Here is a 57671-nt window from a genome sequence, read left to right as displayed (position 1 = left end):
ACTGACGTGCCTCTAAGGTGCGTAATAAGTCTTCAGGCGGTTGATAACCAGGGATCATATTGCCATCTTCTAATACGATTGCAGGCGTACCATTGACACCAAAGGTTGTACCTAAAGCATATTGCTCGGCAATTTTAGCATCACATGTTGCCGCGGCAACTTTGCTGCCTGCTTTAGCATCAGTCATGGCTTTTAATGGATCTTTAGCACACCAGATAGCTTGCATCTCATCGGCATTAGCTGACGGCACACCCGCGCGCGGGAAGGCTAAGTAACGCACTGTAATACCAAGTTTATTGTAGTCAGACATTTGGCTATGCAATTTACGGCAATAACCACAACTAACATCGGTAAATACAGTGACCACGTGTTTTTCGTTTTTCGCTTTATAGACAAGCATATTCTCTTCAAGCGGCTTCATCATTTCTAAACGCGGACCCGCTAATGCGGCTTCGGTTAAGTTTTTCATGCCCTTATCGATATCATACACACTACCGTGGAATAGTTTTGAACCATCACGGCTAATATAGAGCACGCCGCGGTTAGTCATGGCTTGATACAAGCCCTCAATTGGTGAGTCCTGCATAGAAATGACTTCAACATCTAACATCTCACCGAGTTTTTGCTTAATCGCAGCGGTATCGGGAGACGTCGCAGTGGCAGCGCTGGCAAGTGGTGCAACTAGGAGGGCAAAAACTAAGGATAATGCTGGGGTCAACTTCATGGGACATCCTATAAATTGTGTCGCTACAACGAGATATTGGGGCCGTTCTAACTCGAGATATTCAATAGACCCTGTATAGGGGCAAAAAGTTACAGACAAGCCGCGCGGAAAGCAAATTTATGCTGTAACTAAATCCTTTTTTAGCCTCTAGGATGATGCTGTTGATGCAATTCCTGCAATCTTGCCCGTGCTACATGGGTATAAATCTGTGTCGTCGATAAGTCGCTGTGACCTAATAACAGTTGGACAACCCGCAGATCGGCACCGTGATTGAGCAAATGAGTGGCAAAAGCATGGCGTAAAGTGTGCGGTGATAATGCAGTTTCAATCCCCGCACGCAGAGCATAAAGTTTAATCCGATGCCAAAAAGTTTGCCGCGTCATCATCTGCCCGCGTTTCGACGGAAATACCACATCAGATTGTTTATTACCGAGCAACTCTTGGCGAGCAAATTTCATGTAGCCCTCCACTTCGGTAATAGCCAATTCCCCCAGCGGCACAAGACGCTCTTTGCCACCCTTGCCCACAATACGTACTAAGCCTTGGCGCAAACTCATTTGCTCCATGGTCAAGCCGACAAGTTCACTCACCCTGAGGCCAGTTGCATACAAAAGCTCTAGCATTGCCTTGTCACGGCATTCGACGGCATCATCCACATTGGGCTCAGACAGTAAACGGTCAACCTGCGACTCACTCAGAGAATCCGGCAAATGACGCGTTAACTTAGGCGACTCGACTAAGGCCATAGGATCGGCTGAAATCTGTTTGGTCTGCACCAAATAAGTATAGAAACGCCGTAAGCTGCTGAGCAACCGAGCGCTACTGGTACGCGCAAAATTCTGCTCAACTCTAAAGGCCAGATATGCCCTAACATCGGCCTGAGAAACCGCGAGTAACGTCACGCCTTGCTGACCTTGATAACGATCAAAATGGCGTAAATCGGTACGATAGGCCGATAGCGTGTTATCACTCAGTCCCTTGCTTGACCAAAGATCATCAAGAAAAGCATCGATAAGTGGATCTGGCATATAGGTTTTAGGCACAAATACTCCATAAAAAAACGGCGTAATCAAATGATACGCCGTTGATATTAATTTAAATATGTCTAAGCCTGCATAAGCTTAACTGAGTTAAGCATAAAGACGAGAACTCAAATGCAAAGCCTAGGCTGCAGCCGTTTGACCACGGCCACGACCGAATACTAAACACAGTGCAATCGTCGCAATGGTCGGCAATAACCAAGCCATACCTTCTTCATAGAGTGGCAGCTTAGATAACACTGGAGACATAACATTCACTATATGGATAAAAACCTGTGCTAAGCCATTCATGGCTTGACCATCAGCGTCAGTCAAACTTTTCGCTGCCACTTTAAGACCATCGAAGATGCCGAAAAACAGTGCCACGCTCAGTACTGCACGATGTGCAAACTGTGGATTCGCAAAATAAGCGGTCAGGAAAGTCACAACCACAAGAGCAATAGCCACAGGATAAATCGTCATTAATACGGGAATACTAATAGCAATCAACTGACTTAGGCCCACGTTCGCAATCACAGCGCATATCAAGCTTAAAAAGATCACGAGGAAACGGTAAGACAGTTTAGGCATCAGCTCATTAAAGAACTCAGAACACGCACTCACCAGCCCAACCGCAGTGGTTAAACAAGCTAAAGTCACGACTGATGACAACAAGACTGAGCCTAGTTCCCCAAACTCGCGGGTCACGTAATTTGTTAATATTTCGCCACCATTTTTAGTGCCGATAGCGATATCGCCAGCGGTTGCACCTAAAAAGAACAAGGACACATACACAAAAGTTAAACCAGCGGCGGCAATAAAGGCTGCACGGATTAGATACTTAGTTTGATCACTGGGTTGGTCAATGCCCTTTTTACGCAGGATATCAATAATCAACATACCAAACATCAAGGATGCTAACGTATCCATAGTGTTATAGCCTTCCAAAATACCTTTGGTCAGCGGATGCTGTTGGTAATCCCCCACAGCTTGGCCCACTTCGGATGCAGGTAAAAACAGCACGGAGACGGCTAATCCGACCAACAAAATCAATAAAATAGGCGTTAATACTTTACCTACGCTATCGAGCAACTTACCAGGGAAAAGCGCCAGCAACATAGTGACAGCGAAGAAACCTAATGTGTATAGCAGTTGCGTCAGGTTTAATTCTAAACTGCCCAGCAAAAACGTTGCCGTGGTGTCATCGATAAATGGCTTAGCGCCAATCTCGTAAGCCACTAATCCCGTACGCGGCGCAGCAAAAGCGGGGCCGATAATAATGTAAATCGCGACAGCCAATGTCGTTGCTGCAAATACTGGCAGCATAGCCATAACCTTACCTTGAGCCTTAGCGACAGCAATCAGTCCAACTAAAGGTAAACCTACGGCGGTAATCAAAAAACCCAACATGGCGAGGGGCATATTTTCGCCCGCTAACATACCCGCGAATGGTGGAAAAATTAGGTTTCCCGCACCTAAAAAGAACGCAAAGGTCATAAAACCTAAGCCTAATGTATCTCCGATACTCATCTGATTGTCTTGCACTGGAAGCCCCATCTTGTCTTATTGTTTTTTTACAAACTTAAGTGATTATGTGTCGATTAGCCATAGCTAAAACAAAGCCCATCCGGAGTGCAAATCTATGTTTACACAATTCCGTGGTAAATATGTTCGATATCTGCCGAGTTTATAAACGATGGCGAACGTTTATGTAGCCAGGCTGACTACTAATTCACCAGCAAACTCGTTTACCTATCCGTTAATCTTAAAAGTGATTAAAAATGGGGGCGAAACTAATACCAGACTTAAAGCATCAATACAAGACAACAAGTCCGTTCAGGCAAAAAAAGCGAAATAATGCTAATTAACTGCTAATAAAAGGTTTCTAAGGCAATAAATTAAAGCGTTAATTAAGTGAAATCAGTATTACCACGTAAAATAGTAAATGATTTGGCGACACAAATTCATACAGCTAGGACAGATGCGACTGTTTAAAAACATTAGCTAAAAACGAGGGCTAGAATTAGAATATTGCGCGCCCAATATTGGGCCTAAATCACTTTAGAACGGCAAAATTAACTCCCCATGGCATTCACTTTTAAACAATTTCATATCGATGACATGAATTGCGGCATGGCCGTAGGCACAGACAGCGTCGTCCTTGGGGCATGGGCACAACTGACCACCGCGAAATCAATCTTAGATATAGGCGCAGGCAGCGGCTTACTCAGTTTAATGGCAGCTCAGCGCAGTCAAGCACATATCACCAGTGTCGAATTAGACACCAATGCCGCCCATGCTTGCCAACATAACTTCCACAATAGTCCTTGGGCTAATCGACTGACCTTAGTTAATTGCAGCATCCAAGACTTTTGCCAACAAACTGAGTATCAAGGGTATTTTGAACACATAATTTGTAATCCCCCCTATTTTGAGCAAGGCACGCAAGCGATACAATCCCAGCGCGCTATGGCCCGTCACACAGATAGCTTAAGCTTTACCGCACTACTCGATGCCATTCATGTGTGCCTAGCACCGCAAGGAAAGGCAAGTCTCATATTACCAATGCAGAGTATGGCGCGTTTCGACGAAATATTAACGCACTCTCAGCTCGATTTGATTGAAATAACCAACCTTATCAGCATTGTAGGGAAAAGCGCTAATCGAGTACTCTGCGTACTCGCCCACAAGACTCATCCACAAATGGCTCCAAAGCTCAGTGATATCACTATTCGTGAACGTTCAGGCCAATACACACAAACCATGGTGCAATTGGTTCGAGATTTTTACCTTAAATACTGATATCGAGTCCAATCCTGACACATTAAGTAAAGCTCGCTAAGTTTGGCAAATTTAACGAAAGGTCCAATTTCCCACAAATTAAATGCTAATACATTGACCTAAAAGTAATTAACTTATGCCAATTACCATAAAGCTTTACTGACACAGAAGATAAACACAGGAGATCTAGATAAGTTATTTAAGTTAACCGCCATAACCTTTATAATGCTTCGCTATTATCCGTCGAGACGCTGCGCATGCAATTTGAAGATTTCCAGCTTGACCCTAGCTTATTAGAGTCGCTTAATGCCATGGGGCATCATTCACCCACTACGATTCAGCAAGAAACGATTCCTTACGCCCTAGAGCAAAGAGATATTCTTGCGCGCGCCCCGACAGGAACAGGTAAAACAGCGAGCTTTTTACTGCCATCGCTACAACATTTGATCGATTTTCCCCGTCGTTTTGCTGGACAAGCAAGGGTGCTAATCCTCACGCCAACCCGTGAGTTAGCCAGCCAAATCCACCGTTATGCGAGTCACCTAGCCACGGGCCAAGGTTTAGATATTGCTATCGTTACTGGTGGCGTTCCTTATGGACCACAGGAAGAAGCCTTAGCAGGCAACGTCGATATTCTGGTCGCGACCCCAGGCCGCCTGATGGAATATTTAGACAAAGGCAATTTCAACGCCCAAGAAGTCGATATCTTAATTATCGACGAAGCCGATCGCATGTTAGACATGGGCTTCTCTTCTGTGGTGCAAGCCATTGCTATTGAGGCCCAAGGCCGCAAACAGAACATGCTGTTCTCTGCCACCTTAGAAGGCGGCGGTGTACAACGTTTTGCCCGTGAAGTGTTAAACGACCCGATTGAAATCGATGTTGAAGCCCCACGCAGTGAAAAAGCCAAGATCCACCAATGGATCCACTTAGCCGATGATAAAGAGCATAAATTTGCGCTGTTGTGTCATCTGCTACGCCAAGAAGATGTCAAACGGACTATCGTATTTGTGAAAACCCGCGACATCGTTTCTAGCCTAGAAGGCCAGTTACTGAAAGTCGGTATTCCCTGCGCCTTTATGCGTGGCGATATGGAACAGAAGAAACGCTTCCAAGCCTTGAGTCGCTTTACTAAAGGTGAAGTCAATGTCCTGTTGGCGACCGATGTGGCTGCACGCGGTATCGATATCGACGATATCACTCATGTGATCAACTTCGATATGCCACGTTCTGCCGACACTTATATCCACCGCATTGGCCGTACTGGCCGCGCTGGCGCAAAAGGTACAGCAATTTCGCTTGCCGAAGCCCACGACATGCGTATCGTCGGTAAAATCGAGCGTTATATCGAGCAACCGTTGAAACGCCGCGTGATCGAAGAGCTGCGTCCAAAGAATAAAGAAGCGCGCACACCGGGTAAGAAAAAAGCCAAAGTGAAAGCGAAAGAAGCTGCGAAGAAAACGAGCAAGAAAGAAGCGGCAAAGAAAGCGAGTAAAATCGCCCGTAAGAAAAAGTAACACCCGCTTAAACTTACCAAACTAAAGCCGCTATATGCGGCTTTTTTATTACCAAAATATAACTTACGTGGGTGATTTTACTAAAAATATCCTGCTATGTTTAATTATATAGAATGAAATGCGGCGGGTTTAGAGCAGTTAACCCCAATGCGTATTCATTCTTATTTCAATATATTCCAATCACCTAACTGAACCTTTCATCACCTTTCTGCTCTAATTTTCGCCCAAATATCGATGCATGATGCGCATATCTGTCGCGGCATCACTTTTAGAAACATTTAATTTACAAAAATAAATTTATTGGCGTGGCCGACTCTGCTACTTTAACCCCATTACGCGATTAGCATGGATTTAACCATTATATGATGAAGACCCTACTGAGGAGACTGTCTCCTTTTCTTATTCTGCTGCTGTTTGTCTTTGGCGCAGCCTTATTAATGCAAACGAAGGAGGCGCCAGAACAAAAACCTGAAGAGATGCCCATTCCTATCGTTGATGTCACGCAAGTGACTCAGCAAACAGTATCGCTAAACTTACCTTCCTACGGCGTGGTTACCCCAAAGTATAAAACCCAACTCGTAACCGAAGTTCAAGGCAGAATGCTCACTATCTCCCCTCATTTTGTTGCAGGTGGCATAGTCAAGAAAGGCGACCAATTAGCGCAAATCGAACCCTCAGATTACGAGGCTGACTTAATGCAAGCCGAAGCGACGCTGGCCCAAGCCACCGCCGCACTGAACGAAGAAATAGCCCGTGGTGAAGTCGCTAAAATCGAATTCAAAGGCTACGACAAGGGCTTGCCCCCTGAGTTAGGTCTACGTATCCCGCAACTCAAAAAAGAACAAGCTAACGTAAAATATGCGCAGGCAGCACTGGCGCGCGCCCAACGTAACCTTGAGCGCACGGTTATTCGCGCGCCCTTTGATGGCATAATCAAAGTTAGAAATGTCGATTTAGGGCAATACGTTAGCTTAGGCACTAATCTAGGTGAGCTCTACGATACTCGCGTTGCCGAAATCCGCTTACCCATTTCTAATGATGATTTAGCCTATCTAGAGTCTGTCGATAATCCCGATACCCAAGTCACGCTTAGCGCCTCTTTGGCGGGCAAAGAAAATACTTGGGAAGGCAATATTATCCGCAGTGAAGGTGTTATCGATGCCGAAAATCGCATGGTGTATTTAGTCGCAGAAATCAAAGATCCCTATCTGCGCGCGAATAAAGTGCCAGGTAGCTTACCACTTAAATACGGCAGCTTCGTCAATGCAGTCATCAAGGGCCGCACTGTCGATGGCATAGTCAAATTGCCCCGCCATGTGGTTCGTAACGACCAAGTCGCCCTAGTCAACGACAAAAATATCATTGAAATGCGCCAAGTAAATGTGGTTCGTAGTGATTTAGAAAATGTGTTCATCAAAGACAGTCTAAAAACGGGTGAACGCGTCGCTACGACCCACTTCAACAGTATGGCAAATGGGCAAATGGTCAAAATCTTAGGTGAAGCGGCATTGCCTACTGAGACACCAAAAGAAAATACTCCTGAATCGAGTCTTGCGGCCGCTGGAGTTAAATAATGGACACTCAAAAAGGGATCTTAGCTTGGTTCGCCCGCAACAGTGTAGCCGCGAACTTATTAATGTGTGTTCTGCTCATCGGCGGCCTGTTCAGCAGTATTTTGATTAATAAAGAGGTTTTTCCTTCTTTCGAACTCAATTTATTAAATATTTCCGTCGCCTATCCAGGTGCGGCGCCACAGGAAATCGAAGAAGGCATCAACATCAAGATTGAAGAAGCCATCCAAGATATCAACGGCATCAAGAAAGTGACTTCTGTGGCTAGCGAAGGCGTTGGATCGATTACCGTTGAAGTTGAAGACGGTTACGAAGTGCAGACCATTCTCGATGAAGCCAAACTGCGGTTAGATGCAATTTCAACCTTCCCAGTGAACATCGAAAAACCGAATATCTCTCAAATCAAACCTGAGAATAACGTCATTTGGGTTTCTGTTTATGGCGATATGACACTCCACGATATGAAAGAATTGGCTAAATCGGTTCGTGACGATTTAACCCAACTCCCCGCTGTAACCCGTGCGAAAGTGACTGGGGTGCGCGATTATGAAATCGGTATTGAAGTTTCTGAGAATAAGTTACGAGAGTACGGCTTGACCTTCTCACAGGTCGCATTAGCAGTGCAAAACTCCTCCTTAGACTTACCAGGTGGCTCTATTCGTGCTCAAGATGGCGATATTCTATTGCGCACCAAAGGCCAAGCCTACACGGGCGATGACTTTGCCAATATAGTCGTCACAACTCGCGCCGACGGTAGCCGCGTGATGCTGCCACAAGTGGCGACCATCAAAGATGATTTTGAAGAACGTTTGGAATATACCCGCTTTAACGGCAAACCCGCTGCGATTATTGAAGTTACCAGCATTGATGATCAAAACGCCTTAGACATTGCAGACCAAGTCAAACAGTACGTAGAGCAGCGCCGCGCCACACTGCCAGCTAACGCTCAACTCGATACTTGGGGTGATATGACCCACTATCTCCAGGGCCGCTTAGACATGATGATGTCAAACATGTTTTACGGTGCCTTGTTGGTGTTTATCATCTTAGCCATGTTCCTCGATCTGAAGTTAGCATTTTGGGTCATGATGGGGATACCCGTGTGTTTCCTCGGCACTATGTTGGTCATGCCGCTCGAACCTTTCTCCATGACGATCAACATGTTGACCCTATTCGCCTTTATCTTAGTGCTCGGAATAGTGGTGGATGATGCCATTGTCATCGGTGAGAGTGCCTACACAGAGGTCGAACGCCACGGTCACTCGGTTGAGAACGTGATCCGCGGCGCGCAAAAAGTGGCGATGCCCGCGACCTTCGGGGTCTTAACCACAATTGCGGCATTTATTCCCATGTTAATGGTTTCTGGCCCTATGGGGATTATCTGGAAATCCATCGGTATGGTGGTCATCCTCTGTTTAGCCTTCTCACTGGTAGAGTCTAAGTTCATTCTGCCAGCGCATTTAGCGCACATGAAGTTTAAAAAACCTGGCGCACCAAAGGGATTCTTTGGCCACCTAAAAGCCAATTTTAACGACAGAGTGCAATACTTTATTCACCACAGTTATCGCAACTTCCTCGAGCGCTGTATCAAACACAGATACAACGTGGTCGCGGCCTTTATCGGTGTATTAATTTTGTCGATTGCCTTAGTCGCCAGTGGCAAAGTACGCTGGGTATTTTTCCCTGACATTCCCTCAGACTTTATTCAAGTTGAACTTGAGATGGATGAAGGCAGCTCCGAAGGTAACACCTTAAAAGTGGTACAGAGCATAGAAGAAGCCCTGTACAAGATGAACGAAAAAATGGAGAAAGATAACGGTTATCAAGTGGTGAAGCACAGCTTTATCAATATGAGCTCCCGTACCTCGGCCTTCATTTTTGCCGAACTGACGAAAGGTGAAGACCGGGAAGTCGATGGCGTGACGATTGCTGCCGCGTGGCGTGAACAATTGCCCGAGCTTTTGTCGGTTAAAAAACTCAGCTTTAACGCGAGCACCAACGATGCCGGTGGCGATATTTCCTTCAGATTGACCTCGAGTGACCTCGATGAGCTGTCCGCAGCCTCTAAAGAGTTGAAGCAAAAACTCGCCAGCTACGAAGGCGTGTACGATATTGCCGACAACTTTTCATCGGGCAGCCATGAAATTCGCCTGAAGATACGTCCAGAGGCAGAAGCCCTAGGCCTCACGCTTTCCGATTTAGCCCGCCAAGTGCGTTACGGTTTCTATGGTTATGAAGCCCAACGTATTTTACGTAATAAAGAAGAAATCAAGGTAATGGTGCGCTACCCATTAGAGCAACGTCGTACTGTGGGTTATCTTGAAAATATGCTGATCCGCACGCCAACGGGCACCTCGGTTCCCTTCTCGACCGTGGCACAAATTGAAAAAGGTGAATCCTACGCCTCAATTACCCGTGTTGACGGCAAGCGAGCGATTACCATCACGGCAAATGCTAACAAAAACATCGTTGAACCTTCAAAAGTAGTGCAAGAAATCCAAAAAGATTACCTGCCACAATTGCAGGCCAAGTACCCTAAAATCCAAACTGCACTGGACGGTGGCAGTTTGGATGAACAGAATGCCATGGTCGGTTTGATGCAAGGCTTCTTCTTTGCGCTGTTCACCATTTATGCTTTGATGGCCGTGCCACTTAAATCCTACAGTCAGCCGTTAATCATCATGTCTGTGATCCCCTTTGGGATTATCGGCGCTCTGTTTGGTCACTTGATTCAGGGACTCGCGATGAGCGTGTTAAGTCTCTGCGGCATAGTGGCATTAGCAGGTGTGGTGGTGAACGACTCCTTGATTTTGGTGGACTTTGTGAACCGTGCGCGGGAGCAAGGGCAATCAGTCAGGCAGGCGGCGGTCGATTCAGGCTGTTATCGTTTTAGGGCGATCATCCTGACGTCACTCACCACCTTCGTCGGCTTAGTGCCTATTATTCTCGAGCGTAGTTTGCAGGCGCAAATAGTGATCCCTATGGCGACGTCCCTCGCCTTCGGTATCCTGTTCTCGACCGTTGTGACGCTAATTTTAGTGCCCTTGCTGTACATCATACTCGACGACGTTAAGCGCACTAGCAGCCGCTTCTTCCATTGGTGGTGGCAGCCTAAAAAAGACCATGAAGTGGACTTTACACCTGAGCATTTAGAGCCGCCGGTCCCCATTGACTATAAAAAAGACTATCTATAGGAAGTTAACTAGAAGCAGTTAATCAATGTCTTGAAACTTAAAAAGAGAGCTTAGGCTCTCTTTTTAATCCTCAGTGCGAGTCAATAACCTCTCAATCATCTATGTCATTTTGAATCTGCCGCGAGTGGCTTGAGCTTTCAAGTTGCGATCTAGTTGACAGTTATCGCATCAGGCTTTCGCTACAATGTGTTTAAGTCGTCAGCTATCGTTAGAATGAAACCCATCATTATGTCTGAGCATCTGCACAAGCAAAATATTGATAAAACACAAGTTGTCACCACAGAAACCCTAGCGAACGGTCACATAACAGATGAAGTTTGCACAAATGAAACCTGTGCGACTGAAACGCTTGTCTATGATATTCGTCGCAGTCGCTACCTTAATATTACGGGTCGCTGCACCCTGCGCTGCGCGTTTTGTCCAAAACATAATGGCAGTAAACAGATCCACGAATATCAACTGGCACTGTGTCACCAACCTAAGCCAGAAGAAATTATTCCACTGCTTGGCGATGTTAAAGACTTCGAAGAATATGTGTTTTGTGGCTATGGTGAACCGACCTTAAATCTTCCAACCTTGCTGGCAGTGGCGAAAGAAATTAAACAAAGAGGCGGACGAGTACGTATTAATACCGATGGTTTAGGTAATTTAGTCCATAGGCGCAATATTTTGCCGGAACTAGCCAACTGCGTTGATAGTTTATCCATTTCCCTCAATGCGGATAATGAAGCCGCCTATATGGAACATTGTCGCCCCAAACTCGCCGGTTCTTATGCCGCCGTACATGCTTTCATCGCATTAGCGCCACACTATATTGAAACGGTACAAGTTTCGGCCATCGAAGGATTAGCGGGTGTTGATATCGACATCTGTCGTGAACAAGTTGAGTCCTACGGCTGTGAATTCAAGCATCGCATATTAGGCGCCTTAGGCTAAACGGCATTCTAATACAGCCAAAATCGACTGAAATACCCAAGCAGATAACACCGTCGATTACGTGAGTGGTACATGTGTGAATCGTCTTAACTTTTACTCAAGGAATCTTGCTGAGTAACTTGGCACTGTCGTAACAATTCTTTCGTGTTAACATAGCGAAATTAACAGTTCACCCACTCATAATCGGTTCATGCTGAAGAATAACCCAAGCACGTATCCCGCTGCGCCACTGCTCTCTTTAACTCAAGGGATCTATTGGTCGCATCAACGCTTACTCGCTATTGCAAGCCAGCTTTCTATGCTGGTGATTGGCATGATTATTTTAACTCACTTAATCATTACGTTAGGTGAACGACGCCTGCAAGAAGAGTGGGCAACGCAAAGATACAGTGAACTGCAAACCATAGGCTCATTGATCGCAGATAAAGTGTCTTTTCAGCAATTTCGAACCCAAATTTTCGCCAATGGGGAACTGCTAAAACAATACTTAAGCAATCCTACCGCCAAGCAACAACTTAAATTGCAGGAAAACTGGCAAGATCTAGTAAAACATATTCCTGAGTTACTCGGCATTGCACTGTACGATCCCCAAGGTAACTATAAATTCTCAACGCCCCCTAATTTCAATAAAGATGCCTTACCACCGACCTTACTTGGAGCGAGTCGGAGCATGGGTGGCAAGGAGGTCTATACCTCGCCACTGGAATTTGTTCCGATAGACGGCATGCTTGAACCTTATATGTATCAAATGGCGTGGCTCGAGAAGCCCGATCAGAGTTCTATCGGTTATCTGGTGACGTACAACTCTATGGTAAAAATGCTGGAGGCCATAAAACCAGCCTTTTCAAGCAATAAGTCCCCTATGTTAGTGCTTGATACTCAAGGATTACTCTATGCTGGCGCGAGCGATCTCGCCCCTCTAAGCAATATGCCAGAGACCTTAGGAGCAAGTTTAAGACAGAGCTATCCGGCCCTGTGGCGCGATATGTCCATGAGCAACTTTGGACAATTCCACGGTGAAGAAGCCACTTATGTTTACCTTAAAATCGAACTCACTGCCCAACCTGAGACTCACAGAGAATATTTTTTACTCTCCTATGTGCGCAACTCAGACATAGCTGCTCGTTTCTCACAATGGCAAAACATTGTCATTGTGGCATCGTTAATATTAACGGTTTTAGCCGCTTGGGTTGTACTACTCAGCCACATGTATCGCTTACAACAGCGTTCACGCCAATACAGTATTGATGTTGCTAATGGCTTATTTAATAGTGACATCGGCTTTATGATGGTAAACGAAAATGCCAGAGTCATCAGCGCCAATACTAAAGCGGCACAAGCGACCTTAGTACCATTAGATGAACTGACAGACCGAAGCCTACAGCGTACCTTATGCCTCGATGATAAAACCTACACGGAGTTAATGGAGCAGGTACATAAAACCGGTCAATGGTCTGGTGAAATCAGTCTAGAGAGTATCGATGGCCCCACGCTGCGGGTTCATATCCGCCAAGCACCAAGGGCGAGCCGAGGCTCACCACATCTATTAATTACCCTTGAGGACATCAGTGAGTTAATCAGCAGCAAACAAAATGCTTTTCTCAGTGAGCTTTTATGCGATAACACAGTCGCGACAGCCCTCACAGATGCTAACGGTAAACTGATTAAAATCAATCCTGTATTCGATGCGTTAATGCAACTCAATGGCGATTTAAATCAAGATTTAGCGTCATTACTCGCGAATGATTTAGGCAATCAATGGCAGAGGATCAGCGCCCAAATTGCCATGCAAGGTCAGTGGCAAGGGCAAATTCTATGCTCACCTAAACAGGCGCATTCCAATTGTTTGCAAGCCACCTTGAAGGGCCATGTGGCCGCCGATGGTGAGATTGATTATATCGTCTGCACTTTAGAGCAAGCCGCCGAGCGTGGTCGAGGCACTGAGAAGCGTAACCTTGTACCCCATCGCAGTACTATTCTGCAGAATTTGGCAGATTTAGAACGTTACTTTAACTCTCTGCCGCCACCAAGCCGTCTCAGTTCAAGCTTACTGTTAATGGATATCAATCCAGAGGGCATGCTAAGCCACATGAGTGATATCGACCAACTGGCAAATCGTCAGCAAGAAATAGAAGTGCAATTATTGCTTGAAATTCCAGCTAATTATCAAATTCTGCATTGGCAGCTAGGGAAACTCATTGTGATGTTACCTGACACAGACGCCACCCATGCGCACAACTTTACCCTCAATATGATGGAAAAGCTCAATGGTAATGGCTTAGGGGAAGGTATTAGTATTGGTATTGCGGGTTATCAAGAAGGCCAGACATTAGAGCAATATTTGAATAATGCCGAAGTCGCCCTAAAACGGGCGAAGCAAAATAACGATCAAAATATCGGTCAAGCCTTTACTCGTCATCAATCGTAGATTCGGGTGCATTAACTGAGTCAGGCAACTGACTCTGGGTAATTTCTATGATTGCCGAGCGGTTCATGGTGATTTTATAGCGGATATACTGCGGGGCTTCGCGCCCATCACGCAACACTAAAATCAGGTTGACTTGATAGCGCCGCTCAACCGATTCATAACTAATTTTGCCTTCAACTTCCTTATAAATCTTCGCTTTACCCCGTTCTAAATAACGGGCAAAAGGCACTAAGCTAAAGCTCACTTGCTCTTGAATAGTCGAATATCCCGCTTGGAATTCACTCTGATTCACCTTAGTGGCGATTTTATAGTGCAGAATTTCCGCATCGACCTTATTTTGGCTATGTCTGTGCTTTAGAATGTCACTGACTTTTTCGGGTAGATCTTGCTGACGCATAAACTCAAGCCATACCAACTGCTTAGCGATAACCGCCTGACTCGTAGTATCCCGTAAAATGCGGCTCCAACGTGGTCGACCCCGCTGAATAAATCGCCACATGGCATTGCGCACATCGTCCTTAAAGATTTCCCTGAAACCATAGATCACAGCCAAAGTCAGCACTAGTGCAATAGTAAAACCACTAAAGGCGCCCTGCGCTTGAATTATCAACGCAGACACCACCAACATCACTAACGCGGTCGCCAGTCCTGTCGTAAACTTTTTAAGGCCAATCCCTAAAGGCTTTAACTCTTCTTTGAGTACCACCCCTTGTTGAATTAAACGGCGCAATAACAACATCTTATTAGAGATACGGTTAGGATCTTGCTTAGTTTGCGCTGAGTTGTACTTATGCTCATCACGATAGGCACATTCATTACGGCAGAGCGTGAGTACCCGCTCTAAAATATCGTTGAAATCACTGGTACGAGTGGCATAAGCGAGCACTTTGAGTAACTGCTGCTCACAAAACCAAGACAAGTAGTTATCAGCATTTTCAAAGTAAGATTTCCATTTGGGATCACCTGGTTCGTTACGACGAAACTTTTTCAGCAACTGGGCAATTTGTTCGCGTAATTCGTCGAGGGCAAAATAAAAATGGGTTACATCTGTGATTTGATTGAGTTCTTTAACATCGTTTTCAACCGCAACCGCAAACTGATAGGCGAAGAGATTTAGGTACAACCTGAACTCTTCAACAGTACGGCGATTTAAACTGGCAAAACGCCCCTGCACCAGAGGTAAGTGCAAGCCTTCTGAATAGTATGAGCGACGTCCAACTATTGAGCTGTAGTAGTACTCTTCTTCATTGAGCGTGCGCGAGCCTATGCCCATTTCCTTAGGTAAAAAGAAATAGAGATCAAGCTGACGATTATCGCCCTTTTCCATCTGATGGCTGAACTTAATCGACAGGGATTCTTCTTGCTTTACACGTATCTTAGACACAACACCCTTTTCATGAATCCCTCACTGGAGACTCACCACAGTAATCACAAATCAATGAGCACTAATCTTAACTGAAATAAACTCAAATTCACTGATTAAATTCGACTATTTACGATTCTGCATCCACAAATGGTATTGCTAGGCTGAAAAAGGACCACGGCATAATCTTTGGTGTCATCCATATCTAACACCTCGATACTGAGATTGTGCATTTCTGAGTCATTAAAATGTAAGCTGCTGATATAGGATAGATATTTCATATGTTCTGGCCAATTTTTTTGCTTTTCAATTTCAGATTCCGTTTTCGTTTTAACGGTAACTTTATAGGTCATGCTATTGGCCTCAATACTGTCGACTTTGCCTTGCATTAAAATATTGCCCGCACTCGTACCGTCAATATTAAAGTAACGATAATTGATCTGCGTATTGTCAGCGGCAATCAAAACATCCACGAGTAGGTAAAATTTACCGTCACTGCTAACACTCGAGCTGCTGCTAGGATTGGCACTAGAATGGCGGTCGAATAATTCAGAGCTGCAATTTAAAATCATCGTCTGATTGGTAGCCGACTGTTTGTATATCACACCGCAGGCCATAATCAATGCCGACAAGATAACAATATTAATCGTCCACTTTAGCCATTTAGCCACAGATGTTAACCTCCTGCAGCCAAGCAGCATCGATGAAGGTTTTCGGTCGAGTGAAATCACTGATTTTAATATTACGGATCACTGACTGACCGAGTTTTTCGCCTCGAAAAGTAATATTAAGCACTTGTTTATCATGGGACAAAGAAGCATAGACATCAGCCCAATCACTTTGACCGCAGGCGATTAATCCTGCACTTAAGCGCTCACCTAATTCGAAGAGTAAAGTGTTATTAGTATTGGAATCAGCAAATAAGTGTAATCGTACTTGCTGGCCAGAAGCCAAAGGTAATATTGAGGTCATAAGTGCTTGGGTTGGCTTACTGTGATCCGTATGATTCAAATAAAACACCGAAAACGCTAACATAAACCCGAATAACACTAAGGCACTCCACAAAGGCACTGTGTGCAATCTGAGGTAATTAACACCTCTAAACTCAGTCCCATTAGATGGTTGGAGTAAATAACCTTGGCCTTTCACGGTTTCAATCAAGCCCTCATATTGAGGTCCAAGAAAGCTGCGAAGCATAAAAACAGCACGGGCCACAGAGGTATCAGTTAGCGGCGGATGTTTTCCATCCCCCGTCTTCAGCATGTGCTTAGAAACCAACTTACCTTGATGCTCAACAAGCAAATTAAGCACTTGTAACTCGGCTCGAGGAAGATGCCAAGATTCATCGCGAGACAACTCAATCAGTATGCCTCGTTCCCGATCAAACCTGCAGTCTCCCAATTGCATCAACATCCACTCAACTCCATAAAAACACAAAGTAAGTCTATGCAAACTAACTAATGATTAATGTGATCTTGCTAACCCAAGTCAGCAAATAGTTAATTTTCGTGAGACGACCCCCAAGTTCAGCGCTATTAGGCAAAAACATGCGTTAACTCACAGGAATAAATGCCATTTAGCACATGGTAAATTCGGCATAAATTTACATAAACATAACAAATATCGGGACGATGAGCACTTTGCAATCTGTTTAGTTAATTAAAATGCAGAATTTAAGTCGGTTAATTCTATTGTAGTGACGCTATTTACCGCTCATGTAAAAGGCAAATATCCTCCGGCGTAAATCACAATATTTATCTCAAGCATGCTTAGAATTTACGCCATCAATTTATCTTTAGCATTTGATAAATAGAAGTAATCCTACATAGAGGAAATACATAATGAGCATAAATAGACGTCAAGCATTAACCCGTATTATTGGTATTAGCACCGCTGCGGCAGGTGCAACACTCATGGGAACATCGGTTCTCGCGGCAACGAATGCCGATGGTCAATATCAATTAGCGATAGGAGAGAAACTTAAATACGTTCCACTTGATGCAATGGCAACAGCAAAACTGGCCTATGAAACGGGTGGTGGTTGTATGCACCAAGTTTTTCATGCCGTTGTGACTATGCTAGCCCAATCTAATAGCGCCGATGCAGACAAGTTCAAAACAATCCCAACGGCATTAGCCGCCTATGGTTTTGCAGGGGTAACGGGCCAAGGCACACTCTGCGGTAATCTTAATGCGATAGGCATGTTAGTGAATATTTTAGATGACATTAATGGTCACAATAACGCCGTGATAGCCAATACCTTCCGCTACTACGAAAATACAACGCTCCCTTTATCTTCACCTGAATTTGTTACTGGTATTGGCTCGACAGCAGAAAAAACGGCTCTTGTGGGCAGTTCATCAAAAGCCAAGAGCGTGTTATGCCACTCATCTATCAGTAACTGGTCAAAGGCTTCTGGCTTACCATTCGCGAAAAAAGGTGAACGCTGTTACCGCTTATCCGCGTCTATGGCTTATTACTTAGTCGATGTATTAAATCGTGCCTATCAAGGGGAGAATATCGGCGCCCTTGTTGGTAGTAAACCAACACCAGATGCACAAGATTGCCAAACTTGTCACGGTAGCACTAGCACACTAGGCTCAGCGGCAAGTGTAAAAACAGACATGGAATGCACCACTTGCCATACAGGGCATTTCAATTAAGGAGACTGTGATGAAATACCCATTACTCACATTGACCCTCGCGACATTAATGCTCGTAGGATGTGGCAGTGACAGCAATAACACTGAGCCTGAAACTCCGCAGCCACCTCCCGTCGAAAATGCAGTAAACATTGATGAAGCAACGCAAATAAATCTCAAGCTTGAGCAATTTGACTCGAGTACAGGGACAATTCAATTTTCACTGACGGATGCGCAACAAGAAGCGATCACTGCGGCGAAAGCCTATGATATTTACTATTTTGGGTTCCCAGACAAAGCCAAGGAATCCTCGAATCCGAAGGCATGGAAACACTGGCATGTTACCCAAAATTATCGTTGCCAAAGTCTTGGGGAATGCAGTGGTAAATTAACCGAAGTCACAAGCGGTCAATATCAATTTGAGATAGCAGGCTTAGATTGGGCTCAGCAGGATCCAAGTGGTTCAGTGGCACAAATTAAAGTCGCGATTCAGATCTACGGTGCAAAAGCCAATAACGAGCTGGATTTAATCCAAGTTCTACCGCAATAATCCTTCCCATGACATATCCAAACAAATAGAGGCATCCATCGGATGCCTCTATTTTATTCATTGATATCTAGACGTTATGCAATTGAATTTTGTTAGATCGATGTTGTTCGCTAAATAATTCGCGATATTATCCGCTACAAAACGACTCGCAAACGTCAATACAGCCCAAATGATGAATGCTCAGTACTTTTATTTAGAACATCGCGGCATTGAGCCACATATGTACTAAAATGCTCGCGATATAACCCAGCGCAATGACAGGTGTCCAACGCAAATGGGCACCAAAGGTGTAAATCCCCCTAGCTTGTCCCATCAAGGCAACCCCTGCAGCACTGCCAATTGACAATAAACTGCCCCCAACTCCTGCGGTTAACGTTACCAGTAACCATTGGCCTAAGGCCATCTCAGGGTTCATCGTCAACACAGCAAACATCACCGGAATATTATCAACAACAGAAGACAACAGACCGATAGCCACGTTGGCATAAGTCGTATCCCAATTGGAATACAAAGCCTCAGATACTAAGCTCAAGTACCCCATAAAGCCAAGGCCACCCACACATAGCACTACACCATAAAAGAACAACAGGGTATCCCATTCAGCTCGGGAGATCCTGCTAAACACATCGAAGGGCACCACACTACCAAGCTGCTGAAGACGCTGCTCGTCCTGACGCAATTCAGCCTTTGCACGTTCGCGGGCAACGGAACGATTGAAGGTTTTACGCAGATAAAAACCAAAGAATTGTAAGAAACCTAATCCCGTCATCATACCCAATACAGGCGGCATACCTAAGAAGGAATGAGCACACACTGCCGTAGCGATTGTGAGTAAAAACAACGCAACAATTCGCTTAGCACCCGGCTTAGTATAAACATGCTCTTTTTCTGGCTCTGGCACGAAATGTGGGATAAACACACTCATAATGGCAGCGGGTAATGCAAAGTTCACTAAAGCAGGAATAAACAGATGGAAGAAATCGCTAAAGTGCACTAATCCTTTTTGCCACACCATTAAGGTCGTGATATCACCAAACGGGCTAAACGCGCCACCCGCATTAGCCGCAACAACAATGTTGATACAGGCTAGGGTGATAAACTTGCGTTGCCCTGCCCCCACCTTCATCACCACGGCACACATCAATAGCGCAGTCGTTAAATTATCTGCCACGGGTGAGATAAAGAACGCCATAAACCCTGTCAACCAAAATACGGTTCTTAGACTAAACCCACGGCCGACAAGCCAACCACGAATGGCATCAAACAAATTTCGCTCTTCCATAGCATTGATATAAGTCATCGCCACGAGTAAGAAGAGTAGAAGCTCAGCATATTCAAGCAAGTTATGTTTGAATGCAGTTTCCGACACTTCAGACATACCATTTTGTACATACACAAAACCTATCATGCCCCAGATAATCCCTGCCGCGACCAGCACAGGTTTCGACTTGCGTAAATGTAACGACTCCTCAGCCATCACCATTATGTATGCAAGTACAAACACAAAGACGGCAACATAACCCACACTCGAGGCGGTTAAATTAAGCCGTTCTATCCCTTCTGTCATAGCCCATGCTGCAGGTGAGAATCCGCTCAATATTGCAACGCAGAATAGACTCCATAACGCCATTCCACTGCCTTTAAACAACCGCTGTAATTTCATTAAAGTTCATCTCTACGTAGGAAATTAGTCGAAAATTACCATAGCTTCGGCATAGTAAATGTTGATAAAACGCAACTTTCTATGCATTACCCTATAACCAAAGGCATTTAAAACATTAATTTTTGTATAACTACAGCGATAACTAATAAAGAAACATTTAACTTAGTCTAAAAAGAGCCAATAAAAAAGCACCTCAAAGGTGCTTTTTAGTTTCTAATCAGCGTCACAGCATTAGAAGGAATATAACAAGGTCATATTGGTTTCTGTATCTGTACTTTTCTTATTATCCAACGGCTCGCTGTTGTAACGCACAATAATGGCAAACTTCATTGCTAATGCGCCGATAATATTCGCCGTTAACGAAGTTTCAGAACGGGCATCGAGCTTATCACCGTAATCGGCAACGAAACGTTGTTGGAATTTAGAGGTGTCAGTGATTTCGGTTTCAAAGTTGATCACACCGTGAGCAACGACGCTGTCATTGGTGTCATGGCCTTCGATAAGTGCTTGCTCTGTATCAAGACGCTGATAGATATAACCTGGACCGACTTCGACATCTAAAAAGGTCTTACTAGTATCATAGAATCTATAACCATAACCCGCTGCGCCAGATAGCGTGTAATCATAACCTGTGAACGGATCAACTTCATAATTACCATTAGCAAACAAGTAGCTACGATCTGTCATCTTGTAGTTACCTTGTGCGCCCGCTAAATAGCGTTTCGCGGTAACAGAACCTGTATCCTCTTTATATAAACCTTCGAGTAAGTACTGATTCTCCCAATCGCCAAGCTCATGCTTAAGATTTAAACGTCCTTTGAATGATGAGGTTTCAGTGTTACCTGTGGTTAAGGTTGCACCAAGCTCAGCTTCACCTGCGAATGTCTCATCGCCTTTTACAAAATCGGCCCCAGCTGTCGCCATAAAAGGTGCAGTCATTAATAGTGCTGCGGTCAGTACTTTCTTCATGTTTATCCGTTCCTGTTCCGTTAAATCCAATCCCTATAAATATCTGTTCGTCCCAGCGATGCTGAATAAGCACATATTAATAAGGGTTAGTATTTTCCCCTGAAAATCTGCGCGATATTAACATTTACGATTAAAAAATGAAAATTGCAGCTATTTTAAGTATAAAAAAACCCGCTTTAGCGGGTTTTTATCTCAGCGATAACGCTTACATATTGATCTTAGGATCTAACGCGCCAGACTGATACGCTTTATACATTGCTTGTAAAGACAATGGCTTAATCTTAGATGCTTGACCTGCACAGCCGAAAGCTTCATAGCGAACCGTACAGATATCGGCCATGGCTTCCATTGATGCTTTCAGGAATTTACGTGGATCAAATTCACTTGGGTGTTCAGCTAAGAATTTACGAACGGCACCCGTTGATGCTAAACGTAAGTCGGTATCAATGTTGACTTTACGTACACCGTGTTTGATACCTTCTACAATTTCTTCTAATGGTACACCGTAGGTTTCTGGGATCTGACCACCATATTGGTTGATGATCTTTAGCCACTCTTGTGGCACAGAAGATGAACCGTGCATCACTAAGTGAGTATTAGGAATACGCGCATGAATTTCTTTGATGCGGTCGATACGCAGTACATCGCCCGTCGGTTTACGACTGAACTTATATGCACCATGGCTAGTACCGATAGCAATCGCGAGTGCATCAACATGGGTATCGGCAACGAAACGCGCCGCTTCTTCAGGGCTAGTCAGCATTTGATCGTGACTTAAAATACCAGATGCACCAACACCATCTTCTTCGCCAGCTTGGCCAGTTTCTAAGCTGCCTAAACAGCCGATTTCACCTTCAACTGACACACCACACGCATGGGCAAATGCCACTGTACGACGGGTAACATCAACATTGTACTCGTACGATGCAGGCGTTTTGCCGTCAGCCATCAAAGAACCGTCCATCATGACTGATGACATGCCTAATTGAATAGAACGCTGACAAATATCAGGATCGGTACCGTGGTCTTGGTGAATACACACAGGAATATCTGGGTACTGCTCAAGAGCCGCTGCCATCAAATATTTTAAGAACTGTGGGCGAGCGTATTTACGCGCGCCAGCAGAAGCTTGCACTATCACAGGGCTGTCTGTTGCTTCAGCGGCCTGCATGATGGCACGCATCTGCTCTAAGTTGTTAACGTTAAACGCAGGCACACCGTATCCATGTTCTGCTGCGTGATCAAGTAGTTGTCGTAGGGAAATTAACGCCATTTTTTAACTCCAATAATAGGGTGATATCTATCACCGAGGTCGCTATCGTTTGGATGGATTTTTATACCCGCATTCAACTCTGTACCTTAAATAAACAACTTAAATTAAGTACCTTAGATGAATACGGGCGGTTTTTTATAATTTTTTACTTTTATCAAAGCTTTGATGTTATCAGAGCTTATCGCGGCGTCTTATGCGCCGCGTTTTTTAAAACTTAATATTAAGCGCCGCGCTTTTCTAACATAGCCACAGCCGGTAATTCTTTACCTTCGAGGAACTCGAGGAAAGCACCGCCGCCAGTCGAAATGTAAGACACTTTATCGGCAATGCCGTACTTATCAACCGCAGCCAAAGTGTCACCACCGCCTGCGATAGAGAACGCTTTTGAATCAGCAATCGCTTGGGCGATACGCTTAGTACCTTCACCGAATTGGTCGAATTCGAACACGCCCACAGGGCCGTTCCATACGATAGTGCCTGCAGATTCGATGATTTTAGCCAGTGCTTCAGCGCTATCTGGACCAATATCGAAAATCATTTCGCCATCAGCGACTTCGCTAACCGATTTTAACGTTGCCGCTGCTGTTGGGCTAAACTCGCCCGCAACGACCACATCGGTCGGCACAGGAATATCGGCGCCACGGCTCTTAGCATTAGCCACTAAACGCTTAGCTTCGTCGATCAAATCCGCTTCATACAGCGATTTACCGACATTGTAGCCCGCCGCTGCAATGAAAGTATTGGCAATACCGCCGCCAACCACTAACTGATCAACTATGCCTGAAAGACTTTCTAGCACGGTCAGCTTAGTCGACACTTTAGAGCCACCGACAATCGCCACCATTGGACGCGCAGGGTTATCTAATGCCTTGCCTAAGGCATCTAATTCTTGTGCCAGTAATGGACCGGCACAGGCGATTGGAGCAAACATGCCCACGCCATGGGTCGATGCTTGGGCACGATGTGCTGTACCGAAGGCGTCCATCACATAGACATCACACAGCGCCGCCATTTTTTTCGATAAGGCTTCGTTGTTCTTACCTTCACCCACGTTGAAACGCACGTTTTCGAACACAACCACTTCACCCACGGCAACGTCAACGCCATCTAAATAATCCGTCGCTAAACGCACAGGACAAGACAGGGCTTTTGCCAAATAATCGACCACAGGTTGCATAGAATATTCAGCATTGTATTCGCCTTCAGTCGGACGACCTAAATGCGACATCACCATCACAGCCGCACCTTTTTCAAGGGCCAACTCGATAGTCGGTAGAGAGGCGCGCAGACGTGCGTCACTGGTGACGACGCCATTGCTGACAGGGACATTGAGATCTTCGCGGATAAGCACGCGCTTACCTTGTAGATCCAGATCTGACATATTGATAATTGCCATGGTAACGCTTCCTTTTATAATCAAAAAACAAACTGTTTCACACTATAGCCGGTATGAATTGACTGCCGCTCGGCGCTCGACATCCCGTCGAATTGGCATAAATTCAGTGACCCACAAGTGAATAATCTACTTTTATCAGCCTCGCTTGGCCGCGATCATCGCCAAACTCGTATCTAACATACGATTGGCAAAACCCCACTCGTTATCGCACCACAGGAGTAACTTCACCAACTGACCGGCGCTCACGCGGGTCTGGGTACCATCGACAATACTGGAGCGCGGATCATGGTTGAAATCACATGAGACTAAGGGCTCATCAGTATAGCCTAAGATGCCGTTAAATCGCCCATTGGCGGCTGATTCCAGCACCTGATTGACTGTGGCAATATCGACGGTTTTTTCTAAGGTCACGGACAAATCGATGGCGGTCACGTTGATGGTGGGCACGCGCACCGAAATCGCCTCAAACTTATTTTTCATGTGCGGCAAGATCCGCTCAATGCCGCGGGCAAGTTTAGTGTCGACAGGGATAATCGATTGGCCAGCGGCGCGGGTACGACGCAAATCATCATGATAAGCATCAATCACTTGCTGATCGTTCATCGCCGAATGGATAGTGGTAATCGCACCGCTTTTAACGCCGAAGTGGCGGTCAAGCACATCGATCACTGGCACGATACAGTTTGTGGTGCAAGAAGCGTTGGACACCACAGTGTGTTCGGCGCGGAGTAAATCGTGGTTTACACCATAGACAATCGTGCCATCGACATCGGCTGAGGATGGATGACTTATCAGCACTTGTTTAGCGCCGGCGTGAATATGGGCTTCGCAGCTTTGACGATCGACTAATACGCCTGTGGCTTCATAGACAATGTCGATGTCCATCTCGTGCCAAGGGAGTTTTGCCGGATCGGGCTCGTGGAGGATTTTTATCGCATCGTCGCCAATCAGCATATGATCATCAACAAGCTTCACTTTATGCGCAAACCGACCGTGGGTGGTGTCGTACTGGGTCAGATGAATAATGGCTTCAGGTTTAGCTAATTCATTAATCGCGACAATCTGCATTTGCTGCCGTTTTCCAGACTCATATAAAGCTCGGAGAATAGAGCGGCCGATACGGCCATAACCATTGATAGCGACTCGGATCATTGAGGTCTCAATTTCCTCTTAATACAAAAACGGCCTGCAAACGATTGCAGGCCGCATTATACAGATTAACACTTAAAAAGTTTAACCTTTTGTATTGAATCTAATCCCTTGAGCGATTAGCCCAATGATTTTGCAGCATTCAGCACATTTTCAACGGTGAAACCGAAGTGATTCAATAGCACGTTACCCGGCGCAGACTCACCAAATGTGGTCATGCCCACAACTGTGCCTTCAAACCCGACGTACTTGTACCAGAAATCGGTATGCGCCGCTTCAATAGCCACACGTTTAGTCACAGCACGTGGTAATACAGATTCTTTATACGCGGCATCTTGCTTATCGAACTCAGTTGTCGATGGCATAGAGACGACGCGAACGTGTTTACCTTGCTCAGTCAGTGCAGCGGCTGCATCCATTGCCAATTGTACTTCGCTACCAGTTGCGATCAGGATCAGTTCTGGTGTACCCGCACAGTCTTGCAGTACATAAGCACCTTTAGCCACATTAGCTAATTGCTCAGCGGTACGCGCTTGAGCTTTCAGGTTTTGACGGCTGAAGATCAGTGACGTAGGTGCATTACGGCGCTCAATCGCAGCTTTCCAAGAAACTGCCGTTTCTGCCGCATCACATGGACGCCATACGGCCATATTTGGCGTCATACGCAGGTTAGCTAATTGCTCAACTGGTTGATGCGTTGGGCCATCTTCACCTTGACCGATAGAGTCATGGGTATAAACGAAGATGTTTTGAATACCCATCAGCGCCGACATACGGACTGCGTTACGGGCGTATTCCATGAACATCATGAACGTTGCGCCGTAGTTGATGAAACCACCATGCAGCGAAGCACCGTTCATAATGCCGCTCATGCCGAATTCACGCACGCCGTAGTAAATGTAGTTACCAGCTGGATCGTCTTGAATACCTTTAGAACCTGACCACAGTGTCAAGTTAGAACCCGCTAAGTCAGCAGAGCCGCCTAACAGTTCAGGCAACATAGCGCCAAATGCACCGATAGCATTTTGTGACGCTTTACGGCTCGCAATCCCTTCGGCTTTGTCCTGTGATGCTTGAATAAATGCCTGCGCTTTTTCTTCGAAATCAGCAGGTAATTCACCTTTCAGTACACGGCGCTCGTATTCAGCAGCCAGTTCTGGGTGAGCTGCGCTATAAGCTGCAAACTTCTCGTTCCACGCTGCTTCACGGGCCGCACCAGCTTCTTTGGCATCCCAACCGGCATAAACATCAGCAGGGATTTCAAATGGTGCATGTGGCCAGCCAAGGAATTCACGGGCGGCTGCGATTTCTGCATCGCCTAGTGGCGCGCCGTGACAATCGTGGCTGCCAGATTTGTTGGGTGAACCAAAACCGATAATGGTTTTGCAGCAAATCATGGTTGGTTTATCGGTAACGGCTTTAGCCGCTTCGATAGCAGCACGGATTGCCGCGCTATCGTGACCATCAACACCGGCAATCACATGCCAGCCGTAAGCTTCAAAACGTTTTGGTGTATCATCGGTGAACCAGCCTTCAACATGGCCATCGATAGAAATACCGTTGTCATCCCAAAATGCGATCAGTTTACCTAAACCTAAAGTACCGGCTAATGAACAGGCTTCGTGGGAAATACCTTCCATCAAACAGCCATCGCCGAGGAAGCAGTAAGTGTAGTGATCAACGATATCGTGACCATCACGGTTAAACTGTGCCGCTAAGGTTTTCTCAGCAATCGCCATACCAACAGCGTTGCTGATGCCCGCACCGAGTGGACCCGTTGTGGTTTCAACACCTGGGGTGTAACCGTATTCTGGGTGACCCGGGGTTTTAGAATGCAATTGACGGAACTGTTTAAGCTCTTCAATTGGTAATTCATAACCAGTCAGGTGAAGTAAAGAGTAAATCAGCATTGAACCGTGACCGTTAGAGAGGATAAAACGATCTCTATCTACCCATTTCGGATTGTTCGGGTTGTGCTTAAGGAAATCATTCCACAGCACTTCAGCAATATCTGCCATACCCATTGGGGCGCCGGGATGGCCTGAATTTGCTTTTTGAACTGCATCCATACTTAACGCACGGATTGCGTTTGCGAGTACTTTACGGGAAGACATGCTCTCTCCTGCTTGTTTGTGGGGTCTAGCGGGCAATTTGGATGCATATTTTCCCCTACATGCCAGTGTGACGCAAACTAAAATTACCATTCACTCAGCAAAAGATGGGCGAATATGTACCCAAACAACCTGAAGATGCAGGATTCAGGTCGCTTGGGTATACAAGTCGCAGAAACAAGCCGGTCACTTTGCTCGCGTTTACTTGAGAGGGCATAGCAAGGATCACTTGTAATGGAGAAATAAATTTCTCAAAAACATAGCAAACTTAATACTATGAAATATAAGAAAAATAACCTATTTATGACTGAGCGTAGTCGTTTTCAGGTCACAATCTGAGAGGATTTTTTATTATCGGGGGTGATCGGCAATCGGATTTAAACTAAAATAGCCGTCTAGATGTAGATGCTTCTACACGTTTGAATGCTAACGACGAGATTTTCCTACTATGGCAAAGCACTTGTTTACTTCTGAGTCGGTCTCAGAAGGTCATCCCGATAAGATTGCAGATCAGATTTCTGATGCTGTGCTAGATGCAATTCTGGCTCAAGATCCAAAAGCACGCGTAGCGTGTGAAACTTATGTCAAAACCGGCATGGTATTAGTGGGTGGTGAAGTCACTACCTCTGCCTGGGTTGATATTGAAGAAATCACCCGTAAAACGGTGCGTGAAATTGGTTATATCCATTCAGATATGGGGTTTGATGCAGACTCGTGCGCAGTATTAAACGCCATTGGTAAGCAATCACCCGACATTAATCAAGGTGTAGACCGCGCAGACCCTGCAGAGCAAGGTGCTGGCGATCAAGGGTTAATGTTTGGCTATGCCAACAACGAAACCGATATTCTGATGCCTGCACCTATCACCTATGCCCACGCATTAGTGAAACGTCAGTCTGAAGTCCGTAAAAATGGCACGCTACCTTGGTTACGCCCAGATGCGAAAAGCCAAGTCACTTTTGCCTATGATGATGGCAAAATTGTCGGTATCGATGCAGTCGTGTTATCGACTCAGCACAGAGATGACGTTTCACAAGCCGACTTAATTGAAGGTGTGATGGAAACCATCATCAAGCCAGTGTTACCGGCTCAATGGTTAAACAAAGATACTAAGTTCTTTATCAACCCAACTGGCCGTTTTGTTATCGGTGGTCCAGTAGGCGATTGCGGCTTAACGGGTCGTAAGATCATCGTTGACACCTACGGCGGCATGGCCCGTCATGGTGGTGGCGCATTCTCTGGTAAAGATCCATCAAAAGTGGATCGTAGCGCGGCATATGCTGCCCGTTATGTGGCAAAAAACATAGTTGCAGCAGGTCTTGCTGATCGCTGTGAAATCCAAGTGTCTTACGCAATTGGTGTGGCAGAGCCTACCTCTATCAGCATCGAGACCTTCGGTACCGGTAAAGTATCTGAAGAAGTGCTGATCAAGTTAGTACGTCAACACTTTGAACTGCGCCCATACGGTTTAACGGCCATGCTAGATTTAGCACGTCCAATTTATCAAGCGACCGCCGCTTATGGCCACTTTGGTCGCAGCGAATTCCCATGGGAAGCGACTGATAAAGCCGAAATATTACGTGCTGACGCGGGTCTATAGTCTTAATTCATTTCAATTTTTACACTTAAGACCCATAAAAAACCGCTACCCAGCGGTTTTTTTATGTCTGACATTTAGTTAGATTAATAGTGCTAAGACAAATATGGCAAGATAAAAAGCAGCATATACACAGACCATTAGAGTGCACTGATCCCATGACCGATAACGCCATCTTATTACAGCAACTTCAATCTTGTGCATGGGCAGCCAACGTAGGTCTGCCAGAGGAAACAGCAAAGACATACGGTACATTAGAGGAGATCGCCGCTTTTCTTGAATCCGATCCTGAAGCCTTTTTTGAAACACCTTACGAAATCCACTATGAAAGCCTGTGTGTAACTGATCATGACTTGGCAAATTCGTTAAAAACAAAGGCAGTAGTAAATGATGTGCATGCTTGGATTTCTGACAGCGAAGTCGATGAAATGTCTAAGTCAGCTTACCTCTCCACTTGGAAAATTATTCCCGTTGCAGAAATATGCGCGCTGACATCCGATGACGCTAATACGCTCGCAACACTGCTACTAGCTGACGTTAAACTTTCAGCCTTTACGAGTGAACGCCTATTTTGGTATCTCTGTGGAAGAATACCCTTTGGTTATATTGGTACTTACCCAAACGGGCAATGGCTGATACTTTAGACTTATACGCTAGCACCTTTAATGTTTCTGACTTCATCTAGGATCTATTGAGCTTTCGAGAATGATTTTTAGAGAGCATGCCAAGATTGATACTAACCAATGCACGCAGGGAAACGCTATTTCATTTAATGAACAGCACAGGCCATGTTTATGATAAACCTGAACATAGACAAACATTCGAAGGCATTCTTTACCGCCTTCTAGCAGGCCCCCCTTAGCAAGATTGACCCAAAGAGTTGGGCCATTGGAGTACGGTTTTTAGAGGGTTTCATTTATGGTCTAAAAAGACATTCAGGCCTATTTACTCAAAGCTTTAGTGAAAATGGCCGACACGGAATGGGTCTTTATTGATGGCTCGATAGTGCGGACTCTCCAGCACAGTGCAGGTGCACTGAGTAATGAGTAATGAGAGTTACCCTATTGTTTAATTGATAGTGGATACCTTTATCAAACGGGTAACTCTCAGTTTTATCTATCGCCCATGAATATCAAATAATGACTAATGCACAGAGTATTAGTTTAGAAACGTACATTCATACCAACCCAGAAGTTACGGGCCTTATCTTTGTTATTAAAATCATCAACGTAAGATGCTGTGTATCCGTTTTGGCCATTGTCGTCAGAGACACAAGTTGTGCTAGTGTCACTACATTCGGTGAAGACAATATCGTATGAAGTAAAATCTTTATCAAACAAGTTATTTACTCGCATGTTGAAGGTGACAAACTCACTCGCCTGATAAGAACCACCAAGATGGAACACGTTATAACCCTTATAGTAGAGTGCAGCATCATTAATGATATCCCAAGAGCGATAACGTTTAGCACGGTATTCAGAGGTCAAGAATACGTTAAATGAGTCGGTCAACTCCCATTTTAATGTCGCGTTTGCCATATGCTTGGCACTGTTGCCGAGTGGACGGCCTTGCTCTGCACCGCTTTTCTGCTCGCTATCTGTGTAGGTATAATTAGCATTTAACGTTAAGGCATCTAGAATTTCCCAACGTCCCGCGAGCTCAGCACCTTGAATAGTAACTTTATCTATGTTGACTGTTTTGCTACTGACTGCATAACCTAAATCAGCATATTCACCCGCATCGGAACATTCTATGCTCGTACCTTTACCACAGGGTTGTGAAGCAATCTTATCGTCAAAGTCATTTTTAAAGATAGTGACGTTAAAATTATGGCCATCTGGATGAGACCAATACAAGGCGACTTCGCTGGACACACTGGTTTCAGCTTCGAGATCTGGGTTACCAAATTGCGGTGAGGTTCCTTGGCCACCAAAGCCAACGACACCATCATACAATTGTGTGGTTTTAGGTGTTTTAAAACCTGTGCTCACCCCACCTTTTACTGTCCACTCATTATTAATGATGTAAACACCGTATAGACGTGGGCTGAGTTGGTTGCCAAATATTTCATGATCATCATGACGTAAACCCGCAGTAACAGATAAATCAGAGGTCATGCTCCAGGTATCTTCAGCAAAAACAGACCACATATTGTGTTCTTGTACTGCGCCAGGCGTACCTTCTTCCATACCAAATACACCGTCTTTCAACTCACCACGAATCACCTGCGCACCCGTCACTGCGACATGATTTCCTGCAGCTTCAAATGGAATATCGAGTTTCATATCAAGCGTATATTGATTACTTGCCATTTCGCGTTTAGGTCTAGGCAGGAAAGTGGATTCAGCAATCGCTTTACGTTCGGCTTCAGTCATGCCGGTGTAATCCCCTTTACCATCAATCATCTGCAGTAGTAATACTCGTTCAGCAGTGGTAAATGGCAGTGTGCGGCCATTATTTTGTGTGTCTACATAGGATAGTGACACAAAGCTTGTACCAAAATCCCAAGCACCTTCATGCGTTAACGCCCAAGCATCACGGGTAAATTTTTGAGTCTCGCTGTAACCCGCTCGCGGATTTGATCGTCTTGCCCATTCACCACCGCTGGCTAGACAAGCAGCCTCACGGGAACCTACACCGCCTTTGCAGAAGTTACTGGCAATCCAGAGACTATCGATATTATCAACAGTACCAAGCGGATACTCTCGTTCACCGTTATCATTGATCAGTGGCGTATTATCATAATCTTGAGATGAGGAATCTAAATCAAACCAAATTTTGTGATGTTCATTTAGTGTCCAACTTAAACTCCCACCTAACATATGATTTTCGTTATCGACGGTTTTACCGCCACCACCAAAACCGAGTGAACGAGTGCGTACTTCTCCATTAGGATAATCTACTGGTGCGTACTCTGGTGTAGACCCCATTCGATCATAAATACTGCCATGAATCGATAACCCAAGAACGCCTTTAATGAGGGGACCCATCACGCTGAAATCGGTAGTGATATCTTCGCCATAGGCATCATTGGTTTGATGAGTTCGGCTGTGAGTGATAGAGCCAGACCATTCGTCGCCCACTTTTTTAGTGATGATGTTCACCACACCACCTAAAGCATCTGCACCGTATAACGTTGATGCTGGCCCACGAATAACTTCAATTCGATCAATAGCATCAAGTGGTGGTACATGACCAAATTGATTGCCACCAAAACTGTTTGGATAAATATCACCATGGTTATTCTGACGCTTACCATCGACAAGGATTAAGGTATAGTCAGATCCCATACCGCGTAGACTGATGGTACCTTGCCCTGTTTTATCACGGGTTTCACCAATATCAACCCCCTCCAAGTCACGCACTGCATCTAGGAGAGTGGTATAAGGTTTTATCATCAAATCTTCTTGGGTGATAACAGAAATACTGGCAGGTGCATCAACCAATTTCTGTTCATATCCAGAGGCAGTAACAACCATAACTTCCATTTTTCTGTCGGGAGCCTCTTCGGCTTGGACAAAATTACCCGCAAATACAGCGGTAATGGCAACTGCCAAGCAAGTTTGACGAAATAACATAAACCTCTCCTGTTTAGTAAACTTAGTTTACAAATGCAACCTATAAATGATTTCGCGAATGATAATAATTAACATTAGCAAGATCAATCAAAAGTTGAATACAACAGAAATAACATTTACGTTTTATAAAGTAATCACATTCCAGAAAGAGTTTTTGATATGAACTTTGAAGTTATTAGTGAAGAAAATATCGCGATTGTGGATGCGCTGGTAGACGGCGTTCGGCAATATAATGCTGGGCTCTTAGGACCCGAGAAATCAGTACCTTTGACTGTCATTGCACGTGATGAAGCTGGCAAGTTGATTGGTGGTGTGGGTGGCCGAACTATCTATAAAAACTTCTTAATCAATGTCGTCTGGGTTGATGACCAAACCAGAGGCACAGGGCTTGGGCGTAAACTGATGGCACTTGCAGAAGCAGAGGCGAAACAACGCGGTTGCCTAGTAGCCCAAGTGGATACCTTATCGATTCAAGCCCCAGTATTCTATGAGAAACAAGGTTTTGAGATCATAGGCACAGTCACCACAACCCCTGAGCGCTACTTTCTAATGAAGAAATATTAATCAAAAAACGATTGAGATACAGGCTGAATAAGCGCACTTAGCAATGATCGAAATGGGCATTTTGCATGCAGAGTAGACCAATTTGCTCTTGGGATAAAATGGCGCACTCTAGCGCCTTTTTCGTATTCGTGCGGCTGACTTGCGCATCGCTCAGTTGCGTTATCGTCGCAGAATAGGCATTGATTCGGCCACAATCGAGCCAAATATCTCCTACTTCTACCCAATAATGCTGTGCTTGCCCTGAATCGGAAGCAAACTCGACTTCAAATCCCCTCGCCTCACACCCATGGTGAGCGCACTCAGATAAGCCCAATCTCAAGTTGTCCCAAGCCGATAAATTGACCTTGGCATAAGTCGCTAATAATGACTCAACAAATTGCACATGCATGTATTTATCTCCGTTATTGATATCAGTAGAGATTTAACCCTTAATTCTTATCGTCGAACAACTAAGCTTGGGTCTTTGCCGCCATTAAATAATAATCCCTTGCAGAAACGGTGAAAAAATCCACAACCTGCATGTGCGCTTTACCCGAGTGAGCGGCAAAGGAACGTTCATTATCTTCAGCAATAAAGGTCAACATATAGCTAAAATGCGGAGCAACTTGGCGACGAATTTCACGGACTAATGCCTCGAAAATCCCTTGCCCACGGTAGGCTTGCTGCACCCATATCGGCCCGTATTGGCAAGAATTGACCTTAGTTAATTTAGGTCCATCCCAATCGAGTTGCCCCAAACGATTCAACAAAGTGCGGTAAATGGGCCAATGTTCGAAAAATCCCCAACGGCCTGCAATCACGTAACCGACGATCTGCTGCTCAACCTGCGCCACCACGACCCAATGGTGCTGCACTAATTCGCTCAATTCACTGTGGGAAAAAGCTTGCCCTTGTAACCCCATACTGGCGGAAGCTAATTCATCATTAAGATGTTTTTTCTCTAGCATCGCTAATAAATCAACATCTTGAGGTAAGGCTAGTCTAATTTTCACAGTGTTCTCACAGCATTATTTCGGCTTTGGGCCCAATTTCAGCCCGCCAGTATACTCGGTTGGGTTAATAGGCACAGCAAGAACAAGGCAATATTTAGGGCTTTGATTTGCTAAATATCCTTTTATTTCCCAAACTTAATGGATATTTAGCCATAGTTAGGCGTTTGTATGTTGCCAGAAACCATTAATCCCAACTTGAGTTTACTTGATACCGATAATCAACAAGTGAATCTGACACGCTGGATGCACCAATGTGAGCTCATCAAAAGCTATTACAACGCCAACACGGTTTTCATATTCCAAAAAATCAGTGCAGGGTTTGAGATCATTGTCAGTTCAATCACTGAAACACCGCAATTTACCGCAGGCACTTTATATCCACCAGCACTCGAACTCTTCAAACAGATACAAAACAGCCAACCTGATGGTTTATATCAAAACCTCGGCAGCTTTATGTTAGAGGATTTACCAAGGGATTTTGATGGCATTCAGCACATTCTCTCGCGCCCTATCGCTTGGCCGGATGGTAGCCAATTTGGTGCCCTGTGTGTACTCAACCCGCATATAACAGAGCCACTGGTCAATGCCGCTATGCTCGAACCATTTCAGATTTTACTACAACAGGAATTATCCCTTCTGTGTCAGAACCATAGAATTGAATCCCTTTCGATGCGCGATCAAGAAACGGGCATGCTCAACCATTACGGCTTCTTGATGATGGCGCCAAGACAGCTCAATTTAGGCCGCCGCTTTGGCGCCCATGCAGGTATCATCTTCTTTGAATTACTGAGCACGGATAACACACCAATACCACTCGAAAATAATCACCACAGACTGTTAGGCAAGTTAATCCAAGATACGATAAGAACCGCTGACGTTGCCGCCCATTACAACAGCACTCAATTTGTGGTACTTGCTTTTGTGGATGGTGAACGGGATGTTCTACATATTATGAAGCGGGTGGAAAAACAGCTAGAACAACAAAACCATCAGCTAAAACTCGATGTGAGTTACAGTTTTTTTACCCCAGAATCCAGCGCCAAACTTGCACCTATGATGGAACTAGCACGGGGTAAACTTGATTCAATGCGCCCACCTGTACCACAAGCCGCAGACACGCCAGTAGAACCCGCCATTGACTCAAGCTTGTACGATAATCCCGCCGCAGATTCGGCAGAGCTTTGATTTAATGAAATTTAAGCTTAATTAGGCAGTACAAAATTACTTGGAATGCTCATCTTGGCGCTTCGCCCATTGTATAAACAGCACCACAGGATAGGGCGACATTAAGACCAACCCTAAACCAATCAGACTTGAGATCAATAACATGCCGCTTATCTCTAGACTCCATTGCGTCAACATATAAAACCCAAGTCCACAAACTAGCATCAATACACCTAACCAATGTAAAAACTTCAACAAATTCAGAGTACTTTTAAATGAGCCTGTCATATAAACCCCTTTAGATCTTACGAAAAACTTGTCACACTATGGCCATAATCATGGAAAAAGGAACCGCAACGATGTTAAAACAAACATTCATCTTAGGTGCATTACTCTTAGGCATCACCGCCTGCCAAAGTGCCGATATAGCCCCAAATGATACCATTCCATTAGAAGGCCGCTGGCACATTGAAATGGTCCAAGGCCAACCGACTATCGATTACAGCCCAGCGCAAATCACCTTTGAGGCCGAAGGTAAATTACATGGCAACAACAGCTGCAATAACTTTTTCGGTCAATATACTCAGCAAGGCGAAGAGCTTAAGCTATCTCCTGCCGGTAGCACAATGAAAGCCTGTGTGGATGCCCTAATGCAGCAAGAGCACAAAGTGATGCAAGCTATGCCATTAGTTACCAAAGCAAAATTAGTGCAAGGCCGACTTACCTTACTTAACAGCGACGACAAGCCAGTGTTAGTGTTAAGCCAAATGAAGTAACCATAAAACTTGTCAGCATAAAAAAACCGCCAATGGCGGTTTTTTAGTTAACGAACCAGCAATAAAAGGTCCCTATGCTTTGACACTCTTAGCCGCTGCAATTTCGAGGGCGATATTCTGTTCGGCTATTACGGCGCTTTGATCTATGTCGGCATTATAATGCGCCATATCCAGCTCATCTTCAGACTTTGCAATAACAGTCGTCGCCACTAAGTCACCGGAGACGTTTACCACAGTACGCACCATATCTAAAATACGGTCAATTCCCGCAATCAATGCCACCCCTTCTAAGGGAAGCCCTACGGTTGTAAGTACTAAAGTCAACATCACTAAACCCGCACCGGGCACTCCCGCAGTACCAATAGAGGCCAACGTCGCCGTTAAAATAATGGTGAGATAATCGACGACAGTCAGGTCGATACCAAACGCTTGTGCCACAAACAGCACTGTGACACCTTGGTATAACGCTGTGCCATCCATATTGATGGTGGTGCCTAGCGGTAACACGAAGCTAGAGATCTTCTTATGAACTCCCAAATTTTCACTCGCACACTTCATACTCACAGGAAGCGTGCCCGCAGAGCTCGACGTGGTAAACGCCACTAACATGGCATTGCTAATCCCTTTAAAAAACTGCAGCGGGCTTAACTTCGCAAATCCGCGCAGTAACAAACTATAGAATCCAATCACATGAATAATACAGCCAAGGTACACAGCAATAATGACTTTGATCAGTGGCCAGAGCATATCAATCCCATACTCCCCCGCTACCCAAGCCATTAGACCAAATACACCGTAGGGTGTGAGCTTCATCACCATGTCGGCCATTTTATACATGGCCTCAGCTAAACTTTCGAACACTTTAATTGCAGGTTTTCCATGCTCGCCAATCAGCACTAAGGCGATACCTAAAACAATCGCAAATACTATAACTTGCAAAATTTGCCCGCTTGCTAAAGCCGCAATAGGATTCGTCGGTACTATGTCGATCAAAGTATCGACTAAAGAAGGTATTTCTTTGGCAGTTTCAGCCGTGCCATCTGCCAATGACAAACCTAAACCTGCACCGGGTTGAAGAACATAACCGACAATCAAACCGATAGTGATCGCGATAGCCGTGGTAAAGAGATAAAACGCAAAAGATTTAAAACCAATACGCCCCATCTTGTTCGTATCTTGCATCGAAGTAACGCCCACAATCAGTGAGCAAAATACCAATGGCACAATCAGCATCTTAATGGAATTAACAAACAAGGTGCCTATCGGTTTTAAGTGAGTCGCTTGCTCGCCGAAGATGATGCCTACTAAAATACCTAGCACCATACCGATAACAATTTGCAGCCACAGCGGCACTGACATCCAGCGAGACCAAACACGGCCTAATGCTGACGACTTTTGTTTTGTCATATTGATAACCTTGAATTCGAAACTATGATGGGGCAAAGACCAAAACTAGCGCGCTAGTTTCTCAGTCTAAATGGGGCAATCGCCGAGTCTAGCAGAGGGGTTTTAATCGAGGGATGATCTGGGTCACGTTGAGCTAAACCGCCTTAAAATCAGTAATATTAACCAAACCAACTTTGTTAAATTGGCCGCTGAGATGTTAGTTTTCCTGCTTAAGCATCAAAATATTCTGTGATTTTTTTTGGTGCTATTTGCTGACGATAAAGCGACGCAGGCGGTTGCTCACGCTCAATCAAATAACTCCAATAATCTTCATCAAAACCACTGAAAATAAAGTCGGACTTACCGTTAGCTTTTAAGACCAACCACCACCAAACTAAACCCCATAAACCGAAGCTCAACAGCGTTAAAATAAAATGCAGAAGATGATTTATCTGTTCATCAGCAGCAATATCATAGACAGGTAAAATCTTAAGTTTATAGCGGCGAGTAGACTTAATAAATCCCATCATTAACTCACTTAGTTCAGCGAAAGGACACTAAAGATAAGCCTAGCAGATAAGACTTTAGTCGTACAAATATCCACAGTAATAAATAATATCAGTGCCTAACCTGCCACTGCCAAACTCGTTATCCCTTGTCGTTCCATGATAAAGTGAATCACAAAATGTTGTTTACTAAACAAGAGCGGTATTGCCAAATAACCGCCTAGGAGTTGTAGTATGTTGATTCGTAAAGCTAAGGCTCAAGACCTAATCGCTTTAGTGCAGTTTAATCAGGCCATGGCACAAGAAACAGAAGGCCTAGCCTTAGATGAAGCGACACTGACTCGAGGTGTGGGCACGCTACTTGAGAGCCCGCAAAAAGGGTTTTACCTGGTCGCTGAAATCGCAGGTGAGCTCGTCGGCTCACTCATGGTGACATTTGAATGGAGCGATTGGCGTGCGAAGGATTATTACTGGATCCAGAGTGTGTATATTCGCCCGAAAAATCGTCGTCAAGGCATCTATGCCAAACTCTACAGCGAAGTCAAACAACTGGCCGAAGCCAATGGTGGTGCCGCCAGCTTCCGTTTATATGTCGAGCAAGAAAACCTCGCCGCACAGCAGACCTATCAAGCGTTAGGGATGAAGCAGAGTTACTACTTAATGTACGAAGAAAAATAAGCGATTCAAATCTTATACGTAATAAAAAAGGATCGGGCCAATGGCACGATCCTTTTCTTTTTACGACTCACGATTCACATTCAAACCGCGTTTCTACTAAGATTAAAACTTAACGAAAGAAGCCAAACAGAATAGCCGTCATTGCCAATAAACCCGCTATAACCACGAAGATATTGCTGATGCGACCACGGTGCGCTTTTAATGCTGGCACTTTGTATACAGCGTACATAGGCATCAAGTACAGGATAGCCGCGATAATTGGGCCACCTAAAGCTTCAATCATATTCAAAATACTTGGGTTTTTGATTGCCACGGCCCAAATCGTCACAAACATAAACACCAGAATAAATTTGTTGATTTTTTGCTCTGAAATGCCTTTTTTATTCGTGTCTAACTGCTTAACAATAATCCCCTTCATGCCTTCTGTCGCGCCCATGTAATGGCCAAAGAAAGAAGACACAATCGCGATAAAGGCGATTAATGGACCAAAGTAGCTCACAAAACCACTTGAATGCACGTTGGCGAGATAAGACAAAATCGGTAGATTCTGAGCTTTCGCTTCGGCCAATTGTGCTGGCGATAATGACAGCACACAAGAGAACACAAACAACATCACAAAGCCCACTAACATCATGGAAGTATTACGTAAAATAACATCAGCTTTGCGAGAAGCATTCGCGCCATGGTCACGTTTCAATGACACAGAAAACTGTGAAATCGCTGGAGAATGGTTAAAGGCAAACACTAAAACTGGAATCGTTAACCAAACTGTGCCTAAAAATGCACCCGCTTCTGGTACAACGAGTAAAGCATCCATTTTCCATTCAGGGATCAGGTAGATAGACATAAAGGCCAAAATACCCACCAGCGGATACACCAGCAATTGTGTCACTTTGAGCATGAATTTCTCACCTGCGACCATTACAGCCATCATACCGAGGATCAATACACCCGATAGAATGAAGCGTGGTGGCGATGCCATGCCTAACTGATTGACGATAAAGCTATCGACAGTGTTGGTAATACCCACACCGTAAATTAATACAATCGGATAGATAGCAAAGAAATACAGTACGGTAATGGCTTTACCCGCGCCAACACCAAAATGCTCTTCAACTACTTGAGTAATGTCGCTACCAGGAATGCTTGATGAACAAACAAAACGAGATAAACCACGGTGGGCAAGATAGGTCATAGGACCGATGATCACTGCCATTAACACAAGAGGCCAAAAGCCGCCCATGCCCGCATTGATAGGTAAAAATAAAATTCCAGCGCCAACGGCAGTGCCGAACAAACTCAACATCCAAGTCGTGTCTTGGCGAGTCCAAGGTAAGTGTTTCGTTGAATCTAGATTCTGTGTGCTTTGAGGTGTTCCAAGAACACTGGTCGCATCTTTTTGCATATAAAAGTTACCTTACGGTGTGACTAGCATAATAAATTCGCGCTAAGGATAACCAAAAAAAGCCCATAAAAGTTGATCTGACACGGCTTTATGTAAGGGAATTTCATAATAAACTGATATTGAGATCTAGATCGCTGATTTAATGTAATAAGTTTTCAATGCAGCATCAAAACACATACATAAAAAGCCACTTAAAAATACAAGATATTCACCTCAAGCTAAATCCAGTGACATTGCATAAGCGCCGAGAAAAACAGCTAACCGGGCATATGTCACAAAAATCAACAAAACGAGACGCGTCACTACACACTCGCGCCTAAGGTAGATCGAGATCACAGTCGTTAATGTTAAATTTTTACAAATCGCTATCAGTCGCAAACACGCATAAAAAACGGCTCATTCGGATTCAACTCCGAAGTGAGCCGCTAACGATTAAAGCGCAAAATCTGACTTATGGTTTTTGTAGTGTCAGCTCAGTCGTCGACACTACAGCAGGTGCTATGTCAGCCTCTTTGAACAACAAAGGACGGAAGCTTTTAGCACTCGAGTACAAGATACTTTGATCAGCAAACGCAGGCATTAAGATATTACTCGACTCAGAGTAAGTTAAAATCCCCCGCGCCACAGGCCCCTCGTCGGTAAAGTTCACCGCCATCATCCAACTTGAACCATAACGCACTTGATACCCTTTCGCCGTTAAGCCAGAACTCATCGCCTTGCCTGTGACCACATCCATCACAGCTGCGTATTTGTGCTGCGGGATCAAAGTGTCATCACCCGACAAACTGGTTGAAAACACGTTGAATCCACCTTCAGCATTATGGCTACCCGGCCAAGGTAAACGCGACCCACTTGGCGTTCCATCTGGCAGAGATTTCTCCACAAATTGCACATCCCCCAATGGCGCATCTAAGGCAAAGCCTGCGGCCTCAAGGTTAAGCGCACTGTGAGCCAAGGCCTTTAAGGCACTACCATCCGTAGTCAAGGTTTTAGGTGTCGTTGCCGCATTAGCGGGATCGAATCCTTGGGTCAACATGGTTGTTTGGCTGAATAGATGGGCAAATTCACGTAGTAAAGCACCACCTTTACTGTCGTTATCTTGCTTACCGTTCCACGCCTTTAATGCCGCACAAGCCGAAGAGATATCCTTAGATAAACTCGCCGACACCACCACAGGTGTACTGCCTTGGGCATCACACTGGGCAATCAAGTCAGGCAGCACTAACTCGGCGAGATAACTGCGATTCGACAGCACAGCCGCTTCGAGTTCTTCCAAGCTGAACTTGCCATCAGCCCCCGCGGCGTCCTGCATTAAACTCAAGCCCATCCGTGTACGTAGTGATAGCTGTCCAGCCTCTGCGCCGTACATAGGCGAGAAGTAAGTCAGCGGTTCATTCAAGTTGGTCGACCAAAAGGAGTCATTGGAGTTTTGCACAAAGTCGCTGCGCTCAAGCTTGGGCGCACGTTCATAGGGCGTAGGACCATCGAAGCTAAACAACGAAGTGTTACCGGGTAAAATCGTAAATCCGGCTTTTGCCTTAGCCGCTTTAATATCCGGTGAGGTTTTTAACAACACGACTGCAGATTCGGATAATCCTGGTACAGTTGAGTCGTCGATATAAAAAGCATTGCCCTCTTTATCGGCGTACATAGTGTTATTGAAGATTACACCATCGTAGTCCTTAAATGCCTGTTGGAACTCTTCTTTGTTCGTCGCCATGTTCATGGCTAACCAATGGTCAACAGGGTCCATAGTGCCCATATTGGCATCTTGGATCATAAAGGCACTGCCATCATCCCAACCAAAAGGCGCTAAAGCGGGAGGAGCTTCGACCATAGGGCCTTTGGCCGTAGTATAAATATCTTTCTCGGCGACCAGCATGCCCGCAGGACCTGCATTCACTAGAACCGATACTGTCTCTTTGGTGATCGGCATAGGTTTACCATCAAACAAATACTGCATCCGATCACCTGAGACTAACTCAAGGTTATACATCACAAAATGCTCAGCGGTAGAGAAGGTATGAGTCCAAGCGAGATCTTTATTGAAACCAATATTAATCGGTCCAGGCATACCCACTAACGAGCCGCCCATCATATCTAAATGCCCTGGGATCGTAATATGGGATTGCCAAAAACGCAGGTTACCCGTATGCGGGAAATGCGGATTACCTAGCACCATGCCCTTACCATTTTCAGTTTTATCCTTGCCTAAACCCCAACCATTTGAACCTAAATCGCGGGGATTAGTCTCTGGTGTCGTGATACGAGCCGCGCGGGCAATCAACTTAGACTGCATATCGGCCACAAACGCAGTTTGGTCTTGGCTAGGCGCAGGCCCAACGATACGCGGCATGTATTCCTGTGCATCTCCTGGGTTAGCGTAAAAAATCAGATCGAGAAAGTTAGCTGCGCCCGGTAATAAGGCGATAGAAAACAAATAAGTCACCACATCTTCTGGCACTATGGGTTTCACCCAAGGCTGACCGCCACAGAAAGGTTCTGCCGTTTGTGTGCCCGCTTCGACATCAGCAAGATATTGGTTATAACCAGAGGTAAAACCTTGGATAAGTGCCCGAGAGTTTTCACTAAATTTCGGCCATTTTTCTTCGGCTTGCGCTCTGATCTTTAACGCTTTATAGGCAAAATCTGAGATAAGGTTACCATTATCTTCCGCCGTAGGTTGACCCGTAGTGAAGTCAATCGACGCATGGGGGCCAAAGTACATAGAACGCTGTGAGTTCGCCTTGATAAAACCATCGGCTAATACACATAAGTTGTCCTGTGCCTGCGCATAACCGCTACCAAAACCTAAACTTTCTAAGTTGTCAGCTTGGATATGCGGCACGCCATAGGTCGTACGGCGAATACTGGCTTTGAGTAAACCATTGGGGGCAAAAGCTTGCAGTTGAGTTTCAGGTTCGGTAGGCGTAGTGCTATCTTCGCTATCGTTACAGCCAGTCAGTATTACACCGCAGGCCATTCCCATAGCAATCACGAGTTTGTTGAATTTCATTATTATTATCTCTTGGTTTTGGTTCCTTCAATGACATAGCCTTACTGCCTATTCCAGCCCAAATTACTGAAGGAGCAATAGTTGCATGTCGCTTCCTAGTCCCTAAGGCTGGCTATTGCCTCCCCTACTGTTGGCTTTTTTACTGAGCTTCGCCGACGACTGTGGCAGAATAGAAAACCCAAACGCTTAGACACCTCAGACCATTTAAGCAATGATTCAAACGAGCGTCCACATTAAAATCCAAAATAAATAACTTATATGCAACAAAACATTATTAAGATAAAAGTGGGTTCTAAAAACCCTGTAAAAATCAACGCGGCAACTAATGCCATGGCACAACTGTTCCCTGACAGCATTATAGAAGCCTGCGGTATGGATGCGCCTTCAGGTGTTGCGGCGCAGCCAATGACAGATCTCGACACTCGCCAAGGGGCGATCAATCGGGTGCGCTATTGTCAACAGCAGGACCCGCAAGAGACTAAAGCCGACTACTATTTTGCGATGGAAGGCGGTGTCGATTGTTTCGACTTTGGCCCAGCCACATTCGCCTATATCGCTATTGGCCATAAAGACCAGCTTGCCATTGGCCGCAGTGCAATTTTACCTTTACCAATGCAAGTTTATCGGGCATTAGAAGCGGGAGAAGAACTCGGGGATGTCATGGATAGGTTGTTCAATACAATCAATATTAAGCAAAAAGGCGGTGCCATAGGTTTACTAACCCACGGCCATGCGACCCGTGAAAGTAATTACACCCAAGCGATTATTCTCGCCATGGCGCCATTATTGAATCCTGATATTTACACAGCAGATTGTTATTAATATGTTGCAAGAGGAGTTAAAGCCCGCTAACTTAGTTGTGACATGCAACCAAACCTATTCGACTATGGCTCAAACAGACGCACCATTGGCTCAAGATCCTGCGAAGCCTGTGACTCAAACTAAGCAAACGACTGAGCCAGGCTCATCCACCCAACTCAGGCATTTGTCTCGCTATCTGGTGAGAAATTTAGGCATGCTCAACGCCGCCTTTGGGGATTTACCCCTTTCGCCCGTGCAAGCCCATGCCCTGTTTGAGATAGGCAAGCAGCCCCTGACCATCAAAGAGCTTGCAAGCAAACTCAGCATTGATAAGTCCAATGCGAGCCGCGCTATCAAGCATTTGATCGATAAACATCTTGCCCAGAGTCAGGTGCACCCACGGGACAGTCGCTGCTTAGTTGTGCAACTGACACCTGCGGGTAAGAAATTACTCGTTAAATTGGATACTCAGCAGAATCAATTATTCCAAGGGATCTTAGCCCAACTGACTCCATTGCAAACTTCACAAATCGAAGAGGCCCTCGTGTTATATAACCAAGCCGTACATAACGCCAAGCAGCAAAGTGGTTGTCACATTCGCCAAGCCACAGCCCAAGATGATGCCGCAATTGCCAAAGTCATCCGCGATGTTTCGGCCGAATACGGCTTAACCGCAGATAAAGGCTATAGTGTGGCGGACCCGACCTTAGATTGCCTAAGCCAGATTTACTCCCAAGCGGGCGCCAACTATTGGATTATTGAATTAGAGGGCCGCATTTTAGGCGGCGCCGGTATTGCGCCTTTAGCTAACAATGATGGCGTCTGCGAACTACAAAAAATGTACTTTATGCCAGAAATCCGCGGCAAAGGACTCGCAAAACGCGTAGCGTTAATGGCACTCGATTTCGCCCGCGAAACGGGTTATCAAAGCTGCTATTTAGAAACCACCGCTGTACTAAATGAAGCCGTAAAACTCTATGAGAAATTAGGCTTTGTACATCTGTCAGCTCCCCTAGGGAACACAGGCCACGACGCCTGCGAAATGCCGATGCAGCTAGATCTTAATCAATAGGATATGAAGCAGAATTCCAATCAAAGTAACAATGCCAAACAGCCATGATTAAACTTGTTTGGCATTATCAATTTGTATCAGCAAATGTTATTCAGCAAGATGATTTTAATTATCAGTCTTAGGGCATAGTTTTTCTTAACTTAAATGCATTAAAATATGGCAATTTACCTCACTCAATTTTTAATAAATTGAAAGGTGTTTGATACCATTTTGTTAACGGCATTAAATAGGGAACATTATGCTCAGTTGGATTTTTAGTGATAAGAAACTCACACTTCGGGAAATATGCCTAGATAACACGCTTTCGACCTCGGCTAAAATAAATAAAGTTGATCAATTTCTTGCCGATAGTGGAGATCTCAACTTTATTGATCTCAATGTTTCGCCCTGCAATATATTAGTTCCACTATCTTGCAGTCCTCAGTCCGATTTAGTGCTTATAAAATACTTGCTCAGCAAAGGCGCTAAAATCGAATGTAATGGTTTCAGTGCCTTGCATTCGGCTATTGAATATAACAACTCAGAACTCGTTACCCTATACCTAGACTCTAGTGCCAATCTTTACTTTCAAAATCAATATAATAATTGCTGGCTCAACTATCTATTTCATCCTAATCCGCAATATATCTATCAAGACCATCAACGTAGAGACATGATCGATATTCTACTTGCAGCTAACTTAGATATCAATAAACCGGTGAGTTTTTGGACCAATGGTGAATTAAATCACCCGCTAGAAATATTATATGATGAACGCAATAGAGATCTGTTCCTGCATATCATTAATAAAGATATCCCATTAGATATTGGCAAATTAAGCCTAATTGAAAACATTATTTCTTCGAGCGAATTTTGGGGAGTAGAAACATTTTCTCCCTTGGTTAAACGCTTCCCTGCATTTAAAAAGTCACGCTATATTATGGCCAACGATAGCAGCTTCTGGGATGATGCTAATTTACTCGAACTATGCGTTTACGCTAAAGCGCAAGACTACACTGAATACCTGTTAGACCATTATCCGCAGCTCAAAGCCGATTCTCACGCCAAAAGTTTGGTCTATGCGGCATTGACCTCAGAATTTGACCTTAGGATTATCGAAAAACTGATTAAGGCCACCGTCGATATCAATCGCATCTATAGGATGACACCGCCTGATGCCGACCATTCACCCTTGCTCAACCAATATATTAATAATGCCCAATTTACCGATCCGAATAAACGGAGTTACATCTACCAAGCCCTTGAACTGTTGCTCAAATATGGCGCTAATCCAAATGCCGAATTTGTGAATACGGGTAAATCCTATGAGATGTTAGTCTGGTCGAATTTACGACTATTGGTTTATCCAATGGTCGAAAAGAAAACCTTTCTGCCCGAGTTTTTCGATCTGTTCCTGCAATATGGTATGGATATCAATAAAAAATTTGGGGCGGTGGATGAACCAACCTTACTCACTATCTGCCAGCGTGGTTCAGGGAAAGAAGATCAAGCAACGCTTATCCAAGTGATGGAATATCTGCTCACCAAGGGGCTGGATTTAAGCCTCACCAATATCTACAACACTAACTATGTGTCTGCGGCGGCCATCTCCTGTCGAAGCCAACTACTTGAATGGCTCATTCACCAAGGCGGGGATATTTTTACCCATTGTGGCCACGATAATTCGCCCATTCTACACAAGGCGATTTCGACCTACTGGTGGGATGAAATTACCGGCCCTATGCGGCGAAAAACCGTAGAACTCTTACTGCGCCATGGAGCAAAGTTAGAAGAATTCTCGGTGGATGAGCAATTTACGCCATTAATGTGCTCCAGTTACTACGGCGCGCAGTCCTGCGTAGAGGCGCTACTCGAACATGGCGCCAACCCCAATGCCATCAATGGTGAAGACACCACTCCTGCCCTTTGCGCTGTGATAGGCGGCAGTTCAATCGAGTTCCCCCGCTTTGAATCAACGGCGGTGCGGATCTTAAGACTTTTGCAGCAATATGGCGCCGACTTAACCGTGACCAATAGCTTAGGCAATAGCCCGCTAATAGCGGCTATTGAGCAAGAATATAAAGAGATTTTCGAAGCGCTGCTGCAAATAGCCTCCTACAGTGAAACTCAGCTTGAGCAAGCACTCAGCAAAGCCCTGCCGCAAAGCTATTTCCAGCGCCGCCTGCTACAAACACTGGGGCGCGAGATACCGCCAGCCCCCACAACCATAGCCCACAATCGCGCAATACCAGCAACAGCTTCGAGCAATGCCGATCCTATGACGGCCAATCCGCAAGCATCTGAGGTGAATGTGACACCTGCGCCCGTCAAGCAAACCAAATTAGAGGTGAGTAATGCGGCGGCAAATCGAGATCAAATCCCAACGCTATTCGATCTCAAAACCAAAGTGCAGAGCTTTTTTAAACTGATCGCCACCGATCCGACGATCACAGTTGAACAACTCAATTCGGTGAGAGTCCTTATTGATCAATTGATAGAAAAACTCGACAACTTTAGCTTTTTCCGCAATCAAGCGACAAAGGCCGAATTTGAGGAAGGTGTTCAGGAATATATCGATGAAACCGTCGAAGAAATTAACGGAATTATCGAGGATGATTATCCAGCGCTTACCGAAGCCTTAGTCGATTCAGTTTGGACGATTTTGCAGTACTTTAGGGTTGAGATTGATATCGAGACCGCACTTAGAAAGCGCTTTTGGTAACGATTAGCACCTTAACTGCCAACGAGTACCAAGCATAAAGCCCTAACTTTGGGGCTTTATGCTTTCGAGACTCACACCATCTGACTTAGCCGCCTATTAGCCAACATAATGGAGAGACTTAAGGCTTAACATTAGACGCTTTAGCAAGCAGTAACTGGCTACGAATGATTTGACGTATCTGATTATGCAGTTCAAATACTCGAGCGCGATCATTAAGATTTAGCGATAGATTTTCCAGCATCACCAGATCCAAATTAAATTCGGGATAATGCAGTGTCATCGACATATAGCCAGATAAATAGCCCGTATGACTGTATTCGACGAGACCATCGTCCTTATTGATCCTCACCCCATAGCCATAGCGCATATTCGGCCATAAGAATTGGATCTCGGTATACGCCATAGTCATACGTTGATAACTCTCTGCGCTCATCAACTTGCCAGAATGTAATAGATGCTGAAAGGCGGCATAAGCTGGCGCTGAAGCAATTAATCCCCCTGCGGGCAACAAAGCTTCATCAAGCACTAAGTCAGCAGGGGCAATCACCTCGCTTTCCTGTAAACCTACGGCGAGTGAAGGCACTTTGACGTGAATCGCCTCAATACTGCCAAGCTCAGCACTCAGGCCATTAAGCTGGTATCGAGTTGCAAACTGCGCCACTTGCTCGGCAAAGGATTGGTGATTGACCTTCTCAAGCACTTGCCCTAAAAGTGAATAACCGAAGTTGGAGTATTCAAATTGGCTTCCCGGCTCGAATCGATTGGCCTTACCCAGTTTATCGACACCCGATGTATGCGTCAGCAGTTGGTGTAGCGTAATCCGCTCATCATATCGACTGGGATTAAGTGCATCCGCACTTGGATTTACACCTGCATCCATGCCTTTTAGCGCCTTATTATTCCCTTCAGCATCACCAAAAAGATAATGATTAAGCGATAGGTTTAAGTCGAGTTTCCCCGCATCGACGGCCTGCAATATCAAGGTTGCAGTAATCTGCTTAGAGAGCGATGCCATCACAAAGCGCGAATCTTGACTAATGCCTTCGCCCTTTTGCAGTTCAAGCTGCGGCTTGCCCTGCTCAAGCAGGATAACACTGCCACTAAATGGCTGCGGCGAATCCTTTATCGCGGTTTGGATTAAAGTCTTGATCTCCGCCACCTTCGATACTGAAGATGCGGTTTGGCTTTCAACGGCAATAGAGTTACTGCCTTGCCCGATTTGCTCTTGTTCAGCACCTGTTTCTAATAACAGACCAAAACTGTTGGCACTTGGGAATAATAAAAAACCAGTCAACAGGGTACTGATAACACTCAAACGCATTGGTTATCCTTAACGTAATTAACAAATAATGCTGCCTTTTAGAAAGCGGCAAGCTTATCACAAGGTCGTGTTAAGTGTTGTTATGTTTAAGGTTTAGAGTGCCAGAAATAACTTAGACTTTAACCGAGAGTTGGATTATATGCCAAGACTCACGCACTCTTTATTAAATCAAGAGCTCTATTCGCCCTGCGGTAACTCCGAGGGGATTGTGCATCCCTTGAACTCAGGTGTTATTGGTAAATTATTAAGGAATTAAACTTATACCAGTCAGATTTTCCCTAAGTAATATATCGATAAAGCTATCAAAGGAGAACTACAATATAATCGATGTGTATCCTTAATTAACAGGAGCATTAGGGTAAGCTGTTGGGATTATTTTGCATTCTATTATAGGGCTTGAAGAATTAACGTAATAAACCAAAATAATAGGACGTATGATATACCGCGATCCCTATTAGTAGAGAAACCTAACCTTTTAACAAAGGAGTAATATGAAAGAATTAGAAAAGTATCTTGATCTCGTGAAGTACGATTATGACCCAGAGTGGCAAGGTATTGATATTGCTGGAGATCTAAAGCCACGTGACTACTTCATTTTTGCAATTAAGGATCTTGAGGGAACTCTAGACAATCACTCTTCGATTAATGCGCTGTTAAATGCAAAGAGAGCATTGCATTATCAAGTTGATCTTTTAGTCGATACATACGGTTACAAAAGTCACACCAACAAAAATGCGTTTCCAGCTAAGCTTGAATACTGCAAAAAATGCGGAATAGTCAGCCCTCGAGTATTAAACAAGTTAAACAAAATAAGAAACGAAGTCGAGCACAATTATGCCATACCAACTGAAACTGAAGTCAATGATTTCATAGATGTTGTCGAGTTATTCCTTGCTGCAACAGATCGTTTCTTTTATCGCCTTCCTGATAATATTGTGTTTCCTGGATTAGATGAAAAAAATAGTGATGAATTCAGTGACATATATAACATTAAACTTATCAAGAATTTAGGACAAGTTATCATTGCAAGACAAGTAAACGACAACGAACAGTATGAGACGATTAAGGCTCCAGATGAAAGATTTTTCATATGGATTAGTTTTTTGAATAGATGTACCCAGTAACATAAAAAAGAATTTATCAAACCAAAAGATGGGATAAGCATAACTCTTTCAGGATTAACTGCCGACACCTAGACAGCAGAAGTTCACCTTCCCCTACGAAGTTGCTGAAGGGTGTTGAAGAAAATCGCGTGACGCAGACAGGACGTCTGCGTAGTTTTCGGGGGGAATGGACGCCCCATCGGAAGCGTTAGCGATTTTCGAATATGCACGAAGCCAGTATTCAATGGATGTAACTTTGCTAGGGGCGTCTTGGAGCATCCAAGGAGGATAGGACGAGCAGTCTTCCTTGTTCGGGTGTGGGGTGAAGCCCCACGACTTTAACTTTAACAACTCAAAAATTATACCCACTGAATAGCACTACCCAGATAGCAAAATCATTCACGAATGTTGACACCCACTCGGCACCTATCCTTAAAGCGATCTCAATCACTATTCACTTGAACGTAAGCCGAAAGCAGATTATGTTGTTGATTTTAAATGACTGGTAAAATTGTCGATTTGATTATCTGTTCTAAGGAGAGAGCATGTTCTTTACATTACTGATTATTACATTTGCACTATCTATAACCGTTTCATTTCTGGTTGTTTCGATTTTCAAAAGACCACTAGGAGAAATATTTTCTCGAATAATTCAAGATTCAATCAGTGCCGCTTGGCAAAAATATATTATTTTTGCCACATACGTTGTGGGTATTTCTGGTGGAGTTAGAATTTATGATTTAGAACGCTACATTACCGCTCGACATAAAGATGTTGAAATTCTACAGCTAACTCTAGAACGTTGGACTATTGAGATATATCGAACAATTATTGAAACTTTGCAAAGTATCGCATGGATGTACCTCATCGTATTCATATTTGCCCTTATCGCATATGTCATTGTTAGAGGCTTTGAACTTAAAAACGCTAACAAGCAATAAACAAAACTCGCGTTAAGTTGCCTTAACGCGAGTTATGAGTTTCAAGCTTTAACCGCTAATTGAAGCTCTGATTAAGCTCAGATTAAGCTCAGATTAAGCTCTAGCTTAAGTTTAACGGCTAATCACCAAAGTCATCGAGTAGGATGTTTTCTGGTTCAACGCCTAGGCTTTCAAGCATCTTAATCACTGAAGAGTTCATGATTGGAGGACCACACATGTAGTACTCGCAGTCTTCTGGTGCCTTATGATTTTTAAGATAATTCTCATAAATCACATTATGAATAAAGCCAGTGTAGCCAGTCCAATTATCCTCAGGCAATGGCTCAGATAACGCCACATGCCAAACGAAGTTGTCATTCTCGGCCGCTAGGGCATCGAAATCCGCTTGGTAAAACACTTCACGGGTCGAACGAGCACCGTACCAGAAGCTCATTTTACGTGTGGTTTTCTTACTCTTAAGCTGATCGAAAATGTGTGAACGCATAGGTGCCATGCCCGCACCGCCGCCGATGAACACCATTTCCGCATCGGTTTCCTTCACAAAGAACTCTCCGAATGGCCCAGAAATCGTCACTGTATCGCCCGCTTTCAAGTTGAAGATGTAAGATGACATCTTGCCCGCTGGCACATTGGCCGATGGCGGCGTCGCAATCCGCACGTTCAGCATAATGCGACCCTTTTCATCGGGATAGTTGGCCATAGAGTAAGCGCGCAACACTTCTTCATTAACGGTAGAGACAATGTCAAACAGACCGTATTTGTCCCAATCGCCACGGTATTTTTCAGGAATATCAAAGTCAGCGTATTTCACCACATGGGCTGGCGCTTCAATTTGAATATAACCCCCCGCTTTAAAGCGAACATCTTCACCTTCGGGTAACTCAAGCAATAACTCCTTGATAAAAGTCGCCTTGTTATCATTAGAGATCACCTGACATTGCCACTTCTTCACCCCAAAGATTTCTTCGTCGAGCTCAAGTTCCATATCGGTTTTCACTGAGACTTGGCAGGCGAGACGACAACCTTCTTTAGCCTCTTTCTTAGTGATATGGCCCATTTCAGTCGGCAGAATGTCACCGCCGCCCGATTTGATTTTCACTCGGCACTGACCACAGGTTCCGCCGCCACCACAGGCAGACGGAATAAAAATACTCTGACTCGCCAAAGCGCCGAGTAACTTGTCACCCGCGGCAACTTGAATGCTTTTTTCGGCATCTTCGTTGATGCTGATAGTCACTTCACCCGTAGCCACTAATTTCTTTTTGGCGATTAGAATCACTATCACCAATAGACAGACCACTAGCGTGAACATGCCTATGCCAATTGCCATTTCCATCGTATTACCCTTTTCTAGCTCTTTTCTAAAAAGAATCTGGTTTCACTTTCTCAATTCTTGGCTCGCCTACTGTAGCTCTACAGCGAGATCCCTGAGAAAGACATAAAGCCCAGCGCCATCAAGCCTGTAGTAATAAAGGTGATACCAATACCTTGTAAGCCTTCGGGAATCGCGTTGAATTTCATTCTTTCGCGCAGTCCCGCCAGCAGTACAATCGCCACCGCCCAACCAAGACCCGAGCCCATAGCAAACACCACTGACTCACCGAAGTTGTAATCACGGTTCGCCATAAAGATCACCCCGGCAAAAATCGCGCAGTTCACTGTGAGCAAAGGTAAAAAGATCCCAAGGGAGTCATACAGGCTAGGAATGTACTTATCCAAAAACATTTCAAGGATTTGCACTAACGCCGCAATCACACCAATGAAAGTGATCAGTTGCAGGTAACTTAAATCGATACCGGGTAATCCCGCCCAAGACAGTGCGCCAGGTGCGAGCACTTTGACGTAAATCAGTTGGTTTAACGGCACGGCTAAGGTCATCACCACAATCACAGCGACACCTAGACCAAAGGCGGTTGACACCTTTTTAGACACGGCCAAGAAAGTACACATACCCAAGAAGAACGACAGCGCCATGTTGTCGATAAAAGTGGCCTGCAAAAATAGATTTATATAGTGTTCCATATCTGCTCCTTAACCCCGTTTCCGCTGGATCACATTGATAGTCCAGATCAACACACCAATCAGGAAGAAGGCGCTCGGTGGTAACTTGAACATCTCGTTTGGCAAGTACCAGCCGCCGTTTTCGATGGTGGTGAACACAGGGTGACCGAATAAATTACCCGTCCCTAACAGCTCGCGTACAAAGGCGACGCTGATCAAAATCAAGCCATAACCCGTCGCATTACCAAGCGCATCGACGACCGCTAAATGCGGTGGATACTTCATGGCGAAGGCTTCTGCACGGCCCATGATGATACAGTTAGTGATAATTAACCCAACGAATACAGAAAGTTGCTTAGATAACTCATAGGCCACATCCTGCAGAACCATGTCGACGATAATCACCAAGGAGGCGATAACCGTCATCTGCGCGATAATCCGCACACTGGTCGGGATAAAGTTACGGATGGCAGAGATAATCAGGTTAGAAAACACCAACACAAAGGTCACTGCCAGTGTCATCACCACAGCGGTTTGCATTGAATTACTGACCGCCAATGCCGAACATACGCCCAGCACTTGCATTGCGACGGGGTTATTGGCAAACACTGGCCCCGTTAACATGTCACGCATGGATAAAGTGTTGCTCATTTTGCCTCTCCCAACTCACCTTGCAATTCACCCTGCGCTGCCGACGCTTTCAGCTGGTTGAAGAAGGTTTGAAAACCTTCAACGCCAAACCAAAACTCCATTGCGCGTTGCACGCCGCGGCCCGTCATGGTCGCGCCACTTACCGCATCCACACCGTGAAGATCGCCTTCTTTAACGCCACCCTTTACAAGACGTATCGCAAATTTGCCTTTTTCATCAAATAATTGCTTACCCTTCCACAACGATAACCAATGGGGATCGGTCACAAAGTCGCCGATACCAGGGGTTTCACCGTGCTCGTACACGACGAGCCCTTTAATGGTGTTGAAATCGGGTTCAACCGCCACATAACCGTAGATCATCGACCACAGACCTTTGCCATAGAAAGGCACAACCACGCTGTCTAACTTGCCGTTGGCATCGAGCACTTTAAACACGCGGGCATCGTTCGCACGGGTTTTAATCTTGGCGATATCTTTTTTCGGCGCACTTGAAGTCTCAGGATTAATTGCCGCCATACGCTCATCGAAATCGAGGACGTTAGCGTCTGAGTCCACCTTACCTGTGTCAAGATTGATCAATAATGGCTTAACAGATTTAGCAAAAATCTCTCTAAACTCATTGTCCTGACCTAAGTTCACATCGGCGGCCATCAACACATAGCGCTGCACTTCGTCACGTTTTTTGGCGACTTTACGTTCTTTCAATATGCCTGCTGTGCCTGTGATCATAAAAGAGCACAGGAGGCAGAGCGTGATGGTGAAGATCATGGTCCCCACCACAGTATCTTTCTTAAATACCATGACGTTTTAATCTCCGTTTGATGTTGGCGCGGGCCACCAGATAATCGAATAGCGGCGCCCAAAGGTTGGCGAACAGAATGGCTAACATCACGCCCTCAGGCATTTTGGGGTTAGCAACACGGATAAGCACAGTCATAAAACCAATCAAAGCACCGTAGGCAAACTTGCCTTGACGAGTGTACGAAGTGGTCACAGGATCGGTGGCCATAAACATCATTGCTAGCGCAAAACCGCCAGTGACAAGATGCCAAGTCCACGGCATTGCCATCATTTGATTGCTGCTAGAACCGATGTAATTACACAGCGTTGCTGTCGCTATCATGCCCAGCAACACACCGAGCACAATGCGCCAATCCGCTAAGCGGCTGATCAGCAATAATGAACCGCCGATCAAAATCGCTAAGGTGCTGGTTTCGCCAATCGCGCCCACGGTAAAGCCAAAAAAGTTGTTCCACCAGTTAGGATCGCTAAAGGCGCTAAACCAAGAGTAATCGGCAAAACTCAACTTGCCCGCTGCAGTTTGTGCCAGCGCTGTTGCACCAGAGAAACCATCAACGGCAACGAGCTGTTTAATGGTTGAAACTTCAGATGGATAGGCGAAGTAGATAAAAGCCAAGCCCGCCAGCGCAGGGTTAAGGAAGTTATATCCCATGCCACCAAATAGCTCTTTAGCCACGACCACACCAAAGGAAATCCCCATGGCCACCAGCCACAACGGTGTCGATACTGGCAAGATTAAGGTAAACAGCAGGGCCGTCACGAAGAAGCCTTCGTGCAACTCTTGACCACGAACCCGCGCAAACACCACTTCCCAAAACAAACTGGTGAGCAGTGCTGTCAGGTAAATCGGCAGATAAAAACTAAGACCATAGAGGAATAAACCTAATATCCCAGTGTCTTGGCTAAGGCTGCCAAACAGGGTATTAAAGATTTCTAACTTCCAAATATCTGGCGTCGATAATCCTCCCGCGAGCGCAAGCTGTGCCTGTAGGCCAATGTTATATAGACCGAATAAAATGGCGGGCAGTAAACACAAACCGACTAGCGTCATGGTACGTTTCACGTCAATCGCGTCACGCACATGCACTTGGCCCTTAGTGCTACGACCGTTGGCAATGACGAGTGAGCGCAAAAAGCCCTTCATCGACTTACCCGTTGCGTAGTACTCTTGTTGTAAATCAGAGGCGTCCTGTAAATCAGGTTTTTTCACTTGTTTGGTCATTAACCTTCCCTCTCAATAACATCTAGACAGGCACGTAATTCTTTACCAAAGTCATATTTGCCGGGACATACGAAGGTACACAGCGCCAGATCTTCTTCATCTAACTCCAATGCACCTAAGGCTTGTGCCTCGTCGGTATCACGCACCACTAAGTCTCGAACGAGTAAGGTGGGTAAAATATCCAGTGGCATCACGCGATCTAACTGACCAAAAGCCATCATGGCGCGAGCTGAACCGCCCTGATGAGTCGTAAACTCGAACAATTTAGTCGCACCAAACAGACGTGATGTTACGGCACGAGTGATGGAGAATTTGTCAGAACCACCGCGCACCCAAGGGAGAACATGGTGCTGCGAATCTTCGCTCAACACTGACACTTGGTTGTGGAATCGGCCTAAAAAGTCATGTACGCCCGCCGCGGTATGGCCAGATAACACAGATCCCGATACCACGCGGTTATGGCCAGGTTTGATTTCATCACTCACTAAGGCACTTAGCTCAGCGCCCAATTGAGTGCGCAGTAAACGCGGGTTCAGCACGCTCGGGCCACCTAAGGCGACGATGCGGTCGGTATACAACTCACCGGTTTGGAATAACTTGCCGTAGGCAATCACATCTTGATAACCGATATGCCATACCTGACGCTCTAAACTCACTGGCAAAGTAAAGTGAATATGAGTGCCCACTAAACCCGCAGGATGAACACCATCAAAACGGCGCACCTCAAGTTGTGGTAATGCTTCTTTAACAATCGCTTCGCCCTTATCCTGGCACAGGTAAACCTTGCCTTCGGTTAAACGGCTCAACACCAGCAAGCCAGCTTTAAAAGCTTCGGTTTGCTCGGCGATGATCAAACGCGGATCAGCGGCCAGTGGATTAGTATCGATAGCGGTGACGAAAATACCTGCTGGCGTGCTATCGAGCGCAGGCACGCGCGAGAAAGGCCGAGTACGCAGGGCAGTCCATAGACCACTCTTCACCAACTGGTCTTGAACGGTTGGTCGAGGGAGAGCGGCGATGTCTTGATGGATATCGAAAGAAATCTGCCCATCGCGGTTTTCACCGTCATCACAACGAATGACGACTGATTGTAGAATTCGACGCTCACCGCGGTTAATCGCTACGACTTGGCCACTAGCGGGTGCAGTGAACAACACACCAGGCGTTTTTTTATCTTCAAATAGGGCTTGGCCCTTTTGAACAAAATCACCCTCTTCGACCAACATCGTCGGCTTAAGCCCAACGAACTCTTCTCCCAGAACAGCCACTTGGGATGGCTTAGCACCGAGTTCAATGACCTGTCGCGGCTCACCAACAATCGGCAAGTCGAGGCCTTTTTTGATCGTTACAATTTGGTTTGAAAAATCTGCCATCACAAATATCAACCATGAAAAATTTTTAGATAAATTTAGGGTAGAGATTTGTTAACGCAGATTCCGATATTGGCGTCACATTCCGCTGCAAATTCGTAAGTTAGATACGTAAATTTACGCAATTTTGTGACACAGATTCACATCCTTACTTGCTGTAATCTGCAAATGTAGTTTTATAACAATTTATTCATAAATACGTCATTACTGATTTAGTAGTACCTAAGGTTTACAAAAATAAGCAAAAATCTCCATTTCAGTGCAGTAAAGCGCTAAAACCGTTAAAAGAGCAACTCAGCGAACAAACTTCAGCCAATGGCATGCCTCAAAATGGGGCAGGATGGCTAAACTTGCTGGCTATTTTTAGCGCACTAACATTTCAACCTATGGTTTAACCTTTGCTTTACAGCAAAAGCTTGGTAGCCTCAAACTAAGAGAGTTTCCGTAGGAGAAATAGATGGAATACAGACGCATACCGCATTCTAATCTTGAGGTCAGTAAAATTTGTTTGGGCACTATGACTTGGGGCGAACAAAATACCCAAGCCGAAGCGTTTGCACAGCTGGACTACGCCATAGGCAATGGCATCAACTTTATCGATACGGCGGAAATGTATCCCGTACCACCTAAGCCGGAAACCCAAGGGGAAACCGAGCGTATCCTAGGGCAATATATTAAGGCCCGCGGTAACCGAGACGACTTAGTGATCGCCACTAAAATTGCCGCACCGGGGGGTA

47 protein-coding genes and 1 pseudogene (2 of these 48 only partly in view) are annotated in these 57671 nt (G+C 45.1%); 21 read left to right on the top strand and 27 right to left on the bottom strand.

Annotation, left to right across the window (positions count from 1 at the left end; all coding sequences use genetic code 11):
• The 3 genes from dsbC to brnQ all read right to left on the bottom strand — a co-directional run.
• Nucleotides 1-724, bottom strand: partial view of a bifunctional protein-disulfide isomerase/oxidoreductase DsbC gene (gene dsbC / locus HGO26_RS09775; protein ID WP_105250085.1) — the 5' portion only. It extends 2 nt beyond the left edge of the window; 724 of the gene's 726 nt are visible here — the first part of the coding sequence; its start codon is at nt 722-724; only part of the stop codon is in view: it crosses the left edge, with 1 base visible at nt 1.
• Nucleotides 725-864: 140 nt separating this feature from the next.
• Nucleotides 865-1767: a site-specific tyrosine recombinase XerD gene (gene xerD, locus HGO26_RS09770; protein ID WP_105250086.1), complete on the bottom strand. Its 903-nt coding sequence runs from the start codon at nt 1765-1767 to the stop codon at nt 865-867.
• A 120-nt stretch (nt 1768-1887) separates the two neighbouring features.
• Nucleotides 1888-3300, bottom strand: coding sequence for a branched-chain amino acid transport system II carrier protein (gene brnQ, locus HGO26_RS09765; RefSeq protein WP_168824874.1), 1413 nt, complete (start codon nt 3298-3300; stop codon nt 1888-1890).
• Nucleotides 3301-3828: 528 nt separating this feature from the next.
• Here brnQ and HGO26_RS09760 point away from each other — a divergent pair.
• The 6 genes from HGO26_RS09760 to HGO26_RS09735 all read left to right on the top strand — a co-directional run bounded on the left by HGO26_RS09760 (nt 3829) and on the right by HGO26_RS09735 (nt 14170).
• Nucleotides 3829-4545, top strand: coding sequence for a tRNA1(Val) (adenine(37)-N6)-methyltransferase (locus HGO26_RS09760; RefSeq protein WP_168824872.1), 717 nt, complete (start codon nt 3829-3831; stop codon nt 4543-4545).
• Nucleotides 4546-4781: 236 nt separating this feature from the next.
• Nucleotides 4782-6041: an ATP-dependent RNA helicase SrmB gene (gene srmB, locus HGO26_RS09755; RefSeq protein WP_105250089.1), complete on the top strand. Its 1260-nt coding sequence runs from the start codon at nt 4782-4784 to the stop codon at nt 6039-6041.
• A 362-nt stretch (nt 6042-6403) separates the two neighbouring features.
• Nucleotides 6404-7615: an efflux RND transporter periplasmic adaptor subunit gene (locus HGO26_RS09750; protein WP_113939815.1), complete on the top strand. Its 1212-nt coding sequence runs from the start codon at nt 6404-6406 to the stop codon at nt 7613-7615.
• Nucleotides 7615-10806, top strand: a complete 3192-nt coding sequence (locus HGO26_RS09745) for an efflux RND transporter permease subunit (RefSeq protein WP_168824870.1) — start codon at nt 7615-7617, stop codon at nt 10804-10806. Before HGO26_RS09750 ends, HGO26_RS09745 begins: the two co-directional genes overlap by 1 nt.
• A 228-nt stretch (nt 10807-11034) precedes the next feature.
• Nucleotides 11035-11742, top strand: a complete 708-nt coding sequence (locus tag HGO26_RS09740) for a TatD family nuclease-associated radical SAM protein (protein WP_168824868.1) — start codon at nt 11035-11037, stop codon at nt 11740-11742.
• 190 nt (nt 11743-11932) lie between these two features.
• On the top strand, nt 11933-14170 hold the full coding sequence (locus tag HGO26_RS09735) for a PAS domain-containing protein (RefSeq protein WP_168824866.1): 2238 nt from the start codon (nt 11933-11935) through the stop codon (nt 14168-14170).
• Here HGO26_RS09735 and HGO26_RS09730 read toward each other — a convergent pair.
• From HGO26_RS09730 to HGO26_RS09720, 3 genes are all read right to left on the bottom strand, one after another.
• Nucleotides 14151-15554 carry a hypothetical protein gene (locus HGO26_RS09730; protein WP_028761621.1) on the bottom strand — a complete coding sequence of 468 codons (1404 nt, stop codon included), beginning with the start codon at nt 15552-15554 and terminating at the stop codon, nt 14151-14153. The two genes, HGO26_RS09735 and HGO26_RS09730, sit on opposite strands and share 20 nt — an antisense overlap.
• Before the next feature lie 95 nt (nt 15555-15649).
• The gene (locus HGO26_RS09725; protein ID WP_168824864.1) at nt 15650-16204 is read right to left on the bottom strand and encodes a hypothetical protein; all 555 of its coding nucleotides are present in this window, start codon (nt 16202-16204) and stop codon (nt 15650-15652) included.
• Complete coding sequence (locus tag HGO26_RS09720; RefSeq protein WP_105250092.1) at nt 16197-16946, bottom strand: winged helix-turn-helix domain-containing protein; 750 nt, start codon at nt 16944-16946, stop codon at nt 16197-16199. Before HGO26_RS09720 ends, HGO26_RS09725 begins: the two co-directional genes overlap by 8 nt.
• A gap of 428 nt (nt 16947-17374) precedes the next feature.
• On the opposite strand from HGO26_RS09720, the gene HGO26_RS09715 reads away from it, so the two are divergent.
• Entirely contained in the window at nt 17375-18196 is an 822-nt protein-coding gene (locus tag HGO26_RS09715; protein WP_168824862.1) for a cytochrome c3 family protein, read from the top strand.
• 10 nt (nt 18197-18206) lie between these two features.
• On the top strand, nt 18207-18725 hold the full coding sequence (locus HGO26_RS09710) for a hypothetical protein (RefSeq protein ID WP_168824860.1): 519 nt from the start codon (nt 18207-18209) through the stop codon (nt 18723-18725).
• A gap of 193 nt (nt 18726-18918) precedes the next feature.
• On the opposite strand, the gene nhaD is transcribed toward HGO26_RS09710, so the two are convergent.
• The 6 genes from nhaD to tkt all read right to left on the bottom strand — a co-directional run bounded on the left by nhaD (nt 18919) and on the right by tkt (nt 27289).
• Nucleotides 18919-20388 carry a sodium:proton antiporter NhaD gene (gene nhaD / locus HGO26_RS09705; RefSeq protein WP_028761625.1) on the bottom strand — a complete coding sequence of 490 codons (1470 nt, stop codon included), beginning with the start codon at nt 20386-20388 and terminating at the stop codon, nt 18919-18921.
• A gap of 231 nt (nt 20389-20619) precedes the next feature.
• Nucleotides 20620-21357 (bottom strand): DUF481 domain-containing protein, encoded by a 738-nt coding sequence (locus HGO26_RS09700; RefSeq protein ID WP_028761626.1) that lies wholly within the window; start codon nt 21355-21357, stop codon nt 20620-20622.
• 205 nt (nt 21358-21562) lie between these two features.
• The gene (gene fba, locus HGO26_RS09695) at nt 21563-22630 is read right to left on the bottom strand and encodes a class II fructose-bisphosphate aldolase (protein WP_028761627.1); all 1068 of its coding nucleotides are present in this window, start codon (nt 22628-22630) and stop codon (nt 21563-21565) included.
• A gap of 220 nt (nt 22631-22850) precedes the next feature.
• Complete coding sequence (locus HGO26_RS09690; protein ID WP_168824858.1) at nt 22851-24026, bottom strand: phosphoglycerate kinase; 1176 nt, start codon at nt 24024-24026, stop codon at nt 22851-22853.
• A 135-nt stretch (nt 24027-24161) separates the two neighbouring features.
• Nucleotides 24162-25178, bottom strand: a complete 1017-nt coding sequence (epd, locus tag HGO26_RS09685; RefSeq protein ID WP_105250098.1) for an erythrose-4-phosphate dehydrogenase — start codon at nt 25176-25178, stop codon at nt 24162-24164.
• A 116-nt stretch (nt 25179-25294) separates the two neighbouring features.
• Nucleotides 25295-27289 carry a transketolase gene (tkt, locus tag HGO26_RS09680; protein WP_168824856.1) on the bottom strand — a complete coding sequence of 665 codons (1995 nt, stop codon included), beginning with the start codon at nt 27287-27289 and terminating at the stop codon, nt 25295-25297.
• 445 nt (nt 27290-27734) lie between these two features.
• On the opposite strand from tkt, the gene metK reads away from it, so the two are divergent.
• The 3 genes and pseudogenes from metK to HGO26_RS09665 all read left to right on the top strand — a co-directional run.
• Nucleotides 27735-28886: a methionine adenosyltransferase gene (gene metK / locus HGO26_RS09675; RefSeq protein ID WP_168824854.1), complete on the top strand. Its 1152-nt coding sequence runs from the start codon at nt 27735-27737 to the stop codon at nt 28884-28886.
• A gap of 155 nt (nt 28887-29041) precedes the next feature.
• The gene (locus HGO26_RS09670) at nt 29042-29527 is read left to right on the top strand and encodes a hypothetical protein (RefSeq protein ID WP_168824852.1); all 486 of its coding nucleotides are present in this window, start codon (nt 29042-29044) and stop codon (nt 29525-29527) included.
• A gap of 77 nt (nt 29528-29604) precedes the next feature.
• Nucleotides 29605-29930 (top strand): annotated as a pseudogene (locus tag HGO26_RS09665) (transposase); the annotation flags it as partial.
• Between the two features lie 116 nt (nt 29931-30046).
• Here HGO26_RS09665 and HGO26_RS09660 read toward each other — a convergent pair.
• Nucleotides 30047-32461, bottom strand: coding sequence for a TonB-dependent receptor domain-containing protein (locus HGO26_RS09660; RefSeq protein ID WP_168824849.1), 2415 nt, complete (start codon nt 32459-32461; stop codon nt 30047-30049).
• 159 nt (nt 32462-32620) lie between these two features.
• Here HGO26_RS09660 and HGO26_RS09655 point away from each other — a divergent pair, with 159 nt between their 5' ends.
• Complete coding sequence (locus HGO26_RS09655; protein ID WP_168824848.1) at nt 32621-33025, top strand: GNAT family N-acetyltransferase; 405 nt, start codon at nt 32621-32623, stop codon at nt 33023-33025.
• Between the two features lie 37 nt (nt 33026-33062).
• On the opposite strand, the gene HGO26_RS09650 is transcribed toward HGO26_RS09655, so the two are convergent.
• Both HGO26_RS09650 and HGO26_RS09645 read right to left on the bottom strand, forming a co-directional pair.
• Nucleotides 33063-33413 (bottom strand): hypothetical protein, encoded by a 351-nt coding sequence (locus HGO26_RS09650; protein ID WP_168824846.1) that lies wholly within the window; start codon nt 33411-33413, stop codon nt 33063-33065.
• A gap of 61 nt (nt 33414-33474) precedes the next feature.
• Nucleotides 33475-34017: a GNAT family N-acetyltransferase gene (locus tag HGO26_RS09645; protein WP_168824844.1), complete on the bottom strand. Its 543-nt coding sequence runs from the start codon at nt 34015-34017 to the stop codon at nt 33475-33477.
• A 168-nt stretch (nt 34018-34185) separates the two neighbouring features.
• On the opposite strand from HGO26_RS09645, the gene HGO26_RS09640 reads away from it, so the two are divergent.
• Entirely contained in the window at nt 34186-35202 is a 1017-nt protein-coding gene (locus tag HGO26_RS09640) for a GGDEF domain-containing protein (protein ID WP_168824842.1), read from the top strand.
• Nucleotides 35203-35238: 36 nt separating this feature from the next.
• Here HGO26_RS09640 and HGO26_RS09635 read toward each other — a convergent pair whose 3' ends face one another.
• Nucleotides 35239-35469, bottom strand: a complete 231-nt coding sequence (locus HGO26_RS09635; protein WP_028759411.1) for a hypothetical protein — start codon at nt 35467-35469, stop codon at nt 35239-35241.
• A 71-nt stretch (nt 35470-35540) separates the two neighbouring features.
• On the opposite strand from HGO26_RS09635, the gene HGO26_RS09630 reads away from it, so the two are divergent.
• On the top strand, nt 35541-35957 hold the full coding sequence (locus HGO26_RS09630; RefSeq protein ID WP_113939802.1) for an META domain-containing protein: 417 nt from the start codon (nt 35541-35543) through the stop codon (nt 35955-35957).
• Nucleotides 35958-36029: 72 nt separating this feature from the next.
• Here the strand turns inward: HGO26_RS09630 and HGO26_RS09625 are convergent, their stop codons facing one another.
• Nucleotides 36030-37364: a dicarboxylate/amino acid:cation symporter gene (locus tag HGO26_RS09625; protein WP_168824840.1), complete on the bottom strand. Its 1335-nt coding sequence runs from the start codon at nt 37362-37364 to the stop codon at nt 36030-36032.
• A gap of 209 nt (nt 37365-37573) precedes the next feature.
• Complete coding sequence (locus HGO26_RS09620) at nt 37574-37870, bottom strand: hypothetical protein (protein ID WP_168825074.1); 297 nt, start codon at nt 37868-37870, stop codon at nt 37574-37576.
• A gap of 213 nt (nt 37871-38083) precedes the next feature.
• Here HGO26_RS09620 and HGO26_RS09615 point away from each other — a divergent pair, with 213 nt between their 5' ends.
• Nucleotides 38084-38527, top strand: coding sequence for a GNAT family N-acetyltransferase (locus tag HGO26_RS09615; protein WP_105250107.1), 444 nt, complete (start codon nt 38084-38086; stop codon nt 38525-38527).
• Nucleotides 38528-38636: 109 nt separating this feature from the next.
• Here HGO26_RS09615 and HGO26_RS09610 read toward each other — a convergent pair whose 3' ends face one another.
• Together HGO26_RS09610 and HGO26_RS09605 are read right to left on the bottom strand one after the other, a co-directional pair.
• Nucleotides 38637-39932, bottom strand: a complete 1296-nt coding sequence (locus HGO26_RS09610) for an SLC5/6 family protein (RefSeq protein WP_028761640.1) — start codon at nt 39930-39932, stop codon at nt 38637-38639.
• Nucleotides 39933-40383: 451 nt separating this feature from the next.
• Nucleotides 40384-42948, bottom strand: coding sequence for an acylase (locus tag HGO26_RS09605; RefSeq protein ID WP_168824838.1), 2565 nt, complete (start codon nt 42946-42948; stop codon nt 40384-40386).
• Between the two features lie 258 nt (nt 42949-43206).
• Here HGO26_RS09605 and yjjX point away from each other — a divergent pair, with 258 nt between their 5' ends.
• The 3 genes from yjjX (at nt 43207) to HGO26_RS09590 (ending at nt 47522) form a co-directional block, all read left to right on the top strand.
• Entirely contained in the window at nt 43207-43770 is a 564-nt protein-coding gene (gene yjjX, locus HGO26_RS09600) for an inosine/xanthosine triphosphatase (RefSeq protein WP_168824836.1), read from the top strand.
• Between the two features lies 1 nt (nt 43771).
• Nucleotides 43772-44821 carry a bifunctional helix-turn-helix transcriptional regulator/GNAT family N-acetyltransferase gene (locus HGO26_RS09595; protein ID WP_168824834.1) on the top strand — a complete coding sequence of 350 codons (1050 nt, stop codon included), beginning with the start codon at nt 43772-43774 and terminating at the stop codon, nt 44819-44821.
• A 238-nt stretch (nt 44822-45059) separates the two neighbouring features.
• The gene (locus HGO26_RS09590) at nt 45060-47522 is read left to right on the top strand and encodes an ankyrin repeat domain-containing protein (RefSeq protein ID WP_168824832.1); all 2463 of its coding nucleotides are present in this window, start codon (nt 45060-45062) and stop codon (nt 47520-47522) included.
• A gap of 118 nt (nt 47523-47640) precedes the next feature.
• Here the strand turns inward: HGO26_RS09590 and HGO26_RS09585 are convergent, their stop codons facing one another.
• The gene (locus HGO26_RS09585; RefSeq protein ID WP_168824830.1) at nt 47641-48843 is read right to left on the bottom strand and encodes a serine hydrolase domain-containing protein; all 1203 of its coding nucleotides are present in this window, start codon (nt 48841-48843) and stop codon (nt 47641-47643) included.
• Between the two features lie 491 nt (nt 48844-49334).
• Between HGO26_RS09585 and HGO26_RS09580 the strand changes: the two genes are divergently transcribed.
• Together HGO26_RS09580 and HGO26_RS09575 are read left to right on the top strand one after the other, a co-directional pair.
• Nucleotides 49335-49967, top strand: a complete 633-nt coding sequence (locus tag HGO26_RS09580) for a hypothetical protein (protein ID WP_168824828.1) — start codon at nt 49335-49337, stop codon at nt 49965-49967.
• A 524-nt stretch (nt 49968-50491) separates the two neighbouring features.
• On the top strand, nt 50492-50887 hold the full coding sequence (locus HGO26_RS09575) for a hypothetical protein (RefSeq protein ID WP_168824826.1): 396 nt from the start codon (nt 50492-50494) through the stop codon (nt 50885-50887).
• Nucleotides 50888-51005: 118 nt separating this feature from the next.
• On the opposite strand, the gene nqrF is transcribed toward HGO26_RS09575, so the two are convergent.
• From nqrF to HGO26_RS09545, 6 genes are all read right to left on the bottom strand, one after another.
• Complete coding sequence (gene nqrF / locus HGO26_RS09570; RefSeq protein WP_105250115.1) at nt 51006-52223, bottom strand: NADH:ubiquinone reductase (Na(+)-transporting) subunit F; 1218 nt, start codon at nt 52221-52223, stop codon at nt 51006-51008.
• A 77-nt stretch (nt 52224-52300) separates the two neighbouring features.
• Nucleotides 52301-52909, bottom strand: coding sequence for an NADH:ubiquinone reductase (Na(+)-transporting) subunit E (nqrE, locus tag HGO26_RS09565; RefSeq protein WP_105250116.1), 609 nt, complete (start codon nt 52907-52909; stop codon nt 52301-52303).
• A gap of 9 nt (nt 52910-52918) precedes the next feature.
• Entirely contained in the window at nt 52919-53539 is a 621-nt protein-coding gene (locus HGO26_RS09560) for an NADH:ubiquinone reductase (Na(+)-transporting) subunit D (protein WP_028761892.1), read from the bottom strand.
• Nucleotides 53536-54342 (bottom strand): Na(+)-translocating NADH-quinone reductase subunit C, encoded by an 807-nt coding sequence (locus HGO26_RS09555; RefSeq protein WP_113939794.1) that lies wholly within the window; start codon nt 54340-54342, stop codon nt 53536-53538. Before HGO26_RS09555 ends, HGO26_RS09560 begins: the two co-directional genes overlap by 4 nt.
• The gene (locus tag HGO26_RS09550; RefSeq protein WP_028759366.1) at nt 54332-55564 is read right to left on the bottom strand and encodes an NADH:ubiquinone reductase (Na(+)-transporting) subunit B; all 1233 of its coding nucleotides are present in this window, start codon (nt 55562-55564) and stop codon (nt 54332-54334) included. The genes HGO26_RS09555 and HGO26_RS09550 overlap by 11 nt, the downstream gene beginning before the upstream one ends.
• Complete coding sequence (locus HGO26_RS09545; RefSeq protein WP_105250119.1) at nt 55564-56937, bottom strand: Na(+)-translocating NADH-quinone reductase subunit A; 1374 nt, start codon at nt 56935-56937, stop codon at nt 55564-55566. Before HGO26_RS09545 ends, HGO26_RS09550 begins: the two co-directional genes overlap by 1 nt.
• 454 nt (nt 56938-57391) lie before the next feature.
• On the opposite strand from HGO26_RS09545, the gene HGO26_RS09540 reads away from it, so the two are divergent.
• Nucleotides 57392-57671, top strand: partial view of an NADP(H)-dependent aldo-keto reductase gene (locus HGO26_RS09540; RefSeq protein WP_168824823.1) — the 5' end (the start) only. Its footprint extends 761 nt past the window's final position; the window shows 280 of its 1041 coding nt (coding positions 1-280); the start codon lies at nt 57392-57394; its stop codon lies beyond the right edge, outside the window.

The sequence above is a fragment of the Shewanella oncorhynchi genome, assembly GCF_012584455.1.
In the GTDB taxonomy this organism is placed as follows: Bacteria; Pseudomonadota; Gammaproteobacteria; order Enterobacterales; family Shewanellaceae; genus Shewanella; species Shewanella oncorhynchi.
Note: the sequence above shows the minus strand (reverse complement) of the source record. Positions and strands in the feature narration are given on the sequence as shown.

Excerpts from the sequence above, each read along its gene's own strand:
- nqrF (WP_105250115.1), bottom strand. The coding sequence starts at position 52,223 with ATGGAAATGGCAATTGGCATAGGCATGTTCACGCTAGTGGTCTGTCTA.
- HGO26_RS09735 (WP_168824866.1), top strand. The coding sequence starts at position 11,933 with ATGCTGAAGAATAACCCAAGCACGTATCCCGCTGCGCCACTGCTCTCT.
- HGO26_RS09740 (WP_168824868.1), top strand. The coding sequence starts at position 11,035 with ATGTCTGAGCATCTGCACAAGCAAAATATTGATAAAACACAAGTTGTC.
- nhaD (WP_028761625.1), bottom strand. The coding sequence starts at position 20,388 with ATGAAATTACAGCGGTTGTTTAAAGGCAGTGGAATGGCGTTATGGAGT.
- HGO26_RS09585 (WP_168824830.1), bottom strand. The coding sequence starts at position 48,843 with ATGCGTTTGAGTGTTATCAGTACCCTGTTGACTGGTTTTTTATTATTC.
- HGO26_RS09750 (WP_113939815.1), top strand. The coding sequence starts at position 6,404 with ATGATGAAGACCCTACTGAGGAGACTGTCTCCTTTTCTTATTCTGCTG.
- HGO26_RS09670 (WP_168824852.1), top strand. The coding sequence starts at position 29,042 with ATGACCGATAACGCCATCTTATTACAGCAACTTCAATCTTGTGCATGG.
- nqrE (WP_105250116.1), bottom strand. The coding sequence starts at position 52,909 with ATGGAACACTATATAAATCTATTTTTGCAGGCCACTTTTATCGACAAC.
- HGO26_RS09545 (WP_105250119.1), bottom strand. The coding sequence starts at position 56,937 with ATGGCAGATTTTTCAAACCAAATTGTAACGATCAAAAAAGGCCTCGAC.
- HGO26_RS09620 (WP_168825074.1), bottom strand. The coding sequence starts at position 37,870 with ATGGGATTTATTAAGTCTACTCGCCGCTATAAACTTAAGATTTTACCT.
- HGO26_RS09715 (WP_168824862.1), top strand. The coding sequence starts at position 17,375 with ATGAGCATAAATAGACGTCAAGCATTAACCCGTATTATTGGTATTAGC.
- HGO26_RS09610 (WP_028761640.1), bottom strand. The coding sequence starts at position 39,932 with ATGCAAAAAGATGCGACCAGTGTTCTTGGAACACCTCAAAGCACACAG.
- HGO26_RS09615 (WP_105250107.1), top strand. The coding sequence starts at position 38,084 with ATGTTGATTCGTAAAGCTAAGGCTCAAGACCTAATCGCTTTAGTGCAG.
- HGO26_RS09690 (WP_168824858.1), bottom strand. The coding sequence starts at position 24,026 with ATGGCAATTATCAATATGTCAGATCTGGATCTACAAGGTAAGCGCGTG.
- HGO26_RS09550 (WP_028759366.1), bottom strand. The coding sequence starts at position 55,564 with ATGACCAAACAAGTGAAAAAACCTGATTTACAGGACGCCTCTGATTTA.
- HGO26_RS09710 (WP_168824860.1), top strand. The coding sequence starts at position 18,207 with ATGAAATACCCATTACTCACATTGACCCTCGCGACATTAATGCTCGTA.
- tkt (WP_168824856.1), bottom strand. The coding sequence starts at position 27,289 with ATGTCTTCCCGTAAAGTACTCGCAAACGCAATCCGTGCGTTAAGTATG.
- HGO26_RS09560 (WP_028761892.1), bottom strand. The coding sequence starts at position 53,539 with ATGAGCAACACTTTATCCATGCGTGACATGTTAACGGGGCCAGTGTTT.
- HGO26_RS09635 (WP_028759411.1), bottom strand. The coding sequence starts at position 35,469 with ATGACAGGCTCATTTAAAAGTACTCTGAATTTGTTGAAGTTTTTACAT.
- HGO26_RS09650 (WP_168824846.1), bottom strand. The coding sequence starts at position 33,413 with ATGCATGTGCAATTTGTTGAGTCATTATTAGCGACTTATGCCAAGGTC.
- HGO26_RS09660 (WP_168824849.1), bottom strand. The coding sequence starts at position 32,461 with ATGTTATTTCGTCAAACTTGCTTGGCAGTTGCCATTACCGCTGTATTT.
- HGO26_RS09655 (WP_168824848.1), top strand. The coding sequence starts at position 32,621 with ATGAACTTTGAAGTTATTAGTGAAGAAAATATCGCGATTGTGGATGCG.
- HGO26_RS09720 (WP_105250092.1), bottom strand. The coding sequence starts at position 16,946 with ATGTTGATGCAATTGGGAGACTGCAGGTTTGATCGGGAACGAGGCATA.
- HGO26_RS09595 (WP_168824834.1), top strand. The coding sequence starts at position 43,772 with ATGTTGCAAGAGGAGTTAAAGCCCGCTAACTTAGTTGTGACATGCAAC.
- srmB (WP_105250089.1), top strand. The coding sequence starts at position 4,782 with ATGCAATTTGAAGATTTCCAGCTTGACCCTAGCTTATTAGAGTCGCTT.
- HGO26_RS09745 (WP_168824870.1), top strand. The coding sequence starts at position 7,615 with ATGGACACTCAAAAAGGGATCTTAGCTTGGTTCGCCCGCAACAGTGTA.
- HGO26_RS09700 (WP_028761626.1), bottom strand. The coding sequence starts at position 21,357 with ATGAAGAAAGTACTGACCGCAGCACTATTAATGACTGCACCTTTTATG.
- HGO26_RS09555 (WP_113939794.1), bottom strand. The coding sequence starts at position 54,342 with ATGGTATTTAAGAAAGATACTGTGGTGGGGACCATGATCTTCACCATC.
- brnQ (WP_168824874.1), bottom strand. The coding sequence starts at position 3,300 with ATGGGGCTTCCAGTGCAAGACAATCAGATGAGTATCGGAGATACATTA.
- HGO26_RS09640 (WP_168824842.1), top strand. The coding sequence starts at position 34,186 with ATGTTGCCAGAAACCATTAATCCCAACTTGAGTTTACTTGATACCGAT.
- HGO26_RS09625 (WP_168824840.1), bottom strand. The coding sequence starts at position 37,364 with ATGACAAAACAAAAGTCGTCAGCATTAGGCCGTGTTTGGTCTCGCTGG.
- fba (WP_028761627.1), bottom strand. The coding sequence starts at position 22,630 with ATGGCGTTAATTTCCCTACGACAACTACTTGATCACGCAGCAGAACAT.
- HGO26_RS09605 (WP_168824838.1), bottom strand. The coding sequence starts at position 42,948 with ATGAAATTCAACAAACTCGTGATTGCTATGGGAATGGCCTGCGGTGTA.
- epd (WP_105250098.1), bottom strand. The coding sequence starts at position 25,178 with ATGATCCGAGTCGCTATCAATGGTTATGGCCGTATCGGCCGCTCTATT.
- HGO26_RS09580 (WP_168824828.1), top strand. The coding sequence starts at position 49,335 with ATGAAAGAATTAGAAAAGTATCTTGATCTCGTGAAGTACGATTATGAC.
- HGO26_RS09575 (WP_168824826.1), top strand. The coding sequence starts at position 50,492 with ATGTTCTTTACATTACTGATTATTACATTTGCACTATCTATAACCGTT.
- HGO26_RS09630 (WP_113939802.1), top strand. The coding sequence starts at position 35,541 with ATGTTAAAACAAACATTCATCTTAGGTGCATTACTCTTAGGCATCACC.
- metK (WP_168824854.1), top strand. The coding sequence starts at position 27,735 with ATGGCAAAGCACTTGTTTACTTCTGAGTCGGTCTCAGAAGGTCATCCC.
- HGO26_RS09590 (WP_168824832.1), top strand. The coding sequence starts at position 45,060 with ATGCTCAGTTGGATTTTTAGTGATAAGAAACTCACACTTCGGGAAATA.
- yjjX (WP_168824836.1), top strand. The coding sequence starts at position 43,207 with ATGCAACAAAACATTATTAAGATAAAAGTGGGTTCTAAAAACCCTGTA.
- HGO26_RS09760 (WP_168824872.1), top strand. The coding sequence starts at position 3,829 with ATGGCATTCACTTTTAAACAATTTCATATCGATGACATGAATTGCGGC.